At 71.0% G+C, this 57,671-nt stretch carries 40 protein-coding genes, 1 tRNA gene and 4 pseudogenes (1 of these 45 only partly in view); 15 read left to right on the top strand and 30 right to left on the bottom strand.

All coding sequences use genetic code 11. The features are described 5' to 3' along the window. Nucleotides 1-124 precede the first annotated feature (124 nt). Nucleotides 125-1,957, top strand: coding sequence for an AMP-dependent synthetase/ligase (locus ACWGJB_RS34215; protein WP_453383926.1), 1,833 nt, complete (start codon nt 125-127; stop codon nt 1,955-1,957). A 15-nt stretch (nt 1,958-1,972) separates the two neighbouring features. Here ACWGJB_RS34215 and ACWGJB_RS34210 read toward each other — a convergent pair whose 3' ends face one another. The 8 genes from ACWGJB_RS34210 to ACWGJB_RS34175 form a co-directional block, all read right to left on the bottom strand. After that, a complete protein-coding gene (locus ACWGJB_RS34210) occupies nt 1,973-4,003 on the bottom strand; it encodes a PQQ-dependent sugar dehydrogenase (RefSeq protein ID WP_453383925.1) in 2,031 nt (676 codons plus the stop codon). A gap of 15 nt (nt 4,004-4,018) precedes the next feature. Continuing rightward, nucleotides 4,019-6,142 (bottom strand): alpha-galactosidase, encoded by a 2,124-nt coding sequence (locus ACWGJB_RS34205; RefSeq protein ID WP_453383964.1) that lies wholly within the window; start codon nt 6,140-6,142, stop codon nt 4,019-4,021. Between the two features lie 119 nt (nt 6,143-6,261). Further along, entirely contained in the window at nt 6,262-9,501 is a 3,240-nt protein-coding gene (locus ACWGJB_RS34200; RefSeq protein ID WP_453383924.1) for a glycosyl hydrolase family 28 protein, read from the bottom strand. Continuing rightward, nucleotides 9,498-10,694: a glycoside hydrolase family 88/105 protein gene (locus ACWGJB_RS34195; protein WP_453383923.1), complete on the bottom strand. Its 1,197-nt coding sequence runs from the start codon at nt 10,692-10,694 to the stop codon at nt 9,498-9,500. Before ACWGJB_RS34195 ends, ACWGJB_RS34200 begins: the two co-directional genes overlap by 4 nt. Continuing rightward, nucleotides 10,691-11,788, bottom strand: a complete 1,098-nt coding sequence (pqqE, locus tag ACWGJB_RS34190; protein ID WP_453383963.1) for a pyrroloquinoline quinone biosynthesis protein PqqE — start codon at nt 11,786-11,788, stop codon at nt 10,691-10,693. Before pqqE ends, ACWGJB_RS34195 begins: the two co-directional genes overlap by 4 nt. A gap of 71 nt (nt 11,789-11,859) precedes the next feature. Then, nucleotides 11,860-12,114 carry a pyrroloquinoline quinone biosynthesis peptide chaperone PqqD gene (gene pqqD / locus ACWGJB_RS34185; RefSeq protein ID WP_453383922.1) on the bottom strand — a complete coding sequence of 85 codons (255 nt, stop codon included), beginning with the start codon at nt 12,112-12,114 and terminating at the stop codon, nt 11,860-11,862. After that, nucleotides 12,111-12,848 carry a pyrroloquinoline-quinone synthase PqqC gene (pqqC, locus tag ACWGJB_RS34180; protein WP_453383921.1) on the bottom strand — a complete coding sequence of 246 codons (738 nt, stop codon included), beginning with the start codon at nt 12,846-12,848 and terminating at the stop codon, nt 12,111-12,113. Before pqqC ends, pqqD begins: the two co-directional genes overlap by 4 nt. 8 nt (nt 12,849-12,856) lie before the next feature. Continuing rightward, on the bottom strand, nt 12,857-12,997 hold the full coding sequence (locus tag ACWGJB_RS34175; protein ID WP_360474717.1) for a pyrroloquinoline quinone precursor peptide PqqA: 141 nt from the start codon (nt 12,995-12,997) through the stop codon (nt 12,857-12,859). Nucleotides 12,998-13,327: 330 nt separating this feature from the next. On the opposite strand from ACWGJB_RS34175, the gene ACWGJB_RS34170 reads away from it, so the two are divergent. Then, nucleotides 13,328-14,164, top strand: coding sequence for an aldo/keto reductase (locus ACWGJB_RS34170; RefSeq protein ID WP_453383920.1), 837 nt, complete (start codon nt 13,328-13,330; stop codon nt 14,162-14,164). Between the two features lie 189 nt (nt 14,165-14,353). Here ACWGJB_RS34170 and ACWGJB_RS34165 read toward each other — a convergent pair whose 3' ends face one another. Further along, nucleotides 14,354-14,965, bottom strand: a complete 612-nt coding sequence (locus ACWGJB_RS34165; RefSeq protein WP_453383919.1) for a hypothetical protein — start codon at nt 14,963-14,965, stop codon at nt 14,354-14,356. A gap of 227 nt (nt 14,966-15,192) precedes the next feature. On the opposite strand from ACWGJB_RS34165, the gene ACWGJB_RS34160 reads away from it, so the two are divergent. Beyond that, on the top strand, nt 15,193-15,888 hold the full coding sequence (locus ACWGJB_RS34160) for a glycoside hydrolase family 75 protein (RefSeq protein WP_453383918.1): 696 nt from the start codon (nt 15,193-15,195) through the stop codon (nt 15,886-15,888). A 52-nt stretch (nt 15,889-15,940) separates the two neighbouring features. Here ACWGJB_RS34160 and ACWGJB_RS34155 read toward each other — a convergent pair whose 3' ends face one another. Further along, a complete protein-coding gene (locus ACWGJB_RS34155; RefSeq protein ID WP_453383917.1) occupies nt 15,941-16,642 on the bottom strand; it encodes an SDR family oxidoreductase in 702 nt (233 codons plus the stop codon). Between the two features lie 340 nt (nt 16,643-16,982). Beyond that, a pseudogene (locus tag ACWGJB_RS34150) lies at nt 16,983-17,030 on the bottom strand (hypothetical protein); the annotation flags it as partial. A gap of 214 nt (nt 17,031-17,244) precedes the next feature. On the opposite strand from ACWGJB_RS34150, the gene ACWGJB_RS34145 reads away from it, so the two are divergent. After that, nucleotides 17,245-18,576, top strand: a complete 1,332-nt coding sequence (locus ACWGJB_RS34145) for a glycosyltransferase family 39 protein (protein WP_453383916.1) — start codon at nt 17,245-17,247, stop codon at nt 18,574-18,576. Here ACWGJB_RS34145 and ACWGJB_RS34140 read toward each other — a convergent pair. Beyond that, nucleotides 18,573-19,472: a class I SAM-dependent methyltransferase gene (locus tag ACWGJB_RS34140; RefSeq protein WP_453383915.1), complete on the bottom strand. Its 900-nt coding sequence runs from the start codon at nt 19,470-19,472 to the stop codon at nt 18,573-18,575. The two genes, ACWGJB_RS34145 and ACWGJB_RS34140, sit on opposite strands and share 4 nt — an antisense overlap. Before the next feature lie 123 nt (nt 19,473-19,595). Between ACWGJB_RS34140 and ACWGJB_RS34135 the strand changes: the two genes are divergently transcribed. Next, nucleotides 19,596-20,375 carry a phytanoyl-CoA dioxygenase family protein gene (locus ACWGJB_RS34135; protein ID WP_453383914.1) on the top strand — a complete coding sequence of 260 codons (780 nt, stop codon included), beginning with the start codon at nt 19,596-19,598 and terminating at the stop codon, nt 20,373-20,375. 21 nt (nt 20,376-20,396) lie between these two features. Here ACWGJB_RS34135 and ACWGJB_RS34130 read toward each other — a convergent pair whose 3' ends face one another. Together ACWGJB_RS34130 and ACWGJB_RS34125 are read right to left on the bottom strand one after the other, a co-directional pair. Then, nucleotides 20,397-22,118 (bottom strand): glycoside hydrolase family 6 protein, encoded by a 1,722-nt coding sequence (locus ACWGJB_RS34130; RefSeq protein ID WP_453383913.1) that lies wholly within the window; start codon nt 22,116-22,118, stop codon nt 20,397-20,399. A gap of 33 nt (nt 22,119-22,151) precedes the next feature. After that, complete coding sequence (locus tag ACWGJB_RS34125; RefSeq protein ID WP_453383912.1) at nt 22,152-23,633, bottom strand: cellulase family glycosylhydrolase; 1,482 nt, start codon at nt 23,631-23,633, stop codon at nt 22,152-22,154. A gap of 260 nt (nt 23,634-23,893) precedes the next feature. Here ACWGJB_RS34125 and ACWGJB_RS34120 point away from each other — a divergent pair, with 260 nt between their 5' ends. Next, a complete protein-coding gene (locus tag ACWGJB_RS34120) occupies nt 23,894-26,830 on the top strand; it encodes a glycoside hydrolase family 48 protein (RefSeq protein WP_453383911.1) in 2,937 nt (978 codons plus the stop codon). Nucleotides 26,831-27,015: 185 nt separating this feature from the next. Then, nucleotides 27,016-29,673 (top strand): cellulose binding domain-containing protein, encoded by a 2,658-nt coding sequence (locus tag ACWGJB_RS34115; RefSeq protein WP_453383910.1) that lies wholly within the window; start codon nt 27,016-27,018, stop codon nt 29,671-29,673. Between the two features lie 60 nt (nt 29,674-29,733). Here ACWGJB_RS34115 and selD read toward each other — a convergent pair whose 3' ends face one another. Beyond that, nucleotides 29,734-30,783 (bottom strand): selenide, water dikinase SelD, encoded by a 1,050-nt coding sequence (gene selD / locus ACWGJB_RS34110; protein WP_453383909.1) that lies wholly within the window; start codon nt 30,781-30,783, stop codon nt 29,734-29,736. Nucleotides 30,784-30,868: 85 nt separating this feature from the next. Here selD and ACWGJB_RS34105 point away from each other — a divergent pair. Then, nucleotides 30,869-30,961: transfer RNA gene (locus ACWGJB_RS34105), tRNA-Sec, on the top strand. A gap of 23 nt (nt 30,962-30,984) precedes the next feature. Here the strand turns inward: ACWGJB_RS34105 and selB are convergent. The 10 genes and pseudogenes from selB to ACWGJB_RS34055 all read right to left on the bottom strand — a co-directional run bounded on the left by selB (nt 30,985) and on the right by ACWGJB_RS34055 (nt 44,140). Beyond that, on the bottom strand, nt 30,985-32,766 hold the full coding sequence (selB, locus tag ACWGJB_RS34100) for a selenocysteine-specific translation elongation factor (protein WP_453383908.1): 1,782 nt from the start codon (nt 32,764-32,766) through the stop codon (nt 30,985-30,987). A gap of 3 nt (nt 32,767-32,769) precedes the next feature. Next, nucleotides 32,770-34,134: an L-seryl-tRNA(Sec) selenium transferase gene (selA, locus tag ACWGJB_RS34095; RefSeq protein WP_453383907.1), complete on the bottom strand. Its 1,365-nt coding sequence runs from the start codon at nt 34,132-34,134 to the stop codon at nt 32,770-32,772. Between the two features lie 244 nt (nt 34,135-34,378). Next, nucleotides 34,379-35,377 carry an NrfD/PsrC family molybdoenzyme membrane anchor subunit gene (nrfD, locus tag ACWGJB_RS34090; protein WP_453383906.1) on the bottom strand — a complete coding sequence of 333 codons (999 nt, stop codon included), beginning with the start codon at nt 35,375-35,377 and terminating at the stop codon, nt 34,379-34,381. Further along, nucleotides 35,374-36,402 (bottom strand): 4Fe-4S dicluster domain-containing protein, encoded by a 1,029-nt coding sequence (locus ACWGJB_RS34085; protein ID WP_453383905.1) that lies wholly within the window; start codon nt 36,400-36,402, stop codon nt 35,374-35,376. Before ACWGJB_RS34085 ends, nrfD begins: the two co-directional genes overlap by 4 nt. Continuing rightward, complete coding sequence (gene fdh / locus ACWGJB_RS34080) at nt 36,402-39,713, bottom strand: formate dehydrogenase (RefSeq protein ID WP_453383904.1); 3,312 nt, start codon at nt 39,711-39,713, stop codon at nt 36,402-36,404. Before fdh ends, ACWGJB_RS34085 begins: the two co-directional genes overlap by 1 nt. A 149-nt stretch (nt 39,714-39,862) precedes the next feature. Then, entirely contained in the window at nt 39,863-41,071 is a 1,209-nt protein-coding gene (locus tag ACWGJB_RS34075) for a ferritin-like domain-containing protein (protein ID WP_453383903.1), read from the bottom strand. After that, complete coding sequence (locus ACWGJB_RS34070; RefSeq protein WP_453383902.1) at nt 41,068-41,922, bottom strand: phosphate/phosphite/phosphonate ABC transporter substrate-binding protein; 855 nt, start codon at nt 41,920-41,922, stop codon at nt 41,068-41,070. Before ACWGJB_RS34070 ends, ACWGJB_RS34075 begins: the two co-directional genes overlap by 4 nt. Then, entirely contained in the window at nt 41,922-43,076 is a 1,155-nt protein-coding gene (locus ACWGJB_RS34065; RefSeq protein ID WP_453383901.1) for an acyl-CoA dehydrogenase family protein, read from the bottom strand. The genes ACWGJB_RS34070 and ACWGJB_RS34065 overlap by 1 nt, the downstream gene beginning before the upstream one ends. A gap of 180 nt (nt 43,077-43,256) precedes the next feature. Then, nucleotides 43,257-43,813: pseudogene (locus tag ACWGJB_RS34060) on the bottom strand (rhamnogalacturonan lyase family protein); the annotation flags it as partial. A 129-nt stretch (nt 43,814-43,942) separates the two neighbouring features. Beyond that, on the bottom strand, nt 43,943-44,140 hold the full coding sequence (locus ACWGJB_RS34055; protein WP_453383900.1) for a hypothetical protein: 198 nt from the start codon (nt 44,138-44,140) through the stop codon (nt 43,943-43,945). 101 nt (nt 44,141-44,241) lie between these two features. Here ACWGJB_RS34055 and ACWGJB_RS34050 point away from each other — a divergent pair. Further along, nucleotides 44,242-44,430: pseudogene (locus tag ACWGJB_RS34050) on the top strand (hypothetical protein); the annotation flags it as partial. 3 nt (nt 44,431-44,433) lie between these two features. On the opposite strand, the pseudogene ACWGJB_RS34045 reads toward ACWGJB_RS34050, so the two are convergent. Together ACWGJB_RS34045 and ACWGJB_RS34040 are read right to left on the bottom strand one after the other, a co-directional pair. After that, nucleotides 44,434-44,632: pseudogene (locus tag ACWGJB_RS34045) on the bottom strand (SAM-dependent methyltransferase); the annotation flags it as partial. A gap of 5 nt (nt 44,633-44,637) precedes the next feature. After that, nucleotides 44,638-44,943, bottom strand: coding sequence for a 4a-hydroxytetrahydrobiopterin dehydratase (locus tag ACWGJB_RS34040; protein ID WP_360474783.1), 306 nt, complete (start codon nt 44,941-44,943; stop codon nt 44,638-44,640). 174 nt (nt 44,944-45,117) lie between these two features. On the opposite strand from ACWGJB_RS34040, the gene ACWGJB_RS34035 reads away from it, so the two are divergent. The 6 genes from ACWGJB_RS34035 to narJ all read left to right on the top strand — a co-directional run bounded on the left by ACWGJB_RS34035 (nt 45,118) and on the right by narJ (nt 53,660). Continuing rightward, entirely contained in the window at nt 45,118-45,948 is an 831-nt protein-coding gene (locus ACWGJB_RS34035; protein WP_453383899.1) for a helix-turn-helix domain-containing protein, read from the top strand. A gap of 86 nt (nt 45,949-46,034) precedes the next feature. After that, nucleotides 46,035-46,898, top strand: coding sequence for a helix-turn-helix domain-containing protein (locus ACWGJB_RS34030; RefSeq protein WP_453383898.1), 864 nt, complete (start codon nt 46,035-46,037; stop codon nt 46,896-46,898). Between the two features lie 12 nt (nt 46,899-46,910). Then, complete coding sequence (locus tag ACWGJB_RS34025) at nt 46,911-47,726, top strand: SAM-dependent methyltransferase (protein ID WP_453383897.1); 816 nt, start codon at nt 46,911-46,913, stop codon at nt 47,724-47,726. 152 nt (nt 47,727-47,878) lie between these two features. Next, complete coding sequence (locus tag ACWGJB_RS34020; protein WP_453383896.1) at nt 47,879-51,562, top strand: nitrate reductase subunit alpha; 3,684 nt, start codon at nt 47,879-47,881, stop codon at nt 51,560-51,562. Then, nucleotides 51,562-53,166, top strand: a complete 1,605-nt coding sequence (gene narH, locus ACWGJB_RS34015) for a nitrate reductase subunit beta (RefSeq protein WP_453383895.1) — start codon at nt 51,562-51,564, stop codon at nt 53,164-53,166. The genes ACWGJB_RS34020 and narH overlap by 1 nt, the downstream gene beginning before the upstream one ends. After that, nucleotides 53,166-53,660, top strand: a complete 495-nt coding sequence (gene narJ / locus ACWGJB_RS34010) for a nitrate reductase molybdenum cofactor assembly chaperone (protein ID WP_453383894.1) — start codon at nt 53,166-53,168, stop codon at nt 53,658-53,660. Before narH ends, narJ begins: the two co-directional genes overlap by 1 nt. A gap of 55 nt (nt 53,661-53,715) precedes the next feature. Here narJ and dnaK read toward each other — a convergent pair whose 3' ends face one another. The 3 genes from dnaK to ACWGJB_RS33995 form a co-directional block, all read right to left on the bottom strand. Beyond that, nucleotides 53,716-55,563, bottom strand: coding sequence for a molecular chaperone DnaK (gene dnaK, locus ACWGJB_RS34005; RefSeq protein ID WP_453383893.1), 1,848 nt, complete (start codon nt 55,561-55,563; stop codon nt 53,716-53,718). Between the two features lie 136 nt (nt 55,564-55,699). After that, complete coding sequence (locus ACWGJB_RS34000) at nt 55,700-56,125, bottom strand: OsmC family peroxiredoxin (protein ID WP_453383892.1); 426 nt, start codon at nt 56,123-56,125, stop codon at nt 55,700-55,702. A gap of 68 nt (nt 56,126-56,193) precedes the next feature. After that, on the bottom strand, nt 56,194-57,671 hold the 3' portion of the coding sequence (locus ACWGJB_RS33995) for a vWA domain-containing protein (RefSeq protein WP_453383891.1). It continues 334 nt past the right edge of the window; 1,478 of the gene's 1,812 nt are visible here — the last part of the coding sequence; its start codon lies off the right edge, out of view; the stop codon is at nt 56,194-56,196.

Genomic DNA, 57,671 nt, shown 5'->3' with positions numbered 1-57,671 from the left:
GCCCTGACGGGCACATACGAGAGCAATGCTCGTTTTCGCACCCCCTCCCGAACGGTCTGCCGGTGGGGTAGCTTTCACGGCGCTGTGCGGAGCGTGACTGGGGAGCGAGAAGCGGGAGCGGGGTTTGCGCGAGTTCACCAACCCGCCGTTGGCGTTGGCGTCGGCGCCGCCGGTCGGCGGTCTGGCCGACTGCGTGTTCGAGCATGCCCTGGCGGACCCGCTGCACATCGCCCTGGGCCGCAAGGACGACCTCGGCCAGTGGCGTGAGGTGACCTCCGCCGAGTTCCGCGACGAGGTCCTGGCCCTCGCCAAGGGGCTGCTGGCGCGCGGCATCCGGTTCGGCGACCGGGTCGCGATCATGTCCCGCACGCGTTACGAGTGGACGCTGTTCGACTTCGCCCTGTGGACGATCGGTGCCCAGGTGGTGCCGGTCTACCCCACGTCGTCGGCCGAACAGTGCTTCTGGATGCTGTACGACGCCGAGTGCACGGCCGCGATCGTGGAGCACGAGGACCACGCGATGACGATCGCCACCGTCATCGACCGGCTGCCGCAGCTGCACCAGCTGTGGCAGCTGGACTCCGGCGCGGTGCAGGAGCTGTACGACGCGGGTGCGCATCTGGAGGACGAGGTCGTGCACCGGCACCGGCAGGCGGTCACCCCGGACTCGGTCGCCACGATCATCTACACCTCGGGCACCACCGGCCGCCCGAAGGGCTGTGTGCTGTCGCACGGCAACTTCATGTACGAGGCGGACGCGGTCGTCGGCCGCTGGGAGTCGGTGTTCCGCGCGAAGAAGGGCGAGGAGGTCTCCACCCTGCTCTTCCTGCCGCTCGCGCACGTCTTCGGCCGCATGGTGGAGGTGGCCGCGGTCCGGCACGGTGTGCGCTTCGGCCACCAGCCGCAGCTGAACGCGGCCGCGTTGCTGCCCGATCTGGCCGCGTTCCGGCCGACGTTCATCCTGGCCGTGCCGTACATCTTCGAGAAGGTGTTCAACGCGGCCCGGCGGAAGGCGGAGAAGGAGGGCAAGGGCGGCCCGTTCGAGAAGGCGGTGGAGATCGCGGTCAAGTACGCGGACGCCGTCGAGGCGAAGGCGTGGGGCACCGGGCCCGGCCCGTCCGCGTCACTGCGCGTGCAGCACCAGCTCTTCGACAAGCTCGTCTACTCCAAGGTGCGGGCGGCGATGGGCGGCCGGATCCGCAACGCCATGTCCGGCGGCTCGGCCATGGACCGCAGGCTCGGCCTGTTCTTCGCCGGCGCGGGCGTGCAGATCTACGAGGGCTACGGCCTGACCGAGTCGACGGCGGCCGCCACCGCCAACCCGCCCGAGCGCACCCGCTACGGCACGGTCGGCCAGGCCGTCCCGGGCACCACCGTGCACATCGCGGACGACGGCGAGGTCTGGCTGCACGGCGGCAACGTCTTCCAGGGCTACCTCAACAACCAGAAGGCCACCGACGCCACCCTGCACGACGGCTGGCTGGCCACCGGCGACCTGGGCTCCCTGGACGAGGACGGCTATCTCACCATCACCGGCCGCAAGAAGGAGATCCTGGTGACCTCCGGCGGCAAGAGTGTCTCCCCCGGTGTCCTGGAGGAGCGGGTGCGCGACCATCCGCTGGTCAACCAGTGCATCGTCGTCGGCAACGACCGCCCCTACATCGCGGCCCTGGTCACGCTGGACACCGAGGCCGTCGAGCACTGGCTGCAGATGCGCGGCAAGCCCCGGATGTCCGAGGCCCAGCTGGTGCGCGACGCCGACCTGGAGACCGAGGTGCGGCGCGCGGTGGTGGCCGCCAACACCCTGGTCTCGCAGGCCGAGTCGATCCGTACCTTCCGTATCCTCGCCCAGCCGTTCACCGAGGAACACGGCCTGCTGACCCCGTCGTTGAAGCTGAAGCGCAAGGCGATCGAGAACGCCTACGCCAACGAGGTCGAGGCCCTCTACCGGGCCTGACGGCCCGTCAGCTCGTCACTTGATGTCGATCCGGAAGACCTTGTCGGATCCGTCGGGCTCGTTGCCGTTGTTGTCGCAGTTGGTGGTGGACAGCCACAGCTGGTCGGCGCCCGGCACCTTGGTCACGGTCCGCAGGCGACCGTAGGTGCCCACGTAGTACGCCGTCGGCGTGCCGACGCTCTCGGCGTTGCCGTTGATCGGGACGCGCCACAGCCGTTCGCCGCGCAGGGACGCCATGTAGACGACGTTGCGGACGATGGCGATACCGCTCGGCGAGGCCTCTGACACGTTCCAGGTGGCCTTCGGGTTGGTCATTCCCGCGACCGAGCAGGTGCCCTCACAGGTCGGCCAGCCGTAGTTGGCGCCCGGCTTGATCAGGTTCAGCTCGTCCTTGGAGCTGTTGCCGAACTCGGCCTCCCACAGCCGCCCGTTGCGGTCGAAGGCGAGGCCCTGCGGGTTGCGGTGGCCGAGGCTGTAGACGTAGTTCCCGAACGGGTTGCCCGGGGCCGCCTTTCCGTCCGTCGTCATCCGCAGGATCTTGCCGTTCAGGGAGTTCTTGTCCTGGGCGAGGTCGGGTGTCTGGGCCTCCCCGGTGGAGACGTAGAGATAGCCGTCGGGGCCGAAGAGGAGCCGTCCGCCGTTGTGGTAGCGGTTCTTCTTGATGCCCTGGAGCAGCACCTGGTAGTCGCTGAGCTTGCTGCCGTCGTAGGTCATGCGCACGACCCGGTTGCCCTCGGACGCGGTGTGCATGAAGTAGACGTAGTGGTTCGTCCCCCACTTGGGGTCGACCGCGACCCCGAGCAGCCCGCCCTCCCCGTTGGTGGTGACGGCGTTCGGGACGGTCCCGACCTGGGTCCTCGTACCGTCCTCGGTCACCTTCCAGACCCGGAAGTCGTCCCGCTCCGTGACCAGGGCGGTCTTGCCGTCGGGCATCCAGTAGGTGCCCCAGGGGATCGTCCAGCCGGAGGAGAGGGTGGCGACGGAGGAGGGGACGCCGCCGTCGGTGGCGCAGGCCTTGGTGGTGAAGGTGACGCTGTTGCTCGGCTCGGAGACGTTGCCGGCCGCGTCCCGGGCGACGACGTCCAGGGTGTACGGGCTGTCGCAGGCGAGGCCCGTGAGGGTGCTGGTGGTGGCGCCGGTGACCGTCCGGTAGACCGTCGACCCGCTGCGGATGTCGTACGCGGTCACCGCCCGGTCGTCGGTGGACGCGCCCCAGGAGAGGTCGACGGTGTTCGCCGTGATGCCGGCCGCAGACAGGGTGCCGGGTTTGGTGGGCGGTGTGGTGTCGGAGCTCGGTTTGGTGGTGCAGTCGACGACCGGGCTGGCCGGTGAGGTGTTTCCGGCCGCGTCGCGGGCGATGACGGTGAGGTCGTAGGTGGTGTCCGGGGTGAGGCCGGTGAGCGCCTTGGAGGACGAACTCCCGGGCGCCTCGCCGATCTTGTTGCCGTGCTCGTAGAGGTCGTACGCCGTCACACCCACGTTGTCGGTGGCCGCGCCCCAGCCGAGGGTCAGCCCGTCCTCGCCGATGTCGGAGCAGGACGGCTGGCCGGGCCTGGTGGGGGCCTGGGTGTCGGCGGGCGTGTCGAGGCTGACCTTGTCGAGGTTGGGACCGCCGTTGGCGGTGGTCGCGGTGGCGCGGATCTTGTTGGAGCCCGCCGCCAGGGGGACGTCGACGGTTTTCGTGGTCCACGTGTTCCAGTCGGCGGTGGCCGGGAAGGAGACGCCGGACGCGACGACCGTGCCGCCCACGGAGATGTCCATCGGCCGGTCGACGGCGGTGCCGTTGGCGAAGCGGAGGGTGAGCGCCGAGGTGCCCGCGGCGGTCGCGCTCACCGTGAACTCCACGGACGAGCCCTTGATGTTGGTGTAGTCGACGAAGCCGGTGCCTGTGTAGCCGGTGTGGTTGGTGGCGACCGTGCCCTGGGAGATCGTCGCGCTCTCGGCCTGGTAGTCGGTGGCCGCGAGGGCGGTGCCCTGGCTCAGCCCGGCCAGCGGCAGCGCGAGCACCGCGGCCAGCCCGTAGGGCAGAACTCTCTTGAGGTTCATGGAGGTTGCTCCCTCTCAGCCCGTGTACTGGGCGAAGACCTTGAGGTAGTCGTACGGCTGCTGCGGGACACCGCTGCAGGCGTCCCCGTCGGTGCCGGAGCCACAGGCCCGGTCGCGGTTGACGGACCAGTAGGTGAGGCGGCCGATGTGGTGCTGCTGGGCGTAGCCGAGCATGGTCCTGAAGTCGGCGACGCGGACCCGTTCCCCGGAGTCGTCGGTCGTGCCGTTCATCGAGGACAAACCGATGTGGGCGTAGGCGGTGGCGTCGCTGTAGCCGTAGGCGGACTTGACCCGGGCCTTGAGACCTTCCATGGCCTGGGTGGTGAGGGTGCCCATGTTCGTGGCGCCCCCGCCGAAGTCGAACGGCATGATGCACCAGACGTCGTTCGACAGACCGGAGTTCGCGGCCCGCTTGATCATGTCGACGCCGGTGGAGTCGGGGCCGCCGGTCGTGGTGCCGAAGGTGATGACGGTCCTGAGACCGGGGTTGTTCGCCTTGACCGTCTTCAGCGCGTCCACCACCCGCTGCCGTACGGTCGCGTTGGACCACTCGGTGTTCTCGATGTCGATGTCGAGGGCCTTCAACCGGTAGGCGTTGATGACCTTTTGGTAGGCGCCGGCGAGTGCGCTCGCACTGGAACACCTCTCGCCGAGCTTGTTCCCGCTCCAGCCGCCGACGGAGACGACGACGTCTCCGCCGGCCGCCCGGATCGCGTTGATCTTCGCCTGGTCGTCGCCGCCGGTGAGCGGGCGCGAGCCGTCCCACTTGGGGTTGCAGGTGCCGTCGGAGAGGACGAAGGCGAGGGTGAACCACTTGACGCCGGTCGCCGACATCACCGAGGTGGGATTCTGCGGGCTGCCCCAGCCGAGGTATTCGTAGGGGGCGACGGCGAAGCCCGGTGCAGCCGCCGCCTTGAGCGAGTCGACCGGTTTGACGCGGATCAGACGGGTCTCGCCCGGCCGCAGGCCGGCGCTGTAGGAGTCGGCCGTCACGCCCTTGTGGGAGCCGGACCACAGGTCGGTGACGTCGCCGGAGCCGGAGAAGCCGACCTGGGTCCATTTCACCGAGACCGTGGAGCTGCCGGAGGTGCCGGTGTTGAAGAGGGCGACGACGTACTGGCCGTCGCTCTCCTTCTTGCTCCACACCTGTTTGACCCCGCTGTTCACGATCCGCTTCGCGGCGACCCCGTCCTGGTCGACGCCGATGAGCCGGTCGTTGGTGAGCATGGCCTTGTCGACGGTGTCGAGACGGGTCAGGTCGGTGCCGAGGAGCAGCGGGGCCGCGGCCATCGCCCACAGGGTGAAGTGGGAGCGCCGCTGGTCGGCGGTGAGGCCGACCTGGTCGCCGTTGCCGATCTCCAGGGAGTCCAGGTCGTTCCAGCCGCCGGGACCGGCGTACGGCTGCCAGTTCGCGGCCGTGTCGAAGCGGGCGGAGACATGTGACCAGTCGGTGAGCGGATAGCCGCTGCCGTGGTCGCCGGGACCGCAGTAGCACTCGACGTCGCCCTGGGTGCGCCAGCTGTTCGCGAGCTGCCGCCAGGTCGGGGCGTCGGCGATCGGAAGGTTGTTGGAGAGCCCGAAGGTGATGGGCCGTCCGGTGCCGCGCAGCGCCTGGGACCAGGCCTTCACGTCCGGGACGTCCTGGCTGCCCACCCCGTCGATTTTCAGGTAGTCGACTCCCCAGGAGGCGAACTGGTTCGCCCAGGAGTTCACGAACTCCTGCGCGCCCGGCTTGGAGTAGTCGATGTAGTACATGTTCTTGCAGTTGTAGTTCTTCTCGGTCTTCGAGGTGTCCGCGATGTCCTTCGCGTGGTACGACGTGCCCTCGATCGGGGTGTTCTTGGTGACGGCGTTCTTGGCGATGCCAGGGGTGACGTAGAAGCCGAACTTCAGGCCCTTGGAGTGGACGTAGTCGGCGACGGCCTTGATGCCGCCGGGGAACTTGGCGGTGTCGACGGCCCAGCGGCCGTACGAGTCGACGGTGAAGCCGTTCGAGTCGCACTTCTGCCAGAAGTCGTCGAGGTTGACGTGGACGAAGCCGTGGTCCTTCAGCCCGCTCGCGACCAGCGCGTCGGCCTGGGCCTTGATCTTGGCCTCGGTGGGCTGGCGGCGCACATAACTCCAGCTGCTCCAGCCCATGGCGGGCCGGACGGACTGACCGTTGTCGGAGGCGGCGGCCGGGTGGGCGGTGCCCACGAGCGGTACCGCCGCGGCGACCAGCAGTCCGGCGACCGCTGCCGTCAGTGTTCTGATCCGGATCACGGGCGTCCTCCGTTCACGGGCGTCGCGTAGGCCGTGCCGATCCAGGCCTCGTCGACGCGCAGCCGCTTGTAGCGCGTGGTGTCGGTGGCGGCGGCCCAGGTGGAGTCCACCTCCAGGCGGACATGGCGGGCGGTGGCGGCGGTCAGGTCGATGCCCTGGATACCGCGTCGGCTGGGCAGCTCCCCGGACTTGACGGCGCTCCCCCAGTTCGTGCCGTCGTCGCTGAGGAACACCTTGTACGCCTTGATGCGCGCCGACTGCTCGGTGCCGGAGCGAGCGTAGGCGACCGAGTCCTCGCGCTGGTTGAGGCCGATGTACTGGATCTTCTTGGCCGAGCCGAGGTCGAAGGTCAGGTTCACGGGCAGCGTCTTGTTGCTGTCCCAGTAGGTGAGGTAGTCGCTGTCACCGGCGGCGGAGCCCGCGTGACCGCTCGCCGAGGCGCTCGCGGTGACCTTGACTCCGGACAGGATGCCCTGACGGCCGGCGGTCATGACCTTGAAGACGGTGTCGTACGGATCCCAGTCGCCGAGCCCGGTCAGGGTCAGCACACCGCCGGACTGCGACCAGGAGACCGCCTTGCCCGTGCGGAGGTTGGTGACGGAGGCGATGCGGTAGCCGTTGTCGCGGATCCGCAGGGTGCTGGTCGAGGGTGGGGTCAGGACGTGGATGTACTGGCGGGCGGAGTCGCCCCTGGCGATGGTGGTGACGCCGTGCGCCCCGTCGTTCCAGAAGCCGGGCTTGAGGCCGCCGTACAGGTAGCCGCCGCCCTCGGTGCCGTGCAGGGACTCCCAGATGGGGTCGAGATAGGAGTCGGCGAAGGTGTTGAAGCTCGCCTGGTTGGCCGGGAACCTGCCGTTGACCTGGGCGGTCTCGGCCATCAGAGCCTTCACCGAGGAGCCGGCGTTGGTGACCAGCCGGCCCAGGGTGAGTGCGCGGTCGACGGTCGGGTCCGAGCCGTCGTACCACCAGGCTCCCGTCGAGGGCAGCTTGAAATCGGCCTCGGTCAGGCGGGGTTGGGCCGTGTAGACCGCCTGCGGGTAGTCGTAGGACGGAGTCATCCCGGTCTTCTGCTCATTGCTGATCATGTCCATGATCGGCGTGTCTTCGTTGTTGTCGCTGAGCGTGTACGCGGGGCGCTTCTGCTGGATCTGTGCGTACAGGTCGTGGCTCTCCCAGTACGCGTTGTCGTTGTCGATCCAGAAGCCGCCGAGGTCGGGATAGCGGTCCATGACCTCGAAGAAGTTGTCGTAGCTGAACTGGCCGAAGCCGTCGCGGGTGGTGAGGTCGACGTCCTTGCCCTTGTAGGCGGAGTAGGCGGCCGAGTCGAGCCACTCGTGGCCGCCCTCGTCGTGCCACTGGGGATCGTCGGTCATGTAGAGGATGACCTTCATGCCCTTGGCCTTGGCGGCGGTGATCAGCTCGCCGAGGAAGTCCCGTTTGGTGGCGCAGGAGCCGGGGATCTTCGAGGGCCAGGGGCGGGCGTAGCCGAGGCGGCTGTGGAAGGTGGCGAGGACCAGGTACTGGGTGTGCAGCTTCTGGGCCTCCTTCACCCAGTAGTCGGGGGTCCAGCCGCCGCTGGTGACGTCGCTCTCCCAGGCGGTGCAGCTGGTGTGGGCGGGGGCGGTGCGCAGACCCCAGTGCAGGAAGAGGCCGCCGACGGAGCCCCGGAGGAAGTCCTGCCGGGGATTCTCCAGGTCGAGCGGGTTCGCAGCCGTACCGCAGTCCTGGCCGCCCGAGACGCGGAGGGCACCGCCGGAGGTGTTGTGGCTGTCCGTCAGGCAGGCGCCCGTGACGTCCTGGAGGCCGATGTCGTACGGGGAGTCGCCGCCCTTCTGCGCGGTGAAGCGGGTGAGGCGGATGCCGCTCGCCGCGTTGGCGATGACCGCCGGCCGCCCGTCGTCGGCCGCGAACTTCACAGAGCTGTCGGTGAACTGGACGTCGTCGGCGTTGTGCAGGTACCAGCCGTAGGCCGGCCGGGTGCCGATGGCCTTGGGGTTGTAGTCCTTGGGGTCGTTGCCCGGCACACCGGTCGACATGGTGCCGTTGCCACCGGGCACGGTGATGTCGACGTCGGTGAAGGTCACCCCGTGGATCCGGTGGCCGCTCTCGCCCCACAGGGTCGGGCTGAAGGACGGGGTGGTGCCGGTGGCGGTGATGTTCTCGTACGTCACATCGCTGATCGAGCCGATGCCCGGGCTGTTTCCGCAGCGCCTGCGGGTGCCGATCTTCTCCATGATCGGGGAGTGCACTCCGGTCATGGTGATGTCCTTGTAGTGGACGTCGGAGATCTTCGCGCCGTCCATGGAGACCATGCCGAGCCCGGACTTGTCCGCGCCCTCGATACGGATGTTCTCGAACTGGTAGTCCGAGAAGTCCCCGCAGGTCTCGGAGCCGAACATCAGGGCGTTGCAGCACTTGGCCGACAGGGAGGATTCACTCACCCGGACGTGCCCGTTGGGAAGTTTCGCGCCCAGGGCGTAGTCGCTCTTGAAGACCAGGGCGTCGTCGTTGGCCTTGATGTTCGCGTCGGTGACCGTGACGTTCGTGGTGGAGATGATGTTCCAGCCGTCGCGGTCGCTCGCGGTGTCGATGGTCAGGTGGTCGGACGTGACGTTCGTGCAGCCGTTGATCAGGGCCGCGAAGTGGCCGCCGCGACGCAGGGTGAGACCGTCGCCGATCCTGAGTCCGTCACACCGGGTCAGCGAGATGATCTTGTCGGCCTCGCCGGACTTCGGGTTGCCGGTGATCAGGTTGCCGGCGCCGTCGATGACGCCCTGGCCGACGAAACCGATGTCGGTGAGCTTGTCGCCGTAGATCATCGCGTCGTGGAAGTGGCTGTGGCCGTAGTCCTGGTAGGCGTCGTTCGGGTTGGACTCGGCCTTGTCGTAGGTGTCGGCACTGGAGCCCTGGAGGGTGGCGCCCTTGTCGAGCTGGAGCGTCACATGGCTCTTCATGTGGATGGTGTTCTTGGACTTGTAGGTGCCGGCGGTGAAGCGGACGGTGCCGCCGCCCGCCGAACCGGCCGCGTCCACGGCCTTGTCGATGGCCGGGGTGTCGTTGGCCGAGCCGTCGCCCTTGGCGCCGTAGTCACGTACGTCGTAGACGGCGGCGCGGGGCGCGGTGTGCGGGGATGCCAGGGCCGCGGGACGGGAGAGCCCGAGGACGACGGCGAGAACCGAGAGGACGATCGCGGCAGCCCTGTGCCGCGCGACAGTGGCTCTGAATGTTGTGCTCATGACACGGAATCACCTCGCAGTTGCTCGTTCATGATCAGGAAGGCCCCGAGGCCGTGGAAGTCGTTCGTGGCCCGGGTGCGGGCGACGTAGTACGCGTAGTCGCCGACGTTCGTGCCGATGGAGATGCCGGCGAGGTCGGTGCGGCCGTCAGCGCCGACGGACAGTTCGGCGAGCACGCCCTGGTAGCCGCGGCGGGCGACATCCTCGTAGTGCGGGTCGAGGTAGTGCTGCTGGACGCCGCGGGACAGGGCGTAGGTGAACATGCTGGAGCAGGACGTCTCGGTCCAGTTGTCGCCGCGCCCGCCCTTGTCCATCACCTGGAACCAGCGTCCGGTCGCCGGATCCTGGTACTTCTCCAACCCCGCCGCCAGTTTCCGGAAGACGGTGAGCAGTTGGGGTCGGCGCGACTGGTTCGCCGGGACGGCGTCCAGCACGTTGACGATCGCCATCGCGTACCAGCCGACGGCACGGCACCAGTGCTCGGGCGCGAGCCCGGTCGCCGGATCCGCCCAACTCGCGCTCTTCGACTCGTCGTAGGCGTGCTTGAGCAGTCCGTTCGCGACCTGGAGGTGGCCGCCGTAGACGGCGAGCTGCTTCGCCGCCTCGTCGTCGGCGTACGCGCTGTCCCCGAACTCCTTGCCGTACTCGACGAGGAATGGATTCACCATGTAGACGCCGTCCGCCCACAGTTGGTGCGCGCGGCTGGAGTTGTCCGCGTGCCAGAAGCCGCCGTCACCGGTGCGCGGGTAGGTGTTCAGGCGGTCGCGGATCTTCTTGGCGGCCTTGCGGTAGCGGTCCTGGCCGGTCTCGTGGTGGAGGATGACCAGGAGCCGGCCCGCCTGCATGCTGTCCAGGCTGTTGAACGACTGGTCGATCGAGCCGTCGCTCCTCACGAACCGGTCGACGTAGCTCTTGAGGTAGGCGAGGTAGCGGGGGTCGTGGGTGCGCTGGTAGGTGAGGTACTGGCCGTAGAGGTAGAGGCCGACCGGGTAGGACCAGCCGCCGATGGTGCTCGGGGTGTAGCGGGCCATGGTGGAGTCGACGACCGCGGTGGACCAGTCGGGGACGGTGGCGGGCCTGGTCGCGGTGGCCGCGGTGGCCGCGGTGGCGGGTGGGGATACCGCGGCGGGGAGTGTGGCCGCCGTGGCGGTGGTGAGCGCGACGGCCACCAGGGCGGCTCGTAGGCGTTTCATGGTCCTCCTTCTCGGTAGGCGGCGGCCGCGGTGGTCCGCCGGAGGGGTACGGCACGGTGGCCTGGTGCGTGGCGGCAGGCCGGGTCGGTGTTGCGGGCGTCTCCGGTGAGCGCGTACGCCTGGCAGCGGCAGCCGCCGAAGTCGGCGGTGCGCAGGGCGCAGCCCCGGCAGGGCTCGCGCATCCAGGACTCACCCCGGTAGGCGTTGAAGGCCTTCGACTCCCGCCAGATCCAGGCGAGTTCGCGTTTCCGGACGTTCGGCGGGTCCAGGCCGGGCAGGGTGGCCGCGGCCGGGCAGGGCAGGACGGTGCCGTCGGGGGCCACGGTGAGCGAGATCCGGCCCCAGCCGCCCATGCAGGGCTTCGCCGTGCCGCCCACCAGATCCGGGGCGACCCAGACCAGCTCGGGTTCGTCCAGGCGCCGGCGCCACCGAAGGACCGTTTCCCGGGCCCGCTCGACCTGGCCGGGGAGCGGCAGCAGGGCGGCGCGGTTGCGGGCCGCCCACCCGTGGTACTGGGTGTTGGCCAGCTCGATCCGGTCCGCGCCCCATGCCACGGCGAGTGCGATCAGATCCTCGACGGCGTCCAGGTTGCCCCGGTGCAGGACGACGTTGAGACCGAGGGGCAGGCCCGCCGCCCGGACCAGCCGGGCCGCGCGTTCCTTGGCCGCGAACGAGCGGGCGCCGGCGATGCGTTCGGCGGCCGTCGGTTCCGGGTGCTGCACGGACAGCTGCACACTGCGCAGCCCGGCGCCCGCCAGCCCGGCCAGCCGGCGCTCGCTCAGTCCGAGCCCGCTGGTGACGAGCTGGGTGTAGAGGCCGGCGGTGTCGGCGGCGGCGACCAGCTCGGGCAGATCCCGCCTCAGCAGCGGCTCACCGCCGGACAGATGGGTCTGCACCACGCCCAGCTCACCGGCCTGCCGGAACACCTCCGCCCACAGTCCGGTCCCCAACTCAGCTGACCGACCGGTCAGTCGGACTGGGTTAGAACAATACCCGCAGCGCAAGGGACAGGCATGAGTGAGCTCGGCCAGCAACGCCCAGGGCGGTGCGACGGGGGGCGGCGAAGCTCGCCTTCCGCCGGGATCGGCCGGGATCGGTGGATGCCGTCCCGCACCCCGCTCGGCGGTGTTCGCCGCAGGTGGATCCCTGTCCGGGCGGGCAGTGGTCATTTCAGCCACCCCTCTCTCCGTAACGCCGTGAGGAACTCGGGGACTTCGGCGGCGACCGGGGCGTTCGGGAACGTCCTGGACAGTTCGGTGACGATGTCCGCCACCGCCCGGCTGCCGTCGCACAGGCGCAGCACCCCGCCGGCCCGGCCGTGCAGGACGACCACCCGCTCGGGCAGCAGCAACAGGTCGGTGCCGCGCACCCGGTCGTGGCGCAGCACGACCGCGCGGGCGAGCGCGGGCCGCCAGGTCATGACCCGCCCCAGCCCGCGGTGTCCCCGCGGTCCACGGCGTCGAGGAGCGCCCACAGCACCTCGCACTTGTAGGCGAGCGCGGCGACGGCGCGCTGCTGCTGCTCACGGTTGCGGGCCCAGTCCAGGACCAGGGCGAGCGCCTCCTCGCCGTCCCGGGCACCCTGGTCGACGCGGCCGCGGAAGTAGGTGAGTCCGGCCGGGTCGATCCACGGGTAGTGGCGTTCGAAGGCGGCGATGCGGGTGCGCATCAGGCCGGGCGCGGACAGCTCCGTGAGGGAGGCGGCGACCGCGTCCAGCGCGGGGCGTACCCGGCAGAAGGTGACGTACCCCTCGACCGCGAAGCGCACCCCGGGCAGCACCCGGGAGGCGTCCCACAACTGGTCACGGGCGAGGCCGGCCGCCTCACCGAGGCGCAGCCAGCGTTCGATACCGCCCTCGCCCTCCGCGGTGCCGTCGTGGTCGCGGATGCGGCGCAGCCAGGAGCGGCGCAGCGCCGGCCGGTCCAGTTTGGCGAGGATCAGGGCGTCCTTGACGGGGATGTGCCGCTGATAGTGGAAGCGGTTGGTGATCCAGCGGCGCAGCTCGGCCGGGGTCAGTTCGCCGCGGTGCATGCGCTGGTTGAAGGGGTGCCGGTCGTGGTAACGGTCGGCGGTGACGGCTCGCAGCCGTTCGGTGAATTCCGTGACCGGCCAGGGGCCGGCTGTCGTCCCGGCGTGGACGCTCGTGACGGTCATGGTGCGGGTCAGCGGTCGCCGAGGGCGTAGCCGGTCACTTCCAGGGCGGTCTCCACGACCTGATAACCAGGGCTTCGCCAGACCTTTTCATCGGATGTCTGCAGAGCGGTGGGTTCCGCCTGGCGGTCTTCCGAGGTCGTCTCGTTCATGGGTACGTACCTGCTTTCCTGAGGTTGGGGGTCTCAGAGCGCAGACAGGGAGTCGCGTTCACAGGGATCCGCTGGAAAACCCACAGGGTGGTTCACATCCCTGTACCGGGTTCAGCGATACGTCCGACGGTGCGAACCAGAGTCTCGGCAGGAACGGGCCGCGGTCAATGGTCCGGACCCATAAGGTCGGATGCATTTCCGGCCAATCTCCGTACCGAGAGGCTGACTCACCGCTCGGTTCCGGCGGATTCCGGACTCAGGAATGCATCACGGCCGGTGATCGTTGACGATGGGAGTACCACCTGTCGACAACCTAAGGATCGAGAGCTCGTGAGCAGCAAGGTCCCCCCGAAAATCCTCAACAACGGCGTCGAGATGCCCCAGCTGGGCTTCGGTGTGTGGCAGGTGCCGGACGACGAGGCCGAGCGGGCCGTCGCCACGGCACTGGAGGCCGGGTACCGCAGCATCGACACAGCGGCGATCTACGGCAACGAAGAGGGCACCGGCAAGGCCATCGCCGCCTCCGGTATCCCCCGCGAGGACTTGTTCGTCACCACCAAGCTCTGGAACGCCGACCAGGGGTACGACGCCACGCTGCGCGCCTTCGACGCGTCGCTGGCGAAGCTGGGTCTGGACCACCTGGACCTGTACCTCATCCACTGGCCGCTGCCTGCCCGGGGCAAGTACATCGACTCCTACAAGGCGTTCGAGCAGCTGCTGACCGACGGCCTCGTCAAGGCGATCGGCGTCTCCAACTTCCTCCCGGAGCACCTGGAGCGGCTGATCGAGGAGACGTCGGTCATCCCGGCGGTCAACCAGATCGAACTGCACCCGCACCTGCAGCAGCACGCGGCCCGGGAGTTCCATGCCGAGCAGGGCATCGCCACCGAGGCCTGGTCCCCGCTCGGCCAGGGCAAGGGCCTGCTGGAGGTGCCGGCGATCGTCGCCATCGCACAGAAGCACAACCGCACCCCGGCCCAGGTCGTGCTGCGCTGGCACATCCAGCTGGGCAACGTGGTGATCCCGAAGTCGGTCACACCGTCCCGGATCAAGGAGAACATCGAGGTGTTCGACTTCAGCCTGGACATCGAGGACCTCGCGGCGATCAGCGCGCTCAACGAGGACCGCCGCATCGGTCCGGACCCGGCCACCTTCGACATGGGCTGAGCGCACATGGGCTGAGCGCACACGGGCTGAGCCCACATGCCTCGAGCTCACATGGGTCGAGCGCACATGGGCTGGGCAACCGGCATGGACTGAGCGGCAGCCCGGCGCACACCGGCCGTTCCGCCGTGATCACGGTGGGACGGCCGCTCGTGTTCCCCCACTCGTTCCCCGACTCCCGTGCGGGGCGCGTCAGTCGGCGTGCACGTCCGCGTGGACGACCTCGAACTCCTCCAGGGCGACCACGGTCACATGCGCCTTGGCGACGTCCTGGCACCGGGCGGCCGCCTGGCCGCCGCGGGACGCGGCCATCGAGGCGCGGTCGACGAAGAGCACACCGACCGAGCCCCGGCCCAGCTGCCGGTCGACCAACAGGGCGCACCGCGCGAAGCCGGGCAGCGTCTCCAGGCGGGGTATCGCCGACGAGCGGAACGTCTCGACGAACAGATCCGTGTCGGCCGGGTCGAACTCCACCCTGGTCATCCGCACCCCGCCGCCCACCCTCGGCAGCTGCACCGTGTGGAAGACGGCCACCTCGTAGTTCTCGACGGCGACGGTGCCCGCGAACGGCTCCAGCATCGGTCCGCGCCGCTCGCGCATCACCTGGTCGCTGTTGCGCCGGGCCTCTTCGGAGCCCCACCAGCTCACCGCGAGCAGTTTGCCCAGATCCCGGTCGACGAAGACGCCCGAGCCCCGGTACTCGGGACGTTCCTCCAGCAGACTGCGCCCTTCGCTGTTCAGCGCCCGGATGGCCGCCTCGATCTGCGCCGGATCGCCGGTGACGTACACCGTGCGTACGAACATGGCCCCTCGCCTCCCAGGAGCCACCGGAGCCACTGCTCCACCCCCGCACGGCTCCTGCATAAATGTTCGGAATGTCCTGCCCCACCAGTGTTCCCCTGGGTCTATTTCGCCGCAATATACGACAATTCCCTGAGTTCACACCCAGGGGTTGACGCGGACATGCAGCCGGGTCCACCTTGTACGGCACCCGGTCAGGAAACTTTCCTAACAGAAGGGGACCCCCCACAGTGCGCATCCGAACACTGACCCTTGCCGCGGCCTCCGGGGCCGCACTGCTGGCCGCCGGAGTGCTTCCCGCGAGCGCGTCCGGCACCACCGTCCCGAAGTCCGCTCAGGAGGGTTCGGTCAGCGCGGCCGACCTGCTCGCCAAGGTGACCTCCTGCTCCCAGATCTCCAGCGGCAAGTACAAGACCGACGACGAGACCTCGGCCACGATCCCCGTCTGCGGCAAGAACGGCGCGGTGTTCTGGAAGTCCGACATGGACATCGACTGCGACGGCCAGCGCACCACCAACTGCAACGCGGACCGCGACCCCTGGTACCAGGACGACACCGCCTTCCACCAGTCCGACGGCAAGCCGCTCAAGGCCGAGTCGCTGCCGTACGTCGTGGTGCCCAGCTCCAGCAGCATCTGGAACTACTCCAGTGCCGGCATAAAGGGCGGCGGCGTGGTCGCCGTCATCTACAACAACAAGGTCGAGTACGCGGTGGTCGGCGACACCGGCCCCACGAAGATCATCGGCGAGGCGTCGTACGCGACCGCCAAGGCGCTCGGCATCGACCCCGACCCGGCGACCGGCGGTGCCGACTCCGGCGTCACCTACATCCTGTTCAAGAACTCCAAGGTCTCCCCCATCGAGAGCCACAGCGCGGCGGTGTCCCTCGGTGACCAGCTGGCGAAGCAGTTCCTCGCCAACAACTGACCCGGGGCGGGCGGACGGCCCGGTACCACGCGGTACCGGGCCGTCGGGTACGTCAGTTGGGCTGCCCCAGCGGGCGTACGACGAGGGTGTTGACGTCCACGCCGGCCGGCTGCCGGATCGCCCACACCACCGAGTCGGCGATCTGGTCGGCGGTCAGCAGCAGGCCGGGCGGCAGGCTGCCGTTCGCGTCCCAGAACGGGGTCTCCACCCGGCCCGGCGCGACCAGCGTGACGCCGATGCCGAACTCGGTGACCTGGCGGCGGGTGTTCTCCGCGAGCCCGGTGACCGCCCACTTCGTCGCGCCGTACAGGTTGCCGGGCGTGTTCACGAACCCGGCGACGCTCCCGACCAGGACGATCCGCCCCCGGCTCGCCTTCAGGGCGTCGACGGAGGCGCGGATCAGCAGGGCGGGGCCGAGGACGTTGGTGAGGACCATCTCGGCCCAGCCCGCCGGGTCACCGTCGGCGACGGTGTCGTGGGTGGCGAAGCCGGCGTTGGCGACGACGGTGTCGAGCCGGCCGTACGCCTTGAGCGTGCTGTCGACCGCCGCCTGCACGTCGGCGTACTCGGCGGTGTCGCCCACGATGGTCAACAGGCCGTCCGGGTCGCCGAGTTCGCGGGCGAAGTCGCGCAGCCGCTCCGCGCCCCGCCCGGTGACGGCCACCCGGTGGCCCGCGTCCAGCAGTTGGCGCCCGACGGCGGCACCGATGCCGCTGCCGCCACCGGTGATGAGCGCGACCGGAGAGTCGTTCATGGTTTCCCCCTGTGATTGGTGATCGACCGGAGTCCATCACTTCGAGCGCTCTCGATGTCAAGGACCGCAGATGGGGCGGTACGGCACGGAGGGCAGGTACCGCCGCCACTGCGCCCGCGTCGGACCCCCGTCCGCCCGGGCGCACAGCTCGCTCGCGCTCTCCTCGGGCCGCAACGGAACGCTCCGGTCGGGGAGATGGGGGGGTGGCCATGTGCAACTCCGCTCCGTCCGCGGTGAATCCGAGGGCGAGGACCGGTCCGTCACCGGCCGGTGCGGTCGTCGGGGTCGGCCGGGATCGCGCCGTCTCCCACACCTGCGCCGAGCCGTCGGCGGTGCTCGCTGCGAGCAGTGTCCCGTCGGCGGAGAACGCCAGGGCCGACGTGACCACCGTGGCACCGGCCGCTCTGAGCACGGCGAGCCTGCGCCAGGTGTGCGCGTCCCACAGAGTGAGCCGGCCGCCCACGTCCTCGGCTGCCAGGTAGCGGGCGTCGGGGCTGAAGGCGGCGGTGCGCACAAGGTCCTCCCCCGTGACTCCGCCCGTTCGCCGCCTGCCGGTCGTGACGTCCACGAGCCCGCCCTCGTAGGTCAGCGCGGTGCGGCCGGTGTGGTCGACCCCGACGGTGTTCTCCCCGTTCACGACCGGCGGTTCGGTGGCCGTGACCGGCCTGCCGCCCGTGTCGAACGCCGCCCGGGCCGCCGCCTTCCGCCGCCAGGCCGAGCCCGTCAGCCCGTGCAGGGAGAGGGTGTGCACGGCGCTGGTCCGGCTCTTCCCCGGCGCCGACCCGCTGCTCGTGCTGCGGCTGCCCTCCGTGCTGGCCGTCGCCGTCACGGCCGGCCTGCTCGCCCTGCTCGGAGCCCGGTGTGCGGGCCCGCGCGCGGGGCCGGCGGCCGGCCTGGTGTTCGCGGTGCTGCCGCCGGTCCAGCGCTATGCGCAGGAGGGCAGGTCCTATGCGCTGGTCTGCGCCCTCGTCGTGTGGGCGACGTATCTGCTGGTACGGGCGGTGGACACCGGGACCACCCGGGCCTGGGCCGGCTACGGCGCCGTGCTGCTGACCGCCTGCCTGCTGCACGAGTTCGCGGTACTGGTGTTCGCCGCGCACGCCGTGGCCGTACCCCGCGAGGCCCGGCGTGCGTGGCTGAGGGTGGAGTGCGCGGTCGTCGCCGCGGTGGCGCCCCTCGCCGTTCTGAGCATGCGGCAGTCGGTGCAGGTGGCGTGGATCGGCGGGCTCGGGGCCGGGGCGCTGCTGGGCTTCGGCGGAATCGCGCTGCTCGGGTACGCCTGCGCGACGGTGCTGCCGAGGACGCTGGTCCGGCTCGCCCTGCCGCTCGCCGTGCTGCCCGCCGGGCTGCTGATGCTGGTGTCGCTGGCCAAGCCGTTGTACGTCGACCGGTACGTCCTCTACGGCCAGGCGGGTACCGCGCTGCTGGTCGGTCCCGCCCTGGACCGGCTGGTCCGCGCCGGCGGTCCGCGCCGGGCGGCCGCGCTGCTCGCCGTCGGCGTGGCCGTCGCCGCGCTGCTGCCCGTCACCACGTATCTGCGCACCCCGGGCAGCCGCCTGGACGATGTCACCGCCATCGGCGCGGCCGTGCGTACGGCGGGTGCCGGCGCCGACGGAATCCTCTATCTGCCCGCCCGCCGCCGGGTCTGGTCGCTCGCCGACCCGGGCACTGCGCGGGGACTGCGCGACCTCGCCCTGGACCGCAGCCCCGCGGCCTCCGGAACGCTGTACGGCACGGAGGCCGGCCCGTCCGTGATCCGGGCCCGGCTGCTCACCGTGCACCGCGTGGTCGTACTGCGGGATCCGGTGGGACAGCCGCAGGATCCCGCGCCCGGTGAGGTCGCGAAGCGCAGGGCGCTCGCCGGGCGCTTCGAGGAGTGCGGGACGCGGCTGGTGCACGGAGCGCGGGTGACTGTGTACGCGCTCCGCTGCTAGACGGGCCGTACGGCCGTGTGCACTGTGCGGGCGCCGAGGACGAACACGTCGGCCCTGCGGTGCACGCTCGCCGGGTCGGCCGGGTCGAGGAGGCGGTCCAGGGTGGTGCGGTCGTCGGCGTCCAGACCGTCGCCGACGCTGTCGCGCAGCCGGGAGAGGATCTCGGTCACGTAGGTGCGGGCCCGGTCGGAGGCCGGGGCGGGCAGGTCGATGAGGAAGCTGCGGCTGCGGGCGTACCTGAGCCCGGCGGAGTTGAGCAGCGCGGGCCAGTCCTCGGCCTCGGCGACGGCTCCGGGCAGGTCGGTGCGCATCTGCGCGAACCACTCCTCCTGCAGCGCGTCCAGCCGCGCCTGGAGCCCGGCCCGGCCGATGCCGATGTCCCGGGACAGGAAGCGGCTCGGCAGGCCGCCTTCGAGGATGGCCAGGGTGCCGCCGGGGGCCAGCCGCTCGCCGAAGGCGGTGAGCGCGGCCCGCTGGTCGCCGAGGTGGTGCAGGCTGTGCCCGGCCCACAGGAGGTCCGCCGGGTAGTCCAGCTTGTCCAGGACGCCCGGGAGTTCACCGGCGAGGACGTCGAAGCGGTCCGCCACGCCGAGCCGCTCGGCGCGGGTCCTGGCCCGGTCGAGGAGCGGTTCGCTGCCGTCCACGGCCAGCACCCGCGCACCCGGGAAGACCTCGGCGAACAGACACGACACCACGCCCGGCCCGCTGCCCACGTCGACGATCAGCCCCGGCTCGGTGACCTCCTTGCCGAGCCAGCCCAGGGCGTGCTCGTAGAGCGGCGCGAACAGCTCGGCCTGCGATTCCAGGTGCGGGGCCATCTCCGCCCAGTCGATGTCGGTGTGCGCGTGGGTGTGGGTGTCGGTGTCGTTGTGCTGGTGGTGGTGATCGTGCGCCATGGGAGCAGCCTCTCGTCCGGGTGCCGCCAGGGTGCGCCGACGCACCGCCCGGAGGCCAGCCCTGTTGCCGGTGCGGCAAAAAAGAGGATGCGGACGGCAAAGCCGGCGGGCCACGATGGCCGGATGGACGACGAGCTGGTGGAGCGCTTCCTGACCGACGGCTTCGTGAAGATCGAGGGGGCCGTCGCACCCCGGGTCGCCGAGGGCTGCGCTCAGCGGCTCTGGCGGGAGACGGGGTACGACCCCGAGGACCCGGGCACCTGGAAGGACCCGGTGGTCTGGGTGGCCGGCCTGGCCGACGGCCCCTTCGCCGCCGCCCCCAACTCCCACGTGCTGCACGAGGCGTTCGACCTGCTGGTCGGTGAGCGGCGCTGGGACCCGCGCTATTCGCTGGGTGCCTTCCCGCTCAGGTTCCCGCACCGCGAGGAGCCGGATGACGCGGGCTGGCACATCGACACGAGTTTCCAGCCGGAGGGCACCACCGACTGGTACGCCAACGTGTGGTCCAGGGAGCGCGCCCTGCTGATGCTGTTCCTGTTCAGTGAGGTGACCGAGGAGGACGCCCCGACCCGGATCCGGGTCGGCTCGCACCTGGACGTGCCCCGGATCCTGGAGCCGTACGGCGCGGAGGGTGCCACGCTGCAGGAGCTCGGCCCGCAGGTGGCGGCGGCCTCCGCGCACCGCCCGGTCGCCTTCGCCACCGGCCGGCCGGGCGACGTCTACCTGTGCCACCCGTTCCTGGTCCATGCCGCCCAGCCGAACCACGGCACGCGCCCGCGCTTCCTGGCCCAGCCGCCGCTGTACCTGAACGCGCCCCTGGAGCTGGACCGCCCCGACGGGACCTACTCGCCGGTCGAACTCGCGGTCCGCCGGGGCCTGGCCCTGGGCTCTGCGCAGGGCTGACCCCGGCGGACGGTCACCGTCCTACGACAGCGGCGGGTAGGCGTTCTGCATCAGTTGCTGGAACTGGGCGGAGAACCAGTGCCCGGACAGCGGCGCGTTCGGCAGGGCGCCGGACATGCTGTTGCCGTTGCGGGCGTTGCCCGTGTACGTCGGGTCGCACATCTGGTCGAAGCCCTTGCCCTCGTCGTTCGGGATGGCGGTGCTGGAGCCGTCGGACTCGCCCGGGGGCTTCATCCAGACGTAGGCGTCGATCCCGGTGGCCGGGCTGGCCTGCGGGCGCTCGCCGAGGCCGGCGCCGGACTGGTTGCACCAGTTGCCGATGTGGATCCGGCGGTCGTAGCGGCCGCCGTCGACGTAGGTGTCCACGCTGGTCGTCGCACCCGGGCCGGCCGGGCGGGCGCTGCCGCCCCAGCCGTTGCGGGAGGTGTCGATCAGCATGCCGATGCCGGAGTTGAAGCCGACCGAGACCAGCTGGGTGCGGAAGGCCTGGGCGAAGGACAGCTCGTCGACGTACCGGTTCCAGTCGACCCACTTGGACTGGCGCACGGAGGTGCCGTTCACCGTGTCGTTGACGGTGAAATTATTCTCCTTCAGGGCGCTGTAGTTGGCCGTGTTGGTGATGAACCCGGCCACGTCGTCGACGGTCGCGCCCTCACTGGTCGCCGCCTGCTTGAACACGTTGGCCGCCGGGGCGAAGTTGTCGTCCCAGCCGAGCCAGCCGTGGTGGCCGGCGTCGAGGTAGTTGTAGACGTTCGGGATCGCGCCGAGCTTGGCGAGCGCGTAGCCGACGCCCTTCACGTAGTTGCCGTTGGCCAGCATGGTGTCGCAGTTGGCGGTGGCGGTGGCCCGGCTGCCGGTGTTGGTCACCAGGTTGGGCAGCGAGTCGATCTCGATGGTGGTGACGATCCGCAGCGAGGCGTACTTGGGGTCGGCGAGGATCGTCGCGATCGGGTCGATGAACTGCGTCTTGTACTTGTCGATCTCCGTCGGGCCGAGCTCGCCGTTGGACGCGAGGGCCGCGCAGTCCCGTCCGGGCAGGTCGTAGACGACCAGCTGGACGACCTCCTCGCCGCTGCCCTTCTGGGCGAGGGCGGCGTCCAGGTGGGCGCGCAGACCCATGCTGGTGCTGGTGCCGGCGATCGCGGCGATACGGTCGAGCCAGACGCCGGTGGGCTGGTTCGAGACCCGGCTGCCGCCCGGTTCGGCGGCGGCCTTGGCCGACCACTCGGGGTTCACGTACACCTTGGCGCCGGAGTACGGGTTGTCGACGCGGGTGCCGCTGCCACCGCCCCCGTCGTCCCCGCCGCCTCCGCCGCTGCCGTCGTCGACGTTGCAGGTGACGCCATCGAGGGTGAAGGCGGTCGGGAGCGCGTTGGTGCCGCTGTAGGACCCGTTGAAGCCGAAGCTGACCGAACCGCCGGTCGCCAGGGTGCCGTTGTAGGTCTCGTTGGCCGCGGTGACGGCGGTGCCGCTCTGGGAGATCCTGCTGTTCCAGTAGCTGGTCACCTTCTGGTTACCGGCGTACGACCACTTCACCGCCCAACTCGACTTCGCCGCCGAGTTGTTGGTGACGGTCACGGCGGCGGTGAAGCCGGCGCCCCAGTCGTTCTGGATCTTGTAGTCGACGGTGCAGGGAATCGCGGAGATCGCCGCCTCCGAGGAGGGGGTCACGGCGACCGCCGGCCCGGACACCCCGGCGACGAGCGCCAGGGCGGCGAGTACCGCTGTTCTGGTACGACTCATGAGTGCGGGTTTCCTTCTTCTTCGGTGGATGGGCTAGGAGTTGACGGCCTGGAGGTGGTCGCGCAGACCGGCGCCGTACGCCGTCGGCGTACCGCTGTAGTCGGAGATCAGGGACGGGCCGGAGGAGCAGTCCCAGGTGTTCCAGGTCCAGCCCAGGTAGGACAGGCCCCGGTCGTCGAACCACTTCATGACCTGGTCCACGAAGGCGTGCGAGCAGGTGTTCTCGCCGATCTCCCCGGCGACCAGCGGTACCTGGGCCGCGACCGGGGCGAGGGTGGAGTTCCAGCAGCTCTCACTGGCACAGGTGTTGAAGTTGTAGACGTGGTAGGCGGCGACGAGATTGCCGGCCGGGTCGGTGGGCCGGTACGCCGGCCACTGGCTGAGGTCGTTGGAGTACGCCAGCCCGCCGATCATGATCACGTTCTTCGCGCCCGCCGACCGGATGCCGTCCACCAGATCCTGCATGCCGGCGACCCCGTATCCGATCCCCGGGCAGGTGCCGCCGTCTCGCCAGCACGCCCAGGCCTGGGCGGTGGTGGAGGTCGCCCGGTCCGGGTACGGCTCGTTGAACAGGTCGAACACGGCCGCCGGGTCGTCCTTGAAGGTGCCGGCCACCGAGGACCAGAAGGACGGGCTGTACTGCGCGTCCGGCATCGGCTTCTGGCAGGTGGCGTGCACGTCGGAGCAGCCGGCCGAGTTGCCGGTGTACTGGCCGTAGGACCAGTGCAGATCGAGGATCGGTGTCATGCCGAACGACTCGACGCGGGCCACCAGGTCCTTGACCGCGTTGATGTAGTTGGCGCCCGCGTACTCGGGCTTGACGTTGGACAGGCCCAGCCAGCACTCCTCGTTGAGCGGGATGCGGACCGCGTTCGCCTTCCAGTCGGCGATCGCCTTGATCGCCGCGTCGTCCACCGGGCCGTCCCAGATCCCGTAGCCCTGCACACACATGAACTCGCCGCCGGAGCGGTTCACGCCGAGCAGCCGGTGGGCCGTGCCGTCGGCGTCCACGAGCTTGGTGCCCAAGACGTGCAGGGCGGGCGCCGTGCCGGTACCGGGCGGCCCGCTCGGGGTCGGAGTGGGAGTGGGAGTGGATTCAGAATCGACGTTGCAGGTCGTGCCGTTGAGCTTGAACGCCGTCGGTACGGCGTTGCTCCCCGACCAGGAGCCGAGGAACCCGGCGCTGACACTGGCGCCGGTGGCCAGCGAACCGTTCCAGCTCTCGTTCGCGGCGGTGACCGTCGTACCGGACTGGGACCACTTGGCGCTCCAGCCCTGGGTGACCTTCTGACCGTTCGCGAAGCCGAAGCCGAGGCTCCAACCGCTCATGGCCGCCATGTTGTTGGTGATGGTCACGGAGGCCTGGAAGCCGGTGTCCCACTGGCTGGTGACCGTGTACTGCACCGTGCACGCCGGCGTTGCTCCGGACGCCGACACCACCGGCACCAGCGCGGACCCGACGAGGGCTACCGCACCGGCGACGGCTAAAAGAACTGAACGCGGGGGGTGTCGCATGAGCGACTCCTTGCAGCTCGGGCGCGTCGTGACGGACGCGTCGACTGAACGGAATCGCTCCCACTGGTGCGAAGGAAGGTAGCGCCAAGTGACGGCGAAGAACAGGGAGTTGCCTGACTTTTCCGCAGCGGCGGCTGTCGAATCTTTTCGACTCTTCGACGGCCTTGACCGAACCATGCCACGTCTCCACTATGGGAGCGCTCCCACTGGTTCAAGCCTTGACTTCTTCCCGAGCCGCAAGCGCAAGGAGGAACCAGCACATGCATCCCGCACACCCCCCGCACCCCGGGCGGAGACGCAGAGCCGTACGACGGTTGTGGACGGCCGTCGTCACCACCCTCGCCCTGCCCCTGTCGATGCTCGCCACCGGCACGACCCCCGCCCACGCGGCGACGGTCCAGTGCAGCGTCGACTACAGGACCAACGACTGGGGCACCGGCTTCACCGCCGACCTGACCCTCACCGACCGCGGCACCGACTCGATCAACGGCTGGACGCTGACGTACGCGTACACGGGCAACCAGAAGCTGACGAACGGCTGGAACGGCACCTGGTCCCAGTCCGGCACCTCGGTCACCGTGCAGAACGCGTCGTACAACGGCACGATCGCGGCGGGCGCGGCGGTGTCGACGGGTGCCCAGTTCTCGTACACCGGCAGCAACGCGGCGCCCACCGGTTTCGCGGTCAACGGCACGACCTGCGCCGGCGCGCACCAGCCGCCGGTCACCGTGCTGACCAGCCCGAGCGCGGGCGCGGTCTACACGCAGGGCGACGCGGTGCCGCTGGCGGCGACCGCGGCGGCGGCCGACGGCGCGACGATCAGCAAGATCGAGTTCTACGACGACACCACCCTGCTGGGGACGGACACCTCGTCGCCGTACTCGCTCTCGGTCACCGGTCTGACCGTGGGCAGCCATTCGCTGGTGGCGAAGGCGTACGACAGCCTGGGCGCGTCCGCCTCCTCGACCCCGGTCGGCATCACGGTCGCCTCCGGTCCCGCCGTGGTCGCCTCGCCGGCCCAACTGGGCATCCAGCAGGGCGCGACCGGCACCTTCGGGGTGAGCCTGTCCAAGCAGCCGACCGCCAACGTGACGGTGTCGGCGGCCCGGACGGCCGGGAACACCGGGCTGTCGGTGAGCGCCGGATCGTCGCTGACCTTCACCCCGTCCAACTGGAGCACCGCGCAGAAGGTGACCGTCGCCGCGGACTCCGCCGGCACCGGCACCGCGACCTTCACCGCGTCCGCGACCGGCTACACGAGCGCCGCGGTCACCGTGACGGAACTGGCCGCATCGAAGGCGTACGACGCACGCTTCCTGGACCTCTACGGGAAGATCACCAACCCGGCGAACGGCTACTTCTCCCCCGAGGGCATCCCGTACCACTCGGTCGAGACACTGATCGTCGAGGCCCCGGACCAGGGACATGAGACCACGTCGGAGGCCTACAGTTACCTTCTCTGGCTGCAGGCCATGTACGGCAAGGTCACCGGAGACTGGTCCAAGTTCAACGGCGCGTGGGCCCTCATGGAGAAGTACATGATCCCGACCCACGCCGACCAGCCGACGAACTCCTTCTACAACGCGTCCAAACCGGCCACCTACGCCCCGGAGCTGGACACGCCGAACGAGTACCCGGCGAAGCTGGACACCTCGGTGCCGGTGGGCTCGGACCCGATCGCCGCCGAACTGAAGACCGCGTACGGCACGGACGACGTCTACGGCATGCACTGGCTGGAGGACGTCGACAACGTCTACGGCTACGGCGACACTCCGGGCGGCGGCTGCGAGGCGGGCCCGACGGCCGACGGGCCGTCGTACATCAACACCTTCCAGCGCGGGGTGCAGGAGTCGGTGTGGGAGACGGTCCCGCAGCCGACCTGCGACGCCTTCAAGTACGGCGGCACGAACGGGTACCTGGACCTGTTCACCGGCGACTCGTCCTACGCCAGGCAGTGGAAGTACACGGACGCCCCGGACGCCGACGCGCGTGCGGTGCAGGCCGCGTACTGGGCGGACGTGTGGGCGAAGGCGCAGGGCAAGGGCGCCGACGTCTCCGCCACCGTCGGCAAGGCGGCGAAGATGGGCGACTATCTGCGCTACGCGATGTACGACAAGTACTTCAAGAAGATCGGCAACTGCGTCGGCCCGTCCACCTGCCCGGCCGGCACCGGCAAGGACGCCTCGGACTACCTGCTGTCCTGGTACTACGCGTGGGGCGGGGCTACCGATACGAGTGCGGGCTGGGCGTGGCGGATCGGCTCCAGCCATGTGCACGGCGGCTACCAGAACCCGCTGGCCGCGTACGCGCTCAGCTCGAACGCCGACCTGAAACCCAAGTCGGCGACCGGGGCGGCGGACTGGGGCACGTCCCTGACCCGGCAGCTGGAGTTCTACCGCTGGCTGCAGTCCTCCGAGGGCGCCATCGCGGGCGGGGCGACGAACAGCTGGCAGGGCCGGTACGCGAGTCCGCCGGCCGGTACGTCGACGTTCTACGGCATGTACTACGACTGGGAGCCGGTCTACCACGACCCGCCGTCCAACCAGTGGTTCGGCTTCCAGGCCTGGTCGATGGAGCGGGTCGCCGAGTACTACCAGCAGACCGGGAACGCCACGGCCAAGGCGATCCTCGACAAGTGGGTGGCGTGGGCGCTGTCCAAGACCACGATCAACCCGGACGGCACCTACCAGATCCCCTCGACGCTCCAGTGGTCGGGCCAGCCCGACACCTGGAACGCCTCAAGTCCCGGCTCCAACAGCGGACTTCACGTCACCGTCGCCGACTACACGAACGACGTGGGCGTGGCGGCCGCGTACGCCAAGACGTTGACCTACTACGCCGCCAAGTCCGGTGACGCGACGGCGAAGTCGACGGCCAAGGCGCTGCTCGACGGCATGTGGGCCAACTACCAGGACGGCCTGGGGATCGCGGTACCGGAGACGCGGGCCGACTACAGCCGCTTCGACGACAGCGTGTACGTGCCGAGCGGGTGGTCCGGAAAGATGCCGAACGGCGACACGGTCAACTCGTCGTCGACGTTCGCCTCGCTGCGGTCCTTCTACCAGGACGACCCGGCGTGGTCGAAGATCGAGAGCTACCTGGCGGGCGGGGCCGCGCCGTCGTTCACGTATCACCGGTTCTGGGCCCAGGCGGACATTGCTCTGGCCATGGGGTCGTATGCGGAGCTGCTGGAGTAGTAGTTCGGCTGCGGGTACATCGTGGCTGGTCGCGCAGTTCCCCGCGCCCCTGAAGGGGCGCTGCGCCCGCCGCACGCTTTGCCAGAACCGCTTGCCGGGCCGTCCTCACCCGCACTGGGGGCGGCCCGGCACCTCTCACACCCGACGGAAAGCGCTTACTGCACTCACCCCAGGAAGGGACCCTCGTGCGAAGAACCCGCATCCTCACCGCCGTCCTGGCCCTCGCCGCCGGGTTACTCGCGGGCACCCCGCCCGCGCTCGCCGCCCACGAGACCGCGCAGGTCACGCTCGCCGCCGACAGCTACACCTGGCACAACGCCCGGATCGACGGGGGTGGTTTCGTCCCCGGGATCGTCTTCAACCGCAGCGAGAAGAACCTCGCCTACGCCCGTACCGACATCGGCGGCGCCTACCGCTGGCAGGAGTCGACGAAGACCTGGACGCCGTTGCTGGACTCGGTCGGCTGGGACGAGTGGGGCCACACGGGCGTGGTCGGCCTGGCCTCGGACTCGGTCGACCCGAACAGGGTGTACGCGGCCGTCGGGACGTACACCAACAGCTGGGACCCGACGAACGGGGCCGTGCTGCGCTCCGCCGACCGTGGCGCCAGCTGGCAGAAGACCGATCTGCCGTTCAAGCTGGGCGGCAACATGCCCGGCCGGGGCATGGGCGAGCGGCTGGCGATCGACCCGAACAGGGACAGCGTGCTGTACCTGGGGGCGCCCAGCGGGAAGGGCCTGTGGCGGTCGACGGACTCCGGGGTGACCTGGGCGCAGGTGACGAACTTCCCCAACGTCGGTAATTACGTGCAGGATCCGACCGACACCACCGGCTACGCCTCCGACAACCAGGGCATCGTGTGGGTCACTTTCGACGAGTCGACCGGTACGGCCGGTACGGCGACGAAGACGATCTATGTCGGGGTCGCCGACCTGCAGAACTCGGTGTACCGCTCGACGGACGCGGGCGCCACCTGGACCCGGCTCGCCGGCCAGCCGACGGGATACCTCGCGCACAAGGGCGTACTGGACGCCGTCAACGGCTACCTGTATCTCTCCTACAGCGACAAGAGCGGCCCGTACGACGGCGGCAAGGGCCGGCTGTGGCGGTACGCGACCGCGACCGGCACCTGGACGGACATCAGCCCGGTGGCGGAGGCCGACACCTACTACGGCTTCTCCGGCCTGACGGTCGACCGGCAGCACCCCGGCACGGTGATGGCGACGGCGTACAGCTCCTGGTGGCCGGACACCCAGCTCTTCCGCTCCACGGACAGCGGCACGACCTGGACGAAGGCGTGGGACTACACGTCCTACCCCAACCGCTCGAACCGTTACACGATGGACGTCTCGTCCAGCCCGTGGCTCACCTTCGGCGCGAACCCGTCACCCCCCGAACAGGCCCCGAAACTCGGGTGGATGACCGAGGCGCTGGAGATCGACCCGTTCAACTCGAACCGGATGATGTACGGGACCGGAGCGACGCTGTACGGCACCGAGAACCTGGGCGACTGGGACTCCGGCGGCCGGTTCACGGTCAGGCCGATGGTGCAGGGCCTGGAGGAGACGGCGGTCGACGACCTGGCCGCGCCCCCGTCCGGCGGGGCCCAGCTCTTCAGCGCGCTCGGTGACATCGGCGGCTTCCGCCACACGGACCTCACCAAGGTCCCCTCGCTGATGTACACGTCCCCCACCTTCACGACCACGACGAGCCTGGACTTCGCGGAGACCGACCCCAACACCGTGGTGAGGGTGGGCAATCTCGACTCCGGCCCGCACATCGCGTTCTCGACGGACAACGGCGCCAACTGGTTCGCGGGGACGGACCCTTCGGGGGTGAGCGGCGGCGGTACGGTCGCGGCGGCCTCCGACGGCAGCCGGTTCGTCTGGAGCCCCGCGGGCACCGGCGTCCAGTACACGACGGGCTTCGGCTCGTCCTGGTCGGCGTCGAGCGGGATCCCGGCCGGGGCGACCGTCGAGTCCGACCGCGTCGACCCGAAGACCTTCTACGGCTTCAAGTCCGGCAAGTTCTACGTCAGTACGGACGGCGGCGCGAACTTCACGGCGTCCGCCGCGACCGGTCTCCCCAGCGGGGACAGCGTGCGTTTCAAGGCGCTGCCCGGGACGAAGGGCGATGTGTGGCTGGCCGGCGGCGCCACGGACGGCGCGTACGGGCTGTGGCACTCCACGGACGGCGGCGCGAGCTTCGCCAAGCTCCCGAACGTCGACCAGGCCGACACGATCGGCTTCGGCAAGGCCGCGACCGGTGCCTCGTACCAGACCCTCTACACCAGCGCGAAGATCGGGGGAGTACGCGGCATCTTCCGCTCCACGGACCGGGGGACGACCTGGACCCGCATCAACGACGACGCCCACCAGTGGGGTTGGACCGGCGCGGCGATCACGGGTGACCCGCGGGTGTACGGCCGGGTGTACGTCTCCACGAACGGCCGGGGCGTGATCTACGGCGACACAGCCGGAGGCGGTGACGACGGCGGAGGCGGCACGGATCCCACCCCGACCGGCGCCTGCACGGTCGCCTACCGGATCACCAACCAGTGGACGGGCGGGTTCCAGGCGGACGTCCAACTCACCAACACGGGCTCGGCGTCCTGGACCGGCTGGTCCCTGGCCTGGCCCTTCCCGAACGGCCAGAGCGTCGGCCAGCTCTGGAACGCCGACTGGACCCAGTCAGGCGCGACCGTGACAGCCAAGAACGTCAGCTGGAACGGCACGGTCGCGGCCGGCTCCTCGGTGTCCTTCGGCTTCACGGGTACCTGGACGGGGGCGAACACCAAACCCACGTCCTTCGAACTGGGCGACCGGACCTGCACGGTCGCCTGACCGACCGAGAGCGCGTGCCGCACCGGGCACGCGCTCTCTCCGGCCGCTCGGCGGGCGGGGTCAGCGGACGATCAGTCGGTGCGGTCCCGCCGGGACCAGTTCGCCGATGACCGGGGCACCCGGGACCTCACCGGCGACGAGGAGGCCGCCGGAGGTCTGGGCGTCGGCGAGGAGGAGCCGGGTCAGGTCGTCGGCGTAGCCGAAGTCGGTGTGCGGAGTGACCCATGCGAGGTTGCGGCGGGTGCCGCCGCTGATGTGTCCGGTGCGGGCTGCCTCCCGGGCGCCGTCGAGGAACGGCACCGCGGCGGGGTCGACGACGGCGGTCACGCCCGATGCGCGGGCGAGCTTGTACAGGTGTCCCAGCAGACCGAAACCGGTGACGTCGGTGGCGCAGACCGCCCCCGCGGCCACCGCGTCGCGCGCCGCGTCGCGGTTGAGCGCCACCATCGTCTCGATCGCCTGCGGGAAGACCTCGCCGGTCGCCTTGTGCAGGTTGTTGAGGACTCCCAGGCCCAGCGGTTTGGTCAGTGACAGTGGCGTCCCCGGCCGTCCCGCGTCGTTGCGCAGGAGGTGGTCCGGATCGACGGTGCCGGTCACCGCCATGCCGTACTTGGGTTCCGGGTCGTCCACGCTGTGGCCGCCCGCCACGACGCAGCCCGCCGCCGCGGCGATGTCCGTTCCGCCGCGCAGTACTTCTCGTGCCAGACCGAACGGCAGCACGTCACGGGGCCAGCACAGGAGGTTGACCGCCACGAGTGGGGTGCCGCCCATGGCGTAGACGTCGGAGAGCGCGTTCGCGGCAGCGATGCGGCCCCAGTCGTAGGGATCGTCGACCACCGGTGTGAAGAAGTCCGCCGTGGCGACGGCGGCGGTCGCGCCGGCGGCGCCCGGCAGCCGGATGACGGCCGCGTCGTCGCCGGCTTCGAGTCCCACGAGCAGGTCGCCCGTGGTGACGCCGGGCCCCCCCGGGGCCGTCAGTCCGGCGACGATCTCCTCGAGTTCGCCGGGGGGAATCTTGCAGGCGCAGCCGCCGCCGTGTGCGTACTGCGTGAGGCGTACGGTCGTCCCCTGCTCCGGTGGCCGGTGCACGCCGGTTCGTGTGCCTGTCATGAGTACATCAGTCCTTGCGGGTGTGGGTGAGCGCCGTGTGGCGCGTTGACTTGCCCGGGAATACGACGGTTCGATGGCCCTGCAGGGAGGCGTAAGGGTGCCTGGTGGCCCTCCCGGTCTTCAAAACCGAGGTGTCCGAGCAACTCGGGCAGGCGGGTTCGATTCCCGTCCGTCTCCGCCGGTCAGCGCGTGATCTCCGGGTCACCGGCCGTCCAGGCCTGTGGCGGGGCAGCGGCGCAGCGCGGCGTCCACCCGTTCGGTGTGGCCGTGCTGGTCCAGGTATTCCAGCAGCGGGACGGCGACCCGGCGCGTGGTGTCCAGCGCCTGGCGTGCCTGGCTGGTGGTGAACGGCTGCTCCAGCCGGGCGAGGACGGCCACGGCCCGTACGTCCGCGTCCGGAAGCAGCACGATCCCCTGGCCGATCCGCAGCAGGGTGCCCGCGGCCTCGGCGGCCGCCAGCAACTTGGGTGTGAGGCCGAGTTCGTTCAGCCGTCCGGCGTCCGGGGCGTGGAACGGGGCACGGGCGAGGTCCGCGCGTACGGCCTCCACCGCGGCCTCGATCGCGGGCGGCAGCGTGGGGCCGCCGTGACTGCCGTGGAGCCGGCCGTCGCTGTACCGCAGGCCGGGCGACTGTGCCCGGAGCGCGTCGACGAGGCCGCGCTCCGGCAGTCCGAGCGTCTGCCGGGCCGCCTCCAGGGGCATGCCGGGTTCGAGGGGGTTGCGGGCGGCGTGCTCCTCGACCGCCTCGGCCAGGCGCTCGCGCAGCGCCGCCCAGTGGGCCGGGTCCGCCAGCCACTCTCCCGCGACCGGCTCCAGCGGCGGTTCCACGCCCATGGCGAGCAGCTCCGAGCGGCGGATCAGACCGCGCCGGCGCAGTTCCTCGGCTCCGTCGGCGGGTCCCGGCGCCGCCCCCAGTTCCCGGGCCCGGGCCGCCGCCGCACCGCGCCGGGTCAGCCGCGGCGGGCGGACGTCGAGCACGGTGATCCCCGCCGGGACGCGGTGCAGTCCGGGGTCGCGCAGCAGCGCGCCGTCGCCGACGCGCAGCGGCAGCGGTGCGGCCAGCCGCAGGCGCGCGGTGTCCGTGCCGAGCGGACGGACCGTCACCGGCACCGCCGCGGAGCCCGCGTGCAGGGTGAGGTCGCGCGGCAGCTCGCGGGCCGCGTCGCCGCGCAGCCGTACGTCCATGAGGTCGGTGGTCAGCCAGCGGTCCGGGGTGAGCAGCGCGTCCCCGCGGCGTAGCTCCCCGACGCCCGGTCCGGTCACGTTGACCGCCACCCGCGCGACCGCCCCGGCCTCCTGGCACGGCTCCTTGAGGCACTCCAGCCCGCGTACCCGCAGCAGCCGCCCGTCGCGGGCGAGCCGGAGCCGGTCGCCGACGCGCACGGTCCCCGCGCCGAGGGTGCCGGTGACGACCGAGCCGTGGCCGCGCACCGTGAACGCCCGGTCCACCCACAGCCGTACGTCCGCGGCGGGCTCCGGGGCGGGCAGGTCGCCGGTCATCCGGACCAGGCCGGCGCGCAGCGCGTCGAGACCGGTACCCGTCACCGCGCTGACGGCCACGCCCGGTACGTCGCCCAGGGACGAGCGGGCGATCCGGGCGCGCGCCTCGGCGCGGGCCGCGTCCGGTCCGGCCAGGTCGCAGCGGGTGACGGCGAGGACGCCGTGCCGTACCCCGAGCGCGTCCAGGACGGACAGATGTTCCTCGGACTGCGGTTGCCAGCCCTGGTCGGCGGCGACGACGAAGAGGACGGCGGGGACCGGGCCGACCCCGGCCAGCATGTTGCCCACGAGCCGTTCGTGCCCCGGTACGTCCACGAAGGCCACGTCACCGGCGCCGGGCAGCCGTGTCCACACGAAACCCAGGTCCAGTGTCATGCCCCGGCGCCGTTCCTCCGCCCAGCGGTCGGGCTCCATCCCCTTCAGGGCGCGCAGCAGTGCGGACTTGCCGTGGTCGACGTGTCCCGCGGTGGCGACGACGTGCACGGGTCAGCTCCCCGTTCCCGGCCCGGCCGCCCCGGGCGGGACCTCGGCCAGTCGCACCGCCCGCGCCAGGAGCGCGTCGGCCTCCGGCGGGACCGCCCGCAGGTCCAGCAGGCAGCGGCCGTCCTCGACGCGGGCCATGACGGCGGGGTCGGTTCCGCGCAGCGGGGCCGCGTAGGCGGCGGGCAGGGAAACGGCGGCGCTCGGCAGCGTCACGCCCGGCGCACCGCCGCCGCCGACCACCGCCTCGGTGTCGACGGCTCGGCTGTCGAACCCGTCCGCGCGCAGGCCCGCGGCGAGGTCCCGGGCGCGTTCGCGCAGCCGTGCGGGGTCGGCGCGCAGCGCGGTGACGGTCGGCGGGACGGGGCCGCGCACGGTCGCCTCCAGGGCGGCCAGGGTCAGCTTGTCCACGCGCAAGGCACGGGCCAGCGGGTGCCGGGCCAGCCGCCGCACCAGTTCCGCGTCGCCCAGCACAAGCCCGCACTGCGGTCCACCGAGCAGCTTGTCGCCGCTGGCGGTGACCAGGGACGCCCCGGCCCGCAGCCAGGTCGTCGCGTCGGGCTCCCCGGGCAGTGCGGGCTCCGGGGTGAGCAGGCCCGAGCCGATGTCGGCCACCACGGGCACCCCCAGCGGGGCCAGTTCGGCCACGGACGCCTCCCGGGTGAAGCCGGTGACGCGGAAGTTGGAGGGGTGGACCTTCAGGACGAAACCGGTGTCCGGGCCCACGGCCGCGGCGTAGTCGGCGGGTGTGGTGCGGTTGGTGGTGCCGACCTCGCGCAGCCGGGCGCCGGTGGAGACCAGCAGGTCGGGCAGGCGGAAGCCGTCCCCGATCTCCACCATCTCGCCCCGGCTGACGACGATCTCCCGTCCCCGGGCGAGCGCGGTCGCGGCCAGGACGAGCGCCGCCGCGCCGTTGTTGACCACATGGGCGGCCTCGGCGGCCGGCACGGCGCGCAGCAGGGCGTCGAGCGCGGCTCGCCCCCGCCGGGAACGGGTCCCGCTGACGAGGTCGAGTTCGACGTCCGTGGTGCCGGACGCGGCCAGCACTGCGTCCCGGGCGGCCGGCGAGAGGGCGGCCCGGCCCAGGTTGGTGTGGAGCAGTACGCCGGTGGCGTTGACGACCGGGCGCAGGGTGCAGGCGGTGGCGGGGAGGGCGGCCACGGCACGGTCGGCGATCTCGTCGACGGGTACCTCACCCGCCCGGGCCCGGGACTGCACTCCCGCGACCACGTCCTTGACCAGCTCGCGCCCGAGCCGCCGCGCCGCCGCGGTCAGCCGGGGATCGGCCAGCAGCACATCGGTGCGCGGCAGCCGCCGTCGCCCGTCGACGGGCGGTCCTGCGTCCGCCGCGCCGGCGTGGTCGCGCGCCATCTCGTGCACCTCCGCTCCGGCCCTGCCGACGGCAACCCGGCCAGGCTAGGTCGGCGGCCGCTCCCGGAGCCCACGCCGCACCGTGCGGGGTCCGGCCCGGACCGGCACGGCTCATGGCCCCGGCCGGTTCGGGGCCGGGTGCGCCGATCCGGTGCGGACCGTGAGAGGACACGCGGGCCCGCCGCGGGCCGTGACGAGCGCGAGCGGCCACGCTGCCTCGCGCCGGGCGGGCACCGCGCCCAGGTCACGTGCCGCCCTCGGCCCCGCGCCGGGCTTCGAGGCGTTCGCGCTGCGGCTTCACCACGTACGCCGGGTCCTTCGTGGACGCCACGCCCGCCTCGAAGGTGCCGAACCGCTGGAGCCCGCTGCCTACCAGGAGCGCGAGGCCGCCGAGTGCGGCGGCGACCCGGCTGCGGCGGGCGCAGGTGAGGGCGGCGCATGCCCCGCCGACGGTCAGGTACTCCGACGCCCTGCGCATCCGGTGGGCGGCGCCGTGGGTGAACGCCGAGGTCTCGAACTGCGGCTTGCTGTCGATGCGGTGGGCCGCCACGATCTCGATCGCGGCGCCGAGGAGGGCCAGTCGGCGGGCCGGACCCGCCTCCGCCGGCGGGGCGCAGATCATCGCCAGGCCGGCGCCGCTCGCCGCGGCGGACCCGGTGAAGACGAACGGCAGCTCCTTGTGGGCCTCGTGCCAGGCCGGCACCGCCGTCTGGGAGAGCAGAACGGCCGTGTACGAGGCCAGCGCGGGCGCGATCGCGGCCGCGGAGACGCCGCCGAGCCGGGCCGCCCACTTCACGGCGGTGGTGAGCCCGGCCCGGTCCAGCCAGGGCTTCGGCACGAGTTCGGCGAGGCCGGCCAGGGAGCAGCCGGGGCCGTAGGACATCAGGATCCAGGTGCCCACCGACATCGGGGAACTCGGCTTCGCCACCCGCATCATGTGGTGGAAGCGCAGCGGCCGGCCGAGGTCGCCGATGAGGAGGTAGCTGCTGGCGAGCAGTGCCCCGAAGCTGCCGACACGGCAGGACCTGCGCATCTCGGGCCGCCCGGTCAGGTCGGCGCCGACCGCCAGCAGGGCGGCGCCCGCCGAGAGTCCGCCGGTGAGGAGGTAGGCGGGGACCTTCCACTCCCATACCGGCGGCTTCAGCACCGGGCGTCCGTAGTAGGACCGGAATTCCGCGCGCGGGACCATCGACTCCTCGCCACCGCCGCCGCGGTGCTTCCCGCCCCCGCCGCGCCCGGTCATCGACGCCCTCCCTTGACGAAGACCGCGGCGGACGCGGCCACCATCACCCCGGCGGCCACGGCCGCGTGCTTCCACATGGACCCCAGGTCACGGGTGGTGACGACCGGGTCCGGAGGCAGCCCGTAGACCTCCGGCTCGTCGAGGAGCAGGAAGAACGCGCCGTCGCCGCCGACCCCGTCGTCGGGGTCGCGGCCGTACAGCCGGGCCTCGGGCACGCCCGCCTCGTGGAGTTGTTCCAGGCGGGCGTCGGCGCGCTCGCGCAGTTCGTCGAGCACGCCGAACTGGATGGAGTCGGTCGGGCAGGCCTTGGCGCAGGCCGGTTCCAGGCCGCCCTTGAGCCGGTCGTAGCACATGGTGCACTTCCAGGCCCGGCCGTCGTCGGGGCGGCGGTCGATGACGCCGTAGGGGCAGGCGGAGACGCAGTAGCCGCAGCCGTTGCAGATGTCGGGCTGGACGACGACGGTGCCGAACTCGGTGCGGAAGAGCGCCCCGGTGGGGCAGACGTCCAGGCATGCGGCATGGGTGCAGTGCTTGCACACGTCCGACGACATCAGCCAGCGGAAGTCCGTGCGGGTCTCCGCGCCGCTCCCGGCGCCGGGCAGGTCGAAGCTGGGGAAGCCCAGGTCGACCGGTTGCGTGCCGAGTTCGGCGCCGGCCCGGGGCCCCGCGTCGTGCAGCGCCTCCGCGACCACCTCGCGGGTGGTCTCCGTCCCGGACGGCCCGGTGGGCAGGCCGACCAGGCCGGAGTCCTGGTCGCCGAGCCGCAGGTCCTGCTCGATGAAGGCGACGTGCCGCCAGGTGCTCGCGCCGAGCGAGCCGGTGTTGTCGTAGGACATGCCGAGCAGGTCGAAGCCGTCCGCCGGGACGTCGTTCCACTCCTTGCAGGCCACCTCGCACGCCTTGCAGCCGATGCAGACGGAGGTGTCGGTGAAGAAACCGACCCGGGGCGGGTGGTCCTCGGGGTGGCCGGCGTCCCCGGCCGGGTCCGCCAGCGGGCCGAAGAAGCTGTTCTCGTGCTCGCTCATCAGGGTTCCTCCGGCCCTTCAGTGGTGGCCGGGCGGCCGTCGTCAGGAGGCCCGTCCGTCCGGTGGCCGTGGGCCGTCACCTCGCTGGTGCCGGTCCTCGTGGTGATCCCCGCGCGGCGCCGGTAGTCCTCGACGTACGCGAGGAGGGCGGGGCCGCGCGGGCGCCGCCCGGGCCGGATGTCGCAGGTGAGCACCTTGCTCTCCTGGATCAGCACGTTGGCGTCGGCCACCACGCCGATCAGGTCGTTGACGACGTCGCCGGTGGTGATGCCGCGGCTTCCCCAGTGGTACGGCATCCAGATCTGGTGGACCGTGTGGCCGTCGAGCCGCAGCGGGGCCAGCCGGTCGGTGACGACCACCTTGGCCTCCACCGCGGTCCGGCTGGTGATCACGTGCGCCCAGTCCATGTGGTGCAGTCCGCGCTCGGCGGCGAGTTCCGGGGACACCTCCACCGTCAGTCCGGGCTGGAGCTCCGATAGGTAGGGGAGCTGTCGGCTCATCGCGCCGGCCGTGTGGTGCTCGGTGTACCGGGAGGCGGTGAACACGTACGGGAACACATCGTTGTGGGGCTCGGGAGGCGAGGGGTTGTACGGGTTGTCGGTGCGCGCGTAGGTCAGCCGGGTCGGGTTGGACTGCTGTGTGTAGAGCGCGTTGCGCACCGGGGACTCTTCGGGTTCGTAGTGGGTGGGCAGCGGCCCGTCGACCAGTCCGGTCGGTGCGAACAGCGCCGCCTTCCCGTCGCCCATCATGATGAACGCGTCGTCCCCGGCCAGCGCGTCCGTACCGGTCGCTTCCGGCGGCGGCTGGTGGTGCGGTGGCTTGTGCCGCTGGAAGTCGGGGATGTCGTGGCCGGTCCACTCACCGCGTTCCGCGTCCCACCAGACGAGAGCCTTGCGCGCGCTCCACGGCCGGCCGTCGGGGTCCGCGGACGCCCGGTTGTAGAGGACCCTGCGGTTGAGCGGCCACACGAAGCCCCACTGGTTGTCCGTGATCGGGTGCTCGAACCGTGAGGTGCGGCGCCGGGCCTGGTTCGTCTCGTCGGCGAAGACGCCGCTGTAGATCCAGCAGCCGCACGCGGTGGTCCCGTCGTCCCTGAGCTCCTCGTAGGAGTTGACGGTGCGTCCGGTAGTGAGGTCGATGCCGTTGATGTGGCGCAGCACGTCCTCGGCGGACGGTTCGTCCCCCTGCTCCAGCGCGTAGTCCCAGGCCAGACCGAGGACCGGCCGGTCGCGTTCGTCCTGAGACCCAGCCAGCTTCTCCCGGACGATCCGCCCGAGGTGGTAGAAGAACCACAGGTCGGAGCGGCGGTCGCCGATCGGTTCGATCGCCTGGTCGCGCCACTGGATCATGCGCTGGGTCTGGGTGAACGTGCCGCTCTTCTCGACGTGCGAGGCGGCGGGGAAGAAGAACACCTCGGTCTTGCAGGTCTCGGTGGAGATCTCGCCCGTCTCGATCTCGGGGGCGTCCTTCCACACGGTCGCGCTCTCGATCATCGCGAGGTCGCGGACGACCAGCCACTCCAGGTTGGCGATGCCGAGCCGCTGGAGCCGTCCGTGGGCCGACCCCACCGCCGGGTTCTGCCCGACCAGGAAGAAGCCGTACACCGTGCCGGCGATCATGTCCATCGCGGTGCGGTAGGTGCCGTGGTCGCCGTTGATCCGTGGCAGCCAGTCGTAGCGGAAGTCGTTCTCCGGGGTGGCCGCGTCACCCCAGTACTCCTTCAGCAGGGAGACCATGTACGTCCTGGCGTTCGCGAAGTACCCCTTGCGCATCACATGGCGTACGTCGTCCACGAACCTGGTCAGGCTGGTGTGGGTGACGTTGGGCATCGGCAGGTAGCCGGGCAGCAGGTTGTACAGGGTCGGGATGTCCGTGGAGCCCTGGATGCTGGCGTGGCCGCGCAGCGCCAGGATGCTCCCGCCGGGCCGCCCCATGTTGCCCAGGAGCAGCTGGACGATGGCGCCGGCCCGGATGTACTGGGCGCCGACGGAGTGCTGTGTCCAGCCCACGCTGTAGACGAGCGAGGTGGTCCGCTCCCGGCCGGAGTTCTCGGTCCAGGTGCGGCACACGTCGAGGAACTGCCGCCGGGTGATGCCGCAGACCCGCTCCACCATCTCCGGCGTGTACCGGGAGAAGTGCCGCTTGAGGATCTGGAGCACACAGCGCGGGTGCCGCATCGTGGGGTCCGTCGCGATCCGGCCGGCGGTGCCGGGCAGCGCCTCGTGACCGCCGGCCGACTGCGCGGGGGTGGCGGAGATGAGTGTGCTGCCCTGCCTGCCGTCGCCCTCGCCGCCGACGCACTCGTACGCCCAGCTGCTGCTGTCGTACTTGCCGGTCTCCGGGTTGTAGCCGCTGAACAGGCCGTCCAGGTCCTCGGTGTCCTCGAAGTCCTCACGCACCAGGTACGTGGCGTTGGTGTAGGCCCGTACGTACTCCTCGAAGTGCAGGTCGTTGGAGAGGATGTAGTTGACGACACCGCCGAGGAAGGCGATGTCACTGCCCACCCTGAGCCGCACGTGCTGGTCCGCGTGCGCGCTGGTGCGGGTGAACCGGGGGTCGATGTGGACCACCCGGGCACCGAGCTTCCTGGCCTCGATGACCCACTGGAAGGCGACCGGATGGGCCTCGGCCATGTTGGAGCCCATGATGATGATGCAGTCGGCGTCCGTCAGGCTCTCCGGGGTGTCCGTGGCACCGCCACGGCCGAGCGAGGTTCCCAGACCGGGAACCGTGGCGGAGTGTCAAATGCGCGCCTGGTTCTCGATCTGCAGGGCGCCCAGGGCGGTGAACAGCTTCTTGATGAGGTAGTTCTCCTCGTTGTCCAGCGCCGCGCCGCCCAGGCTGGCGAAGCCCATGGTGCGGCGAAGAGGGTTGCCGTGCTCGTCGGTGTCCTGCCAGCCCCGGCGGCGGGCGTCGAGGACCCGGTCGGCCACCATGTCGAGGGCCGTCTCCAGGTCCAGGTCCTGCCACTCGGTGGCGTACGGGGCCCGGTAGCGCACCTTGTCCTCGCGCTGCGGTCCGGTGACCAGTTGCTTGCTGGAGGAGCCCTTGGGGCACAGGCGGCCGCGGGAGACCGGGCTGTCCGGGTTGCCCTCGATCTGGGTGACCTGCTCGTCCTGGACGTAGACGTTCTGGGCGCAGCCGACGGCGCAGAACGGGCACACCGAGTGCACGATGCGGTCGGCGTCCTCGGTGTGGGGTGTGAGGGTCCTCGACCGCTTCGACTGGACGGCCCTGCCCCGGCCCAGCCGGTCGGCTCCGGTGATCTGCCGGTACACCGGCCACAGGTCCGCCCACCGCTTCACGCCCATCCGCCCGCTCCTTCGCGTCAGGGCCCCCGACCTCGTTTCCACGCTACCCGCGGGGCGGGCCGCGGCAAGTTCAGGGCACCCCGGGCCGGGACCCGACCGGACTACGGCTACAGCTACGGCTACGGCTACGGCTGTGACGCCCGTGGGTGTCACATGAAGTTGCGGGTGTGCAGTGCGGACAGGGCCGCCGCCTCGTCGTCCGGGAACCCCAGGCGTGCCAGGCGGTGGCAGCGTCCTTCGTCCATCTCCTTCTGCAGTTGCTGCACCGCCTGCCAGCCGCGGGCGATGTCCCGCGGCGCCCAGGAGCCCGCGGCGAGCAGCACCAGGGAGTCGAAGACGTCCTCGTTGAGTCCCGCGGTGCCGGTCAGCGCGTCGTGCCGCCGCTCCACCGCGGCACGCAGCCGGCCGTGCAGCAGCGGGTCGACCGTGGCCCGGTGTTCCAGATGCCCGACACCGAACGCCACGTGCCGTGCCTCGTCCTGGCGGACCAGATGGCTGATGCGGCGGGTGACCGGGTCGGGGGCGTGCCGCTCCAGGAAGGACAGGAGGTTGAGGAAGCTGCCCTCCCCGAGCACGGACAGCAGGAAGGACGCGATGGAGAAGTCCGGTTCGGTCAGCAGGGTCGCCAGGGACGCCCGGCCGCCCACCGAGGAGGTGCCCATCTCGCCGCCGCGCAGCAGTGCCCGCCGGGTGAAGACCTCCACGTGCCTGGCCTCGTCGGCCGCCTGTACCGCGAGCAGCTGGAGCACCTCACGGAAGTGCGGATGGACCTGGACCAGCAGCCGCCCCGGCACCACCAGGGCGGCCTGCTCGTTCTCCACCAGGTAGGTCATCACCTGGACGACGGCGGTCTCGATCTCGTCGGGCAGGGTGAAGCCCTCGTCCCACTCCACCGCGCGGTAGGGGTCCCACTGCGAGGTGACCGCCTGCCGGTACAGACGGGGCGCGAGATCGGTCCACGCGACGTCCCTGTCGACGACGGCGAAGGGCACGTCCGGTCCGCCCGCCTCCACCAGCGCTCCACGCGCGGCGAGGCCCCAGTGCGGGCGCGCCCGGTCCGCGATCCCCCCGGCCGACACGCCACCGGCACGCTCCGCCCCGTGCAGGCGGGCGCCCGCGACGGGCCCCGCCCGCACCCGCGCGACCACCGGCGCTTCCCGCGGGTCCGCGGCCTCCAGCTCGTGCCCCTCATGGCGGCACCAGACGGCCAGATGGGGCAGCAGCGCCGGGTCCGTCCCGAGCACGTCGACCCGTGTTCCGGGCGGTGCCTGCCGCAGGGCGCGGCTCAGCAGCAGCCGCGCGCCCTGCTCGAAGCCGAGCGCGCCGAGGTCGGCCGAGACCGCGCCGGCGGCTGTCACGGCCGGTAGCCGGCCGCGGTGATCCGGCCGCTCGCGTCGTAGAAGCCGGTGGCGTCGAGGGCCGCGGTCAACTGGCCGAAGCCGGTCTCCCGGCCGGGCAGCCACCGGGTAAGCCCTTCCAGGTCCAGGAGTCGGCGAACCTCCGGATCGCCGTACGACATGGAGAGCAGCAGCGCCGAGAACCGGTCGCCGAGCTCCTTGTCCAGGGACGGTCCGGCCGCCAGTACGCAGTGGTCGTAGGGCTCGGTGCGCGACAGCAGCCGGGTACCACCGGGCGGCAGGGTGCCCTCCTGCCCGAACAGCAGGTGGCTGGCGTCGATCATGCAGGCGGCGTCGGCCTCCCCCGCCGCCAGCGCGCGGGCCGCGTCCCGTTCGCCGCCGATGTGGTCGCCGTGCAGGCCCACCCCGGTGTCATGGCGGCGTACCTCGAAGTCGGTGCCCGCGACCAGGCCGAGATCGGCCAGGTGGTGCAGTGGGATCAGGGTCGACTGGGGCGAGTCGACCGCGCCGACGGCAACCGTCCGGCCTTTCAGATCGGCCGTCGAGCGGATCTCGCCGTCCGCCCGGACGACCACCACGGAGGTCAGGTCGCGGTCGGTGTCCCGCATCACGAGCGGCGTCACCCCCGCACCCGCCGCGGCGGCCAGCCGGCGGGTGCGCAGCCAGGCCAGCGGCGAGTGCCAGGCCGCGTCGATCCGCCCGTCGATCAGGTCCTGTGCCTGCCGCTCGTAGTGGGCGTAGAGCACGAAGTCGAAGGGCACACCCTGCGCGAGGAGCCAGGACCGGAATCCGGACCAGATGGTCACGACCTTCGGATCGTAGGCGACGGCGCCGAGCACCAGCTCCTGCATCAGGCCTCCTCGAAGAGCGGCAGGCCCAGTTCCACGCGGCCGCAGAAGTCGTGCAGCGCCTCGGTGGTGGGTGCCATCACACGGGCCGCGAGGGCGTCCCGGAACCGTCGCTCCACGCCCGTCTCACGCCGGAAGGCGGCGCCGCCGCACAGGCGCATCGCGCCGTCCGCCACCTCGGCGGCGGTCTCCGCTGCGAGGGCCTTGATCTGCAGGACCCGCAGCGTCGCCTCGGGTCGTCCGGTCTCCGTCGCGGTGAGCGTCTCCTCCAGCAGGGCGCGCAGCGCGTCGGCACGCAGTCGCAGCCCCGCGAACTGGTTGCGGGTCATCGGCTGCTGGGCCAGCGTCCGGTCCAGGTGCGCCAGGCGGGTGTTGCGAAGGTGCGCGGCGGTGAGGCCGAGCAGTGCTTCGCTCACGCCGAGCGAGAAGGCCGCGCTCAGCACGAGGAAGCACGGCAGCACCACTTCGAGAGCGGTGCTCAGCCCCTCCCCGTCGGCGGTCAGCAGCGCGGACCGGGGCACGGCGACGGCCTTCGCCGACACGGGGCTGGACGCGTTGCCGCGCAGGCCGAACCCGTCGTAGTCGCCGTGTACTTCGAGTCCGGCGCTGCCCGCGGGCACCAGCCACAGCGACATCGGGCCGTCCGCCCGCAGCGGCCTGCTGGACCAGACGTAGGTGTCGGCCTCACCGGCCGAGGTGACCCAGGACTTCTGCGCGTCCAGGCGCACCGCGTCGGCTCCCTGGGGCTCGGCGGTGCTCACCGGGGCCCAGAAGTGGCTGCGGGAGCCGCGCTCGGAGAACGCCAGGGTGGTCAGATGGCGGCCGGCGGCGATCTCGCGCCGGACGTCCTCGGGGGCGTACCGGTCCAGGACGGTGACGGCCGAGTAGTGCATGAGCAGCACCATGGCCGTCGACCCGCACGCACCCGCGAGCCGTTCGATCACCTGGGCGGCCTCACGCAGTCCGGCGCCCGCTCCACCGTTCTCCCGGGCACTGAGCAACCCCAGCAGCCCGGCCTCGCCCAGCGCCCGGATCCCCTCCCGCGGGAAGCGGCCGGTCCGGTCCACCTCGTCGGCGAGCGGCCCGACGAGGTCACGGATCAACGCGTCGAACGCGTCGGATCGGAGGTTCGGGGATTCGGCCATGATCGTCTGCACGATTTCGCACCTTGATGTGGAGTGGTTACTGAATGTCCAATTCCGCGAGCCAGTCAAGCATTCCGTCCGGTGCACGCGACGGAGCGCGCGCCGAATGACCGAACGCAACCGGTGCGATGCAGCAACACGCACGTCATCGCACGCGGGCGCGTGCCACCGCCGGCACGCGCCCGCCGCCGCTCAGGGTGTGTAGACCGTCGGGCGAGGTGCCGTTCCCATCCCGTCACCGAGGAAGAAGCTCGGGTGGGGCGGCTGGTTGGAGGCGGTGTTCTGCCAGGCCAGGGCCGTGCGGTACTGGGTGTCGTGGAGAAGGGTCGTGATCCTCGTACTCGTCTCGTACGGCGTGGAGTAGATACGCAGGGCCGTGTTGTCCGTCGTCGGCCAGACGGCCTCCTCTCGCCAGTCGCCGAGGATGTCCCCGGAGAGGGACGGCGTCGCCTTGGTGCCGTTGTCGGAATGGACGCCGGCGCCGGTCAGGAGGCGGGTGTCGGACGAGGTGCCGTACTTGTCGATGTGGGTGTCGTCCAGGAGTTCGCGGACCGGGTCGCCGTCCCACCAGGACAGGAAGTTGATGCTGGAGGGCTTGCGGCCGGCGACCACCGTGCCCTTCGGGTGAAGGTGCCGATCCGCCAGTCCCAGACGGCGATGACCGTGCGGGTGTAGTAGCCGCGGGCCTCGATCAGGGAGGGGCGGGAGCCGTCCAGGTAGGCGGTGCCGGCCAGGAAGCGGTCGACGCGGTAGAGGGCGGTCAGGCCGGCGCCGACCAGGGCGGCCGTGGTGGTGAGCGCTGCCAGGACGGCTGAGCGGCGTCTGCGATGCGGGTGCTGCACGGGACATGCCTTCCGGGAGACGGACGGGGTCCTCCGTCAGTCGGCGTTGTCCGTCCCGGAGTTGCCGTATCTTTCGGCCAGTTCGGCGACCGTACGGGCGATGCGTTCACGCAGCTCGGGCGGGTCCAGGACCTCGATGTCCGCGCCCAGGCGCAGGAATTCGGCAACGGCGTGGTCCACCGACTCGATGGGGATCCGAGCCAGGGTCCAGGCGTCGGCCGTCCCCACCCCCACCGCTCTGGGGAGCGTGACGCCCGGCGCCAGCCGGACCAGGGCTTCACCGCCGCCGTACAGCCTCGCGTGGAAGTCGCGTTGGTACGCCGTCCAGTAAGCGGCGGTTCGCGGGCGGCCGCGGGGAGTTCTACGGCGACGACCGGCACGACGGCCGGAACGTACGGGTGCGGTTCGTCTGGTCGGGGGTCTCCCCCACCGGTGCGCGCTGGGAGCAGGCTTTCTCGGTGGACGGCGGGGCGACCTGGGTGACCAACTGGACGATGGACTTCAGCCGTCCGCCGGTTTCCTGAACGCCCGGTCACCTGGAGCGCGGGGCGGGCGGCAGCGAGGCGGCGGGTGACGACGCCGGTGCCGCAGGCGAGGTCGAGGAGGCGGCCGGGGCGGTCCGGGGGCAGGTATCAGGCCGAGGACGGCGTCGGCGGCAGCCTCGGCGCGCGCTTCGCCGCCGCGCGTGGCGTCGTAGGCTCCGGCTTCCTTGTCGTAGTCGAGCACATGGCTCAGTGTGCGCCGTGACCTGGGGCGATGTCCTCCACTCTGCGGGCGAGTTCGACGTCCAGGCCGGTGACGGCGCCGCCCACGCTGTGGGTGTTCACGGTGAGGGTGACCGTGTGATAGCCGAGGGTGAGGTCGGAGTGGTGGTCGAGCTCGTCCTGGATCCGGGCGATGTGCACGACGAGCGCGGCGGCGGCGAAGTGCGAGTCGAGACGGTAGACGCGGGCGAGCCGGTCGCCGTCCAGCGACCAGCCCGGCAGCTCGGCCAGCCGGTCCTCGATCTCCTGCTGCGCCAGCGGTTCCACGGCCATGGTTGCGGCTTCCTTCCCTGAGGTGCCCGGAGGCGTACGTGGGTTCAGCCTGCCACGACCGGGCCTTCCGGGCGCGTACGCACGGCGGTGCGCGTCGCCTCGCGGCCCGCGCCCTCGACGGGAGCCGCCCTCTCGGCCCGGAGAGCAGCCCCCTCCTCGACTACCGTCGTCCGCATGACCACTGTCGCGTCCGGCCCCGCCGCCTCCCCGCCCGCCCCCGACGGGAAGGGCGTCGGCCCGCTGCTGCGCGCCTGGCGGGAGCGGCGGCGGGTCAGCCAGCTGGAACTGGCACTGCGTGCCGACTCGAGCGCCCGGCACATCAGCTTCGTCGAGACCGGCCGGTCGCGGCCCAGCGAGGAGATGGTGCTGCGGCTCGCCGAGCACCTGGACGTGCCGGTCCGGGAGCGCAACGCGCTGCTGCTGGCGGCCGGTTACGCCCCGCACTACCCGGAGACGCCGCTGGACGACCCGGCGCTGGACGCGTTGCGCGACGGCATGGAGCGGCTGATCCAGGGCTACGAGCCGTATCCGGCGCTGGTGGTGGACGCCACGTACACGGTGGTCGCCGCCAACCGGGGCATCGCGATGCTGCTGGAGGGCGTGCCGGAGTCGCTGCTCGCGCCCGCGCCGAACGCGATGCGGCTGACCCTGCACCCGGAGGGACTGGCACCGCGCATCCGCAATCTGCGCGAGTGGCGGGGGCATCTGCTGGAGCAGATGCAACGGCAGATCGCGCTGCACCGCTCCGACGCGCTGCGGGAGTTGTACGAGGAGGTCGCCGGCTATCCGGCCCCGGCGGGCGTGGACGACGGTCAACCCGCCGAGCCGGTCGCCTGGTTCGCGCTGCCGATGCGGATCGAGCACGAGGGTCGGGTGCTGTCGTTCGTGTCGTCGATCTCGACGTTCAACACACCGATGGACGTGACGGTCGCCGAACTGGCCATCGAGACGTTCCTGCCGGCGGATCCGGCGACAGCCAAGTACCTGCACTCACTGGCAAGTTGACGTAAGAGGTTGCCTCGACCAGGTGTGCGAGGCAGCATCGCGTGACACACTGCTCCCCGTACTTGTGCACGTAGGGGAGGCGTGGCGTGAGTGAGCGGCGTGCTGCGCCCACCGTAGGTCAGGTCGTGCTCGGCAAGCGGTTGCAGGAACTGCGGGAGGCCTCGGGCCTCGGCCGGGACGAGGCGGCGCGGGTGTTGCGGGTGGCGCAGGCGACCGTGCGGCGGATGGAGATGGCCGAGGTCGCGCTGAAAATCCCGTACGTCCAGGTGCTGCTGGAGACGTACGGGGTGCCCGAGGAGGAGCACGCCGCGTTCGTGCGGCTGGCCGAGGAGGCCAACCAGCCGGGCTGGTGGCAGCGGTTCCACGACGTACTGCCGGACTGGTTCAGCCTGTACGTGAGCCTGGAGGGCGCGGCCCGGGTCATCCGCTCCTACGAACCGCACTTCCTGCCCGGCCTGTTGCAGACCGAGGCTTATGCGCGGGCCGTGCTGGAGGCCGGGACGATAGGCCACGGCGACCCCGCGGCCGTGGAGCGGCACGTGTCGCTGCGCCTGACCCGGCAGCGGCTGCTGGAGCAGGACGATCCGCCCCACCTGTGGGTGATCATGGACGAGACGGTGCTGCGGCGCCCGGTCAGCGCCGACTGCGAGGTGATGCGCGACCAGGTCGACAAGCTTCTCGCCTTCGTCGAACGGGACCGGATCACGCTCCAGATAGCCGAGTTCGCGAGCGGCCCGCACCCGGGGACGTACGCGCCGTTCACGCTGTTCCGGTTCGCCGAGCCCGAGCTGCCCGACATGGTCTTCACCGAGTACCTGACCGGCGCCCTGTACCTGGACTCCCGGGACGAGGTCGGCGCCCATCTGGAGGTGCTCGACCACATGACGGCCCGGGCCGCCTCGGCGCAGCGGACCGAGGAACTGCTGCGGGAGTACCGTGACAACCTCTGAGGAGCAGAGACTGTGACCGCATCCGAGCCCGCACCCCCCGCCGTCGACACCAGCCGGCCGCATCCGGCCCGGGTGTACGACTGGTGGCTGGGCGGCAAGGACAACTACCCGGTGGACGAGGAGCTCGCCCGGAGGATCCTCGCCGTGGACGGCACGGTGCTGCGCGGGGCGCGTGCCAACCGCCGGTTCATGCAGCGGGCCGTGCGCGCCGTCGCCCAGTCCGGGACCCGCCAGTTCCTGGACATCGGCACCGGCATCCCCACGGAACCGAATCTGCACCAGGTGGCCCAGGGCGTGGCACCGGAGTCGAGGGTGGTGTACGCGGACAACGACCCGATCGTGCTGCGGCACGCGGAGGCCCTGCTGCGCGGCACGCCCGAGGGCAGCACCGCGTACGTCCACGCCGACGTCCGCGACCCCGGCAGCCTGCTGGCCCACGCCGCCGAGACCCTGGACTTCGCAGAGCCGATCGCTCTGTCGCTGGTGGCCCTCACCCACTACCTCGACGACGACCCGGACGGCGACGACGTCCACGGCCTGCTGAAGACGTACGTCGACGCGCTCGCCCCGGGCAGCCATCTGATCCTGTCCCAGGTCACCCCGGACCTCAGCCCCGAGGCCGTGACACAGGCGGCCGAACACTTCCGACGCAGCGGGACGCCGTTCCATCCGCGTCCGCTGACCGGCTTCTACCGCTTCTTCGACGGCCTGGAACTGCTCGGCCCCGGAGTGATCCCGGTCTCCGGCTGGCGCCCGGATCCCGAGGACGTGGCCCTCCAGCAGGAGGGCATCGTGCCGGTGTACGGAGCTGTCGCCCGCAAGGCCTGAGCCGTTCGGGTGTCCCGACCGGCGACACGTCCGGATGTCCTGGACAGGTGACCCCGTACGGCTCGGCCGGGTGACCCGTTCGGATCGTCTGGACAGGTGCGTTCCCGTGCCCGCCCCTAGCGTCGAAGCGAAGGGTGAGCAAGGGAGCGCAGGTGACCGACACGCAGACACCTCCCAGGGAGCCCGGTGTGGCGCTGCTCGGTGCCGCCCGGTTCTTCCGCCCCGGCACGCCCGCGCCCGATCTGCACAGCGTGGCCCTGACCGGCGGCCGGGAGGCGGACGCCTTCTACCGGGACCGCTGGAGCCACGACAAGGTGGTGCGCTCCGCGCACGGCGTGAACTGCACCGGCTTCTGCCGCTGGAAGGTGTACGTCAAGGACGGGATCATCACCGGGGAGACCCAGGAGACGGACTACCCGTCGGTCGGCCCCGACCGCCCCGAGTACGAGCCCCGCGGCTGCCCGCACGGCGCCGCGTTCTCCTGGTACACGTACTCGCCGACCCGGGTGCGGTATCCGTATGTCCGGGGCGTGCTGCTGGAGATGTACCGGGAGGCGAAGAGCCGGCTGCGGGATCCGGTGGCCGCCTGGGCGGACATCCAGAACGACCCCGAGCGGCGCCGCCGTTACCAGCGTGCGCGCGGCAAGGGCGCTCTGGTGCGGGCCACTTGGGACGAGGCGGTGGAGATCGTCGCCGCCGCCCAGGTGCACACCATCGCGGCCTACGGCCCGGACCGGATCGCCGGCTTCTCCCCCATCCCGGCGATGTCGATGGTGTCCCACGCGGCCGGTGTCCGCTACCACTCCCTCATCGGCGCCCCGATGCTGTCGTTCTACGACTGGTACGCCGACCTCCCGGTGGCCTCGCCGCAGGTCTTCGGCGACCAGACGGACGTACCGGAGTCGGGCGACTGGTGGGACGCGGCCTATCTGATGATGCGGGGCTCGAACGTCCCGGTGGCCCGCACCCCGCACGCCCGCTGGATGGCGGAGGCCCGGTACCGGGGCCAGAAGGTGGTGGTGGTCGCCCCGGACGACGCGGACAACGCCAGGTTCGCCGACGAGTGGCTGCACCCGCACCCGGGGACGGACGGCGCCCTGGCCCTCGCGATGGGCCACGTCGTCCTGAAGGAGTTCTTCGTCGACCGGGAGACCCCGTTCTTCACCGACTACGTACGGAAGTTCACCGACCTGCCCTTCCTGGTCGCGCTCACCGAACGGGACGGCGCGTACGTGCCCGGCAAGTTCCTGCGCGCCACCGACCTCGGGCAGCAGGGCGAGGGCGCCGAGTGGAAGACGGTCGTCCTGGACGCGGCGTCCGGCCGCGCCGTCGTCCCCAACGGCTCCCTGGGCTTTCGCTGGACCGTCACGGGCAAGGGCCTCTGGAACCTCGAACTCGGCGACATCGAGCCGCGGTTGAGCCTGTACGGCACTGAGGTCGCGAGCCCGGTCGAGGTGCTGCTCCCGCGCTTCGACACGGACGGCGGCGAGCACGGGCAGGGCCACGGGGAGGTGCTGCGGCGCGGGGTGCCGGCGACCCGGCTGGGCGGCGCGGACGGCCCGCTCGTGACGACGGTGTTCGACCTGCTGGTGGCGCAGTACGGGGTGTGGCGGCACGGTCTGCCAGGGAGCTGGCCCGCGAGCTACGAGGACGCGCGCTCCCCGGGCACCCCCGCCTGGCAGGAGCGGCACACCTCGGTCCCGGCCGCCAAGTGCGTGAAGATCGCACGGGAGTTCGCGCGGACCGCGGAGCGTTCCAAGGGCCGCTGCATGATCCTGATGGGCGCGGGCACCAACCACTGGATCCACTCCGAGACCATCTACCGAACCTTCCTGGCCCTGCTCCAGCTCACCGGCTGCCAGGGCCGCAACGGCGGCGGCTGGGCGCACTACGCCGGCCAGGAGAAGTGCCGCCCGGTCACCGGCTGGGCCACTCTGGCCTCCGCCGCCGACTGGTCCCGGCCACCACGCCAGATGATCGGCACGGCCTACTGGTTCCTCAACACCGACCAGTGGCGCTACGACCGTTTCGGCGTCGACGTGCTGGCCTCGCCGCTCGGTGAGGGCAGGTTCGCCGGGATGACGGGCGCGGACTGCCTGGCGTTGTCGGCCCGTTCGGGCTGGATGCCGTCGTACCCGACCTTCGACCGCAACCCCCTCGAGCTGGGCGGCGTGTTCGGCGATCCGGTGGCCAAGGCGGTGGCGGAACTCCGCGCGGGAACCTTGAAGTTCGCGTGCGAGGACCCGGACGCCCCGGAGAACTGGCCGCGGGTTCTCACCCTTTGGCGGGCGAACCTGCTGGGCTCCTCGGCGAAGGGCGCCGAGTACTTCACCAAGCACCTGCTGGGCACGCACTCCTCGCTGCGCGCCGAGGAGGCGGCCCCGGGCGAGCGGCCCCGTGACGTGACCTGGCGGGAGGAGGCACCCGAGGGCAAGCTGGACCTGCTGCTCTCGCTGGACTTCCGGCCGACCTCGTCCACCCTGCTGTCGGACGTCGTGCTGCCGGCCGCCACCTGGTACGAGAAGCACGACCTGTCGTCGACCGACATGCACCCCTATGTGCACTCCTTCACCCCGGCCGTGGACCCGCCCTGGCAGGCGCGCACCGACTTCGACACCTTCAAGGCACTGGCGGAGCGGCTGAGCGAGCTGGCCGTGGGCCGTCTCGGGGTGCGCAGCGACCTGGTGGCCGTTCCGCTCCAGCACGACACCCCGGGCAAGATCGCCCAGCCGGGCGGGGTGGTGCGGGACTGGAAGCGCGGGGAGTGCGAGCCGGTGCCCGGGCAGACCATGCCGAACCTGGTCGTGGTCGAACGGGACTACACGGCGGTCGGCGCCAAGTTCGCGGCACTTGGCCCCCTGGTGGAGCAACTGGGCCTGCCCGCCGAAGGCATCGTCCTCACGCCGGACCAAGAAGTGGAACAGCTACGGAGGTTGAACGGCACCGGCTACCAGGGCCGCCCCTCCCTCGACACGGCGATCAAGGCGGCGAACACCATCCTGGCGCTGTCCGGCACCACCAACGGCCGTCTCGCCACCCAGGGTTTCCGCACCCTGGAGCAGCGCACCGGGCAGGAGATGGCCCACCTGGCCGCCGAGCACGAGGGCAGGCGAGTCACCTACGCCGACACCCAGGCGGCGCCGGTCCCGGTGATCACCTCTCCGGAGTGGTCGGGCAGCGAGTCCGGCGGCCGCCGCTACACCGCGTTCACCCTCAACACCGAGCACCTCAAGCCCTGGCACACGCTCACCGGCCGCCAGCACTTCTTCCTCGACCACGACTGGATCCACGAACTGGGCGAGGCGCTCCCGGTCTACCGGCCGCCGCTGGACATGCACCGGCTCTTCGGCGAGCCGCGCCTCGGCCCGGACGGGCAGCGGGAGGTGACGGTCCGTCACCTCACCCCGCACGACAAGTGGTCGATCCACTCCGAGTACCAGGACAACCTGTTCATGCTCGCGCTCTCCCGGGGCGGCCAGAACATCTGGTTGTCCCCGCAGGACGCGGAGGCGATCGGGGTGCAGGACAACGAGTGGGTCGAGGCGGTCAACCGCAACGGCGTGGTCGTGGCCCGTGCGGTCGTCTCGCACCGGATGCCGCCCGGCACGGTCCACATGCGCCACGCGCAGGAACGCACGGTCGCCGTCCCGAAGACCGAGACCACCGGCAGACGCGGCGGCATCCACAACACGCTCACCCGGGTGATCCTCAAGCCGTCCCATCTGATCGGCGGCTACGCGCAGCTCTCGTGGGCCTTCGACTACCTGGGCCCGACGGGCATCCAGCGCGACGAGGTCACGGTGATCCGCCGTCGCGGCCAGGAGGTCGAGTACTGATGCGTCCCATGGCCCAGATCGCGATGGTCATGAACCTCGACAAGTGCATCGGCTGTCAGACCTGTTCGGTCACCTGCAAGCAGGCGTGGACCAACCGGCGGGGCATGGAACACGTCTGGTTCAACAACGTCGAGACCCGGCCCGGCCCGGGCTATCCACGCCGTTACGAGGACCAGGAGACCTGGCGCGGCGGCTGGGAGCTGAACCGGCGGGGCGCGCTGAAGCTCAAGGCGGGCGGCCGGCTGCACAAGCTCGCCGGGATCTTCTCCAACCCCAGACAACCGGAGATCAAGGACTACCACGAGCCCTGGACGTACGACTACCAGAACCTCACCGACGCACCGCTCGGCGACGACTACCCCGTCGCCCGTCCGGTCTCCCAGCTCGACGGCAAGCCGATGAAGATCGAGTGGTCGTCGAACCGGGACGACGACGTGGCCGGCGCCCCCGCCTACGGCGACCTGGACCCGATGGTCGAGCGCACCCGCCGGCAGGCCTCGGACAAGGTCAGGTTCGAGTTCGAGCAGGCGTTCATGTTCTACCTGCCGCGCATCTGCGAGCACTGCCTCAACCCGTCCTGCGTGGCCTCCTGCCCGTCCGGCGCGATGTACAAGCGGGCCGAGGACGGCATCGTGCTCGTCGACCAGGACCGGTGCCGGGGCCGGCGGATGTGCGTGACCGGATGCCCGTACAAGAAGGTCTACTTCAACCACGCCACCGGCAAGGCCGAGAAGTGCACCCTGTGCTCTACGCGCCTGGAGGTGGGGCAGCCGACGGTCTGCTCGGAGACCTGCGTGGGCCGGCTGCGCTATCTCGGGGTGATCCTCTACGACGCCGACCGGGTGACCGCGGCGGCCGGGACCAAGGACGAGAAGGCGCTGTACGAGGCCCAGTTGGGTGTCTTCCTCGATCCGGAGGATCCGGCGGTGCGGCGGGCCTGCGAGGAGGCGGGCATCCCGTACGACTGGCTGGAGGCGGCGCGCCGCTCCCCCGTGTACCGGCTGATCCACACCTACCGGGTGGCGCTGCCCCTGCATCCGGAGTACCGCACCATGCCGATGGTCTGGTACATCCCGCCCCTGTCCCCCGTCGTGGACGCGCTGTCCGAGACGGGCCACGACGGCGAGGACGCCCAGAACCTCTTCGGGGCGATCGACACCCTGCGCATCCCCCTCGCCTACCTGGCCGAGCTGTTCGCGGCGGGCGACACCGCACCGGTGCGGGCGTCCCTGGAGAAGCTGGCCGCCATGCGCTCCCACATGCGGGCGCTCAACCTCGGCGAGGAGCCGGACGCGGGGATCGCCACCGCGGTGGGGATGACCGCGGCGGAGATCGAGACGATGTACCGGCTGCTGGCGATCGCCAAGTACGAGGACCGGTATGTGATCCCGACCGCGGCGGTCGGCGACGCCCGCCGGCTGGAGGAGTCCGCGCTCCCGGAAGGGTGCAGCCTCGACTACGACGGCGGCCCCGGCATGGGCGGCGACGGGCCCTTCGGCCAGGACTCGGGCCGAAAACTGCTCCCCCTGGTGTCGGTGGACAACTTCCACCTGCTGCGCAGACGGCAGACCGCCGACACCCCGGACGAGGCGAAGGAGACCTGATGTCCACGGACGCGGTGTTCTACCAGGCGGCGGCGCTCTGCCTCACCTACCCGGACGACGACTTCGTCGCCCGGCTGCCGCTGCTGCGTGAAGCAGCCCCGCAGCTGCGGGAGTTCACCGACCACGCCGCGGTGACCCCACCGCAGGAGCTGGCCGCGCACTATGTGCAGGTCTTCGACTTCAAGAACCGGCACAGCCTCTATCTCAGTTGGTGGCACGACGGCGACACCCGCCGCCGGGGCATGTCCCTGGTCCGCTTCAAGGAGGTCTACCAGGCGTACGGCATGGAGTTCACCGGCGAGGAGCTGCCGGACTTCCTGCCCGCCGTCCTGGAGTTCACGGCGCGCACCGGCAACACGGACCTGCTCACCGAGCACCGTGACTGCCTGTCGGAACTCCGCTGCAGGCTCACCGATTTCGGCACTCCGTACGCGTGCGTGCTGGACGCGGTCTGTGCGGCCCTGCCGACCGCACGCACCGGAGCGCGCCCGTGAGCATTCTCCCTCTCCGCCGCAACGGCGACCAGCCACGACGTCGGATTCCGGTGCCTCACCCAGCCGCACCCCTCTCGTCGTCCACGATCTCCGCGTCCACCACTCCCTCTTCGTCGGCCTCGGGCGGGCGCTGTTCTTCGGCCGAACCGCCGGAGGCGGACGCGTACATGGCCTGGCCCATGCGCTGGCTGACGGTCGCCAGTTTCTCAACGCCCTGGCGCAGCTCCGCGGTGTCGGCGTTCTGGTCCAGCAGTGCCTTCAGTTCGGTGATCGCCGATTCCACGTCGGTCTTCGTGTCGGCCGGTACGCGGTCCTCGTTCTCGCGTATGAACTTCTCCGTCTGGTAGACGAGTTGCTCGGCCTGGTTGCGGGTCTCGGCGGCCTCGCGGCGTTTGCGGTCCTCCTCGGCGTACTGCTCGGCCTCCCGCATCATGCGGTCGATGTCGTCCTTGGGGAGCGCGGAGCCGCCGGTCACGGTCATCTTCTGCTCGCGGCCGGTCGCCAGGTCCTTCGCCGAGACGTGCATGATCCCGTTCGCGTCGATGTCGAAGGCGACCTCGATCTGCGGGACGCCACGCGGTGCCGGCGGCAGGCCGGTGAGGTCGAAGACACCGAGCTTCTTGTTGTACGCGGCGATCTCCCGTTCGCCCTGGTAGACCTGGATCCCCACCGAGGGCTGGTTGTCGGTGGCGGTCGTGAAGATCTCCGCACGCCGGGTCGGGATCGTGGTGTTGCGCTCGATGAGCTTGGTCATGATGCCGCCCTTGGTCTCGATGCCCAGGGACAGCGGGGTGACGTCGAGGAGCAGAACGTCCTTCACGTCACCGCGGATCACGCCCGCCTGGAGGGCGGCACCGACCGCCACCACCTCGTCCGGGTTGACGCCCTTGTGCGGGTCCTTGCCGGTGAGTTCCTTGACCAGGTCGGTGACGGCGGGCATCCGCGTCGAGCCGCCGACCAGGATGACGTGGTCGATCGCGGACAGCTGCACGCTCGCGTCCTTGACGGCCTGGTGGAACGGCTTCTTGCAACGGTCCAGCAAGTCCGCGGTCAGCTCCTGGAACTGAGCCCGCGTCAGCTTCTCCTCCAGGTGCAACGGACCCTCGGCGGAGGCCGTGATGTACGGCAGGTTGATCGACGTCTCCGTCGACGACGACAGCTCGATCTTCGCCTTCTCGGCGCCCTCGCGCAGCCGCTGCACCGCCATCTTGTCGTTGCTCAGATCAATGCCGTACTGCCCCTTGAACCGCTTCACGAGATGTTCGACGACCCGCTGGTCCCAGTCGTCGCCGCCCAGATGCGTGTCGCCGTTGGTGGCCTTGACCTCGATCACACCGTCGCCGATCTCAAGGAGGGAGACGTCGAAGGTGCCGCCGCCGAGGTCGAAGACGAGGACCGTCTGCTCCTCGCCCCGGTCGAGACCGTAGGCCAGCGCCGCGGCCGTCGGCTCGTTGATGATCCGCAGCACCTTCAGACCGGCGATCTCCCCGGCCTCCTTGGTGGCCTGCCGCTGGGAGTCGTCGAAGTACGCCGGCACGGTGATCACCGCGTCGGTGACGTCCTCACCGAGGTACGCCTCGGTGTCCCGCTTCAGCTTCTGCAGCACCCGCGCCGACAGCTCCTGGGCCCGGTACCGCGTGCCGTCCACGCTCCCGCTCTCCGGAAACCGCCAGGCGCCGTCGCCCATGTGCCGCTTCACCGAGCGCGCGGTGCGGTCCACGTTGGTCACCGCCTGCCGCTTGGCGACCTCGCCGACCAGCACATCGCCGTTCTTCGCGAAGGCCACCACCGACGGGGTGGTGCGCGCCCCCTCGGCGTTGGCGACGACGGTGGGCTCGCCGCCCTCCAGGACGGCCACCACCGAGTTCGTCGTACCTAGGTCGATCCCGACCGCACGTGTCATGTCCGTCCCCTTCCGCCCAGGGCACTTCCCCGACTCCAGCACAAAACTTGAGCGGGCCGTTGTCAATGCCGGGGACCCCGTAAACGGCGATGCCGCGCCCCAGGACGGGGACGCGGCATCCGAAGGGGCACGACGATCAGGCGAGCTTCGCGTCCAGGGTGATGGTGGTGCCGGCCAGTGCCTGGCTGACCGGGCAGTTCTTCTTGGCGTCCTCGGCGGCGGCGGCGAAGCCGGCCTCGTCCAGGCCGGGCACCGTGCCCTCGACGGTCAGGTGGATCCCGGTGATGCCCTCACCCGGCTGGAACTTGACGTCGGCGGTGGTCACCAGCCTGGTGGGCGGGGTGCCGGCCCCGGCCAGGGCGTGCGAGAGAGCCATGGAGAAGCAGCTGGAGTGGGCGGCCGCGATCAGCTCCTCGGGGCTGGTCTTGCCGTTCGACTCCTGGGACCGCGAGGCCCACGTGACCGGCTGGTCGCCGATACCGGAAGAGTCGAAGCTGATGACACCGTTGCCCTCAAGGAGGTTGCCCTCCCAGACGGTGTGCGCGATGCGCGTGACGGCCATGGTTGTTCCTTTCAGCGTGTGAAGGCGAAAGAACCGGTTTCGCTGCCTCCATCCGATCACATCCCGGCTCACCGCACGCGGAAGACCGGCCCACGGGGAGTGAACGGCAGGCGACGGCCGTCGGGGACGAGGTACGCGTGCTCGCGCCGCACCCGCAGCACGTCGCACCAGCCGTCGGTGATCACCAGGACCGGTGCGGTCGGCGGGAAGTCGTCCGCGCGCTGCAATAGGTCGATCCCGGGTTGGAGGACGGTACCGCCGCGGCCGTGCACCCGGACCCGTCCGGCGATCTCGGTCGTCGGCAGGTACCCGGCGTCGTGCGGGGCGGCGTCGCAGAAGACCACGCGGGCCGCCGGTACGTCCCGGGCCTCGGCGTAGGAGGCGATCGCTCCGAGGGCCTTGCCGAGCAGGGTGCGGTCCATGGAGCCGGAGGTGTCCAGGACCACGCCGAAGGTGCAGCGGGCGACCTCCTCGGGCGGGAAGTAGCGGCCGGCGCGCGGAATGTCCGGGGTGGACGACTGCCGGCGGGAGGGCCGGGCGTACGACCGTACGGCTTCCGGTCGGGGCACGAACTCGTCGAACCATCGGGCCAGTTGGGCATCCCAGGGCAGCGGCGGATGGCTGAGGGCGCGGATCTCCTCGACCAGGCCGCCGGGCAGGAACCCGCGGTCCTGCGTCTGGTGCAGGTCGAGTCCCTGGCCGAGGCCCCGGCGGTAGAACTCGTCGAGGTCGACACCGGCGCCGGGGGGCCCGAGCGGCGCGCCCAGCACATCGCCGCGCCCCTTGCCGCGCAGGGTGGCCAGGCGCCGCATCCGTCGCAGGTCGACGGCGATCCGGTCGTACACCTCCTCCGCCGAAAGGTCCTTCAACTCCGGGTCGTACAGCAGCCCTTCGGGCATGGTGCCGACACGCATCTCGACCAGCCAGCCGTTGATGACGTAGTCGCAGGCGACGTTGAAGAGGTAGGGGTCGCGGCCGCCGAGGCGGTCGCCGTGGCGCAGGGCGGCGTGCAGCATCTCGTGGGCGAGGACGAACCGCCACTCCTCGCCGTCCAGGGTGCGCAGCGGGTTGACGTAGATCTCGCCGGCCTCGGGGTTGACGGCGGCGATCGCGATGTCGTGGGCGCGGGCCAGCTCGGCGTCCGCGACCAGCTTGATGCCGGCCGCGATGCCGCCGAGCAGCGGATAGGAGGAAACGAACCAGCTCAGCGCCTGTTCCCAGGGGCGCAGCGGGGTCGGCGGCCCGGTCATGGAGGTGCGGCGGCCGCCGGCCAGGTCCATCGCCCGGGACATGGTCCGGGTCAGCGCGTGTGCGAACGCGACCCGCCAGTCGGGTACCTGGCCGGCCCACTTGTCCCAGGGCAGGAGGAGCTGGTCGGGTTCGCCGCCGCTGGTGCCGCCGTGCTCGTAGGCGGCCGGGATGCTGCCGACGCGGCGCCAGCCGGCGGCCAGCCGGTCCTCGTCGCCCTCCGGGTAGGAGGCGGGCAGGTGGTCCGGTGCCTCACCGACCGGGAAGGTCCCCAGGAAACGGTTGACGACGGTGCAGC

The organism is Streptomyces sp. NPDC054813, from assembly GCF_053611365.1.
The sequence above is the reverse complement of the archived record's forward strand: the minus strand, read 5'-3'. Positions and strand labels throughout refer to the sequence as shown.

What these genes read in the sequence shown, in the direction of transcription:
- ACWGJB_RS34200 (WP_453383924.1), bottom strand. Translation starts at nt 9,501, where the DNA reads ATGAGCACAACATTCAGAGCCACTGTCGCGCGGCACAGGGCTGCCGCG.
- ACWGJB_RS34070 (WP_453383902.1), bottom strand. Translation starts at nt 41,922, where the DNA reads ATGCAGGAGCTGGTGCTCGGCGCCGTCGCCTACGATCCGAAGGTCGTG.
- ACWGJB_RS34125 (WP_453383912.1), bottom strand. Translation starts at nt 23,633, where the DNA reads ATGCGACACCCCCCGCGTTCAGTTCTTTTAGCCGTCGCCGGTGCGGTA.
- nrfD (WP_453383906.1), bottom strand. Translation starts at nt 35,377, where the DNA reads ATGACCGGGCGCGGCGGGGGCGGGAAGCACCGCGGCGGCGGTGGCGAG.
- ACWGJB_RS34155 (WP_453383917.1), bottom strand. Translation starts at nt 16,642, where the DNA reads ATGAACGACTCTCCGGTCGCGCTCATCACCGGTGGCGGCAGCGGCATC.
- ACWGJB_RS34085 (WP_453383905.1), bottom strand. Translation starts at nt 36,402, where the DNA reads ATGAGCGAGCACGAGAACAGCTTCTTCGGCCCGCTGGCGGACCCGGCC.
- ACWGJB_RS34120 (WP_453383911.1), top strand. Translation starts at nt 23,894, where the DNA reads ATGCATCCCGCACACCCCCCGCACCCCGGGCGGAGACGCAGAGCCGTA.
- ACWGJB_RS34210 (WP_453383925.1), bottom strand. Translation starts at nt 4,003, where the DNA reads ATGAACCTCAAGAGAGTTCTGCCCTACGGGCTGGCCGCGGTGCTCGCG.
- selA (WP_453383907.1), bottom strand. Translation starts at nt 34,134, where the DNA reads ATGGCGCGCGACCACGCCGGCGCGGCGGACGCAGGACCGCCCGTCGAC.
- ACWGJB_RS34175 (WP_360474717.1), bottom strand. Translation starts at nt 12,997, where the DNA reads ATGAACGAGACGACCTCGGAAGACCGCCAGGCGGAACCCACCGCTCTG.
- selD (WP_453383909.1), bottom strand. Translation starts at nt 30,783, where the DNA reads ATGACAGGCACACGAACCGGCGTGCACCGGCCACCGGAGCAGGGGACG.
- pqqC (WP_453383921.1), bottom strand. Translation starts at nt 12,848, where the DNA reads ATGACCGTCACGAGCGTCCACGCCGGGACGACAGCCGGCCCCTGGCCG.
- ACWGJB_RS34195 (WP_453383923.1), bottom strand. Translation starts at nt 10,694, where the DNA reads ATGAAACGCCTACGAGCCGCCCTGGTGGCCGTCGCGCTCACCACCGCC.
- narH (WP_453383895.1), top strand. Translation starts at nt 51,562, where the DNA reads ATGCGTCCCATGGCCCAGATCGCGATGGTCATGAACCTCGACAAGTGC.
- dnaK (WP_453383893.1), bottom strand. Translation starts at nt 55,563, where the DNA reads ATGACACGTGCGGTCGGGATCGACCTAGGTACGACGAACTCGGTGGTG.
- narJ (WP_453383894.1), top strand. Translation starts at nt 53,166, where the DNA reads ATGTCCACGGACGCGGTGTTCTACCAGGCGGCGGCGCTCTGCCTCACC.
- ACWGJB_RS34140 (WP_453383915.1), bottom strand. Translation starts at nt 19,472, where the DNA reads ATGGCGCACGATCACCACCACCAGCACAACGACACCGACACCCACACC.
- ACWGJB_RS34040 (WP_360474783.1), bottom strand. Translation starts at nt 44,943, where the DNA reads ATGGCCGTGGAACCGCTGGCGCAGCAGGAGATCGAGGACCGGCTGGCC.
- ACWGJB_RS34000 (WP_453383892.1), bottom strand. Translation starts at nt 56,125, where the DNA reads ATGGCCGTCACGCGCATCGCGCACACCGTCTGGGAGGGCAACCTCCTT.
- ACWGJB_RS34135 (WP_453383914.1), top strand. Translation starts at nt 19,596, where the DNA reads ATGGACGACGAGCTGGTGGAGCGCTTCCTGACCGACGGCTTCGTGAAG.
- ACWGJB_RS34035 (WP_453383899.1), top strand. Translation starts at nt 45,118, where the DNA reads ATGACCACTGTCGCGTCCGGCCCCGCCGCCTCCCCGCCCGCCCCCGAC.
- ACWGJB_RS34205 (WP_453383964.1), bottom strand. Translation starts at nt 6,142, where the DNA reads ATGGGCTGGAGCAGCTGGAGTTATGTGCGCCGCCAGCCCACCGAGGCC.
- ACWGJB_RS34165 (WP_453383919.1), bottom strand. Translation starts at nt 14,965, where the DNA reads ATGTTCGTACGCACGGTGTACGTCACCGGCGATCCGGCGCAGATCGAG.
- ACWGJB_RS34130 (WP_453383913.1), bottom strand. Translation starts at nt 22,118, where the DNA reads ATGAGTCGTACCAGAACAGCGGTACTCGCCGCCCTGGCGCTCGTCGCC.
- pqqD (WP_453383922.1), bottom strand. Translation starts at nt 12,114, where the DNA reads ATGACCTGGCGGCCCGCGCTCGCCCGCGCGGTCGTGCTGCGCCACGAC.